At 75.1% G+C, this 57,671-nt stretch carries 48 protein-coding genes (2 of these 48 cut by a window edge); 25 read left to right on the forward strand and 23 right to left on the reverse strand.

Annotation, left to right across the window (positions count from 1 at the left end):
• On the forward strand, positions 1–753 hold the 3' portion of the coding sequence (locus tag IF23_RS0104655; RefSeq protein WP_051739219.1) for a LysR family transcriptional regulator. 153 nt of this gene lie to the left of the window's left edge; the window shows 753 of its 906 coding nt (coding positions 154–906); the start codon falls outside the window, past its left edge; its stop codon occupies positions 751–753.
• Positions 754–901: 148 nt separating this feature from the next.
• Here the strand turns inward: IF23_RS0104655 and IF23_RS0104660 are convergent, their stop codons facing one another.
• Positions 902–2,182, reverse strand: a complete 1,281-nt coding sequence (locus tag IF23_RS0104660) for a helix-turn-helix domain-containing protein (protein ID WP_030280062.1) — start codon at positions 2,180–2,182, stop codon at positions 902–904.
• A 449-nt stretch (positions 2,183–2,631) separates the two neighbouring features.
• Here IF23_RS0104660 and IF23_RS0104665 point away from each other — a divergent pair, with 449 nt between their 5' ends.
• Positions 2,632–3,054, forward strand: coding sequence for a hypothetical protein (locus IF23_RS0104665; RefSeq protein WP_030280064.1), 423 nt, complete (start codon positions 2,632–2,634; stop codon positions 3,052–3,054).
• 78 nt (positions 3,055–3,132) lie between these two features.
• Positions 3,133–4,299: a YihY/virulence factor BrkB family protein gene (locus IF23_RS0104670; RefSeq protein ID WP_078653783.1), complete on the forward strand. Its 1,167-nt coding sequence runs from the start codon at positions 3,133–3,135 to the stop codon at positions 4,297–4,299.
• Positions 4,300–4,302: 3 nt separating this feature from the next.
• Here the strand turns inward: IF23_RS0104670 and IF23_RS0104675 are convergent, their stop codons facing one another.
• The 4 genes from IF23_RS0104675 to IF23_RS0104690 all read right to left on the reverse strand — a co-directional run bounded on the left by IF23_RS0104675 (position 4,303) and on the right by IF23_RS0104690 (position 7,364).
• The gene (locus tag IF23_RS0104675) at positions 4,303–5,322 is read right to left on the reverse strand and encodes a PP2C family protein-serine/threonine phosphatase (protein ID WP_051739278.1); all 1,020 of its coding nucleotides are present in this window, start codon (positions 5,320–5,322) and stop codon (positions 4,303–4,305) included.
• Positions 5,323–5,543: 221 nt separating this feature from the next.
• On the reverse strand, positions 5,544–5,795 hold the full coding sequence (locus IF23_RS0104680; protein ID WP_245654886.1) for a hypothetical protein: 252 nt from the start codon (positions 5,793–5,795) through the stop codon (positions 5,544–5,546).
• A 249-nt stretch (positions 5,796–6,044) separates the two neighbouring features.
• Complete coding sequence (locus IF23_RS0104685; RefSeq protein ID WP_030280073.1) at positions 6,045–6,629, reverse strand: hypothetical protein; 585 nt, start codon at positions 6,627–6,629, stop codon at positions 6,045–6,047.
• A gap of 102 nt (positions 6,630–6,731) precedes the next feature.
• Complete coding sequence (locus IF23_RS0104690; RefSeq protein ID WP_078653784.1) at positions 6,732–7,364, reverse strand: hypothetical protein; 633 nt, start codon at positions 7,362–7,364, stop codon at positions 6,732–6,734.
• A 369-nt stretch (positions 7,365–7,733) separates the two neighbouring features.
• Between IF23_RS0104690 and IF23_RS0104695 the strand changes: the two genes are divergently transcribed.
• Entirely contained in the window at positions 7,734–9,308 is a 1,575-nt protein-coding gene (locus tag IF23_RS0104695) for an FMN-binding glutamate synthase family protein (protein WP_425423803.1), read from the forward strand.
• 64 nt (positions 9,309–9,372) lie between these two features.
• On the opposite strand, the gene IF23_RS0104700 is transcribed toward IF23_RS0104695, so the two are convergent.
• Positions 9,373–10,563: a serine hydrolase domain-containing protein gene (locus IF23_RS0104700; protein ID WP_030280079.1), complete on the reverse strand. Its 1,191-nt coding sequence runs from the start codon at positions 10,561–10,563 to the stop codon at positions 9,373–9,375.
• Between the two features lie 200 nt (positions 10,564–10,763).
• Here IF23_RS0104700 and IF23_RS0104705 point away from each other — a divergent pair, with 200 nt between their 5' ends.
• The 5 genes from IF23_RS0104705 to IF23_RS30935 all read left to right on the forward strand — a co-directional run bounded on the left by IF23_RS0104705 (position 10,764) and on the right by IF23_RS30935 (position 15,905).
• Positions 10,764–11,204: a hypothetical protein gene (locus tag IF23_RS0104705; protein WP_425423799.1), complete on the forward strand. Its 441-nt coding sequence runs from the start codon at positions 10,764–10,766 to the stop codon at positions 11,202–11,204.
• A 269-nt stretch (positions 11,205–11,473) separates the two neighbouring features.
• Complete coding sequence (locus IF23_RS0104710) at positions 11,474–12,118, forward strand: 2Fe-2S iron-sulfur cluster-binding protein (protein WP_078653785.1); 645 nt, start codon at positions 11,474–11,476, stop codon at positions 12,116–12,118.
• Positions 12,115–13,104, forward strand: a complete 990-nt coding sequence (locus IF23_RS0104715; protein WP_030280085.1) for an FAD binding domain-containing protein — start codon at positions 12,115–12,117, stop codon at positions 13,102–13,104. The genes IF23_RS0104710 and IF23_RS0104715 overlap by 4 nt, the downstream gene beginning before the upstream one ends.
• A gap of 58 nt (positions 13,105–13,162) precedes the next feature.
• The gene (locus IF23_RS0104720; protein WP_030280088.1) at positions 13,163–15,286 is read left to right on the forward strand and encodes a xanthine dehydrogenase family protein molybdopterin-binding subunit; all 2,124 of its coding nucleotides are present in this window, start codon (positions 13,163–13,165) and stop codon (positions 15,284–15,286) included.
• A gap of 133 nt (positions 15,287–15,419) precedes the next feature.
• Positions 15,420–15,905, forward strand: a complete 486-nt coding sequence (locus IF23_RS30935) for an ATP-binding protein (RefSeq protein ID WP_030280090.1) — start codon at positions 15,420–15,422, stop codon at positions 15,903–15,905.
• 50 nt (positions 15,906–15,955) lie between these two features.
• Here IF23_RS30935 and hutG read toward each other — a convergent pair whose 3' ends face one another.
• Positions 15,956–16,918, reverse strand: a complete 963-nt coding sequence (hutG, locus tag IF23_RS0104730; protein ID WP_030280092.1) for a formimidoylglutamase — start codon at positions 16,916–16,918, stop codon at positions 15,956–15,958.
• 189 nt (positions 16,919–17,107) lie between these two features.
• Here hutG and hutC point away from each other — a divergent pair, with 189 nt between their 5' ends.
• Complete coding sequence (gene hutC, locus IF23_RS0104735) at positions 17,108–17,890, forward strand: histidine utilization transcriptional repressor HutC (protein WP_078653786.1); 783 nt, start codon at positions 17,108–17,110, stop codon at positions 17,888–17,890.
• Positions 17,891–17,933: 43 nt separating this feature from the next.
• Here hutC and IF23_RS0104740 read toward each other — a convergent pair whose 3' ends face one another.
• Complete coding sequence (locus tag IF23_RS0104740; protein ID WP_030280101.1) at positions 17,934–18,746, reverse strand: IclR family transcriptional regulator; 813 nt, start codon at positions 18,744–18,746, stop codon at positions 17,934–17,936.
• Between the two features lie 142 nt (positions 18,747–18,888).
• Between IF23_RS0104740 and IF23_RS0104745 the strand changes: the two genes are divergently transcribed.
• Positions 18,889–20,370 (forward strand): amino acid permease, encoded by a 1,482-nt coding sequence (locus IF23_RS0104745; RefSeq protein ID WP_211266114.1) that lies wholly within the window; start codon positions 18,889–18,891, stop codon positions 20,368–20,370.
• 421 nt (positions 20,371–20,791) lie between these two features.
• Here IF23_RS0104745 and hutU read toward each other — a convergent pair whose 3' ends face one another.
• Together hutU and hutH are read right to left on the reverse strand one after the other, a co-directional pair.
• Positions 20,792–22,459 carry a urocanate hydratase gene (gene hutU / locus IF23_RS0104750; RefSeq protein ID WP_030280108.1) on the reverse strand — a complete coding sequence of 556 codons (1,668 nt, stop codon included), beginning with the start codon at positions 22,457–22,459 and terminating at the stop codon, positions 20,792–20,794.
• Positions 22,460–22,524: 65 nt separating this feature from the next.
• Positions 22,525–24,063 carry a histidine ammonia-lyase gene (hutH, locus tag IF23_RS0104755; protein ID WP_030280117.1) on the reverse strand — a complete coding sequence of 513 codons (1,539 nt, stop codon included), beginning with the start codon at positions 24,061–24,063 and terminating at the stop codon, positions 22,525–22,527.
• Between the two features lie 123 nt (positions 24,064–24,186).
• Between hutH and IF23_RS0104760 the strand changes: the two genes are divergently transcribed.
• Positions 24,187–24,954: an IclR family transcriptional regulator gene (locus IF23_RS0104760; protein ID WP_030280119.1), complete on the forward strand. Its 768-nt coding sequence runs from the start codon at positions 24,187–24,189 to the stop codon at positions 24,952–24,954.
• 427 nt (positions 24,955–25,381) lie between these two features.
• Here the strand turns inward: IF23_RS0104760 and IF23_RS0104765 are convergent, their stop codons facing one another.
• From IF23_RS0104765 to IF23_RS0104780, 4 genes are all read right to left on the reverse strand, one after another.
• Positions 25,382–25,780: a hypothetical protein gene (locus IF23_RS0104765; protein WP_037677347.1), complete on the reverse strand. Its 399-nt coding sequence runs from the start codon at positions 25,778–25,780 to the stop codon at positions 25,382–25,384.
• A gap of 210 nt (positions 25,781–25,990) precedes the next feature.
• The gene (locus IF23_RS0104770) at positions 25,991–26,179 is read right to left on the reverse strand and encodes a hypothetical protein (RefSeq protein ID WP_030280121.1); all 189 of its coding nucleotides are present in this window, start codon (positions 26,177–26,179) and stop codon (positions 25,991–25,993) included.
• Between the two features lie 135 nt (positions 26,180–26,314).
• The gene (locus tag IF23_RS0104775) at positions 26,315–27,226 is read right to left on the reverse strand and encodes a DUF6777 domain-containing protein (protein ID WP_051739222.1); all 912 of its coding nucleotides are present in this window, start codon (positions 27,224–27,226) and stop codon (positions 26,315–26,317) included.
• Positions 27,227–27,410: 184 nt separating this feature from the next.
• A complete protein-coding gene (locus tag IF23_RS0104780; RefSeq protein WP_030280125.1) occupies positions 27,411–27,797 on the reverse strand; it encodes a nuclear transport factor 2 family protein in 387 nt (128 codons plus the stop codon).
• 100 nt (positions 27,798–27,897) lie between these two features.
• Between IF23_RS0104780 and IF23_RS0104785 the strand changes: the two genes are divergently transcribed.
• The 3 genes from IF23_RS0104785 to IF23_RS0104795 all read left to right on the forward strand — a co-directional run bounded on the left by IF23_RS0104785 (position 27,898) and on the right by IF23_RS0104795 (position 32,889).
• Complete coding sequence (locus tag IF23_RS0104785) at positions 27,898–28,476, forward strand: TetR/AcrR family transcriptional regulator (protein ID WP_037677350.1); 579 nt, start codon at positions 27,898–27,900, stop codon at positions 28,474–28,476.
• A 796-nt stretch (positions 28,477–29,272) separates the two neighbouring features.
• On the forward strand, positions 29,273–31,672 hold the full coding sequence (locus IF23_RS0104790; RefSeq protein ID WP_030280127.1) for a glycosyltransferase: 2,400 nt from the start codon (positions 29,273–29,275) through the stop codon (positions 31,670–31,672).
• Entirely contained in the window at positions 31,669–32,889 is a 1,221-nt protein-coding gene (locus IF23_RS0104795; RefSeq protein WP_107126879.1) for an acyltransferase family protein, read from the forward strand. The genes IF23_RS0104790 and IF23_RS0104795 overlap by 4 nt, the downstream gene beginning before the upstream one ends.
• A 50-nt stretch (positions 32,890–32,939) precedes the next feature.
• Here the strand turns inward: IF23_RS0104795 and IF23_RS0104800 are convergent, their stop codons facing one another.
• Positions 32,940–34,178 carry an MFS transporter gene (locus IF23_RS0104800; RefSeq protein WP_245654887.1) on the reverse strand — a complete coding sequence of 413 codons (1,239 nt, stop codon included), beginning with the start codon at positions 34,176–34,178 and terminating at the stop codon, positions 32,940–32,942.
• A 99-nt stretch (positions 34,179–34,277) separates the two neighbouring features.
• Between IF23_RS0104800 and IF23_RS0104805 the strand changes: the two genes are divergently transcribed.
• Positions 34,278–35,075 carry an AraC family transcriptional regulator gene (locus IF23_RS0104805; protein WP_030280136.1) on the forward strand — a complete coding sequence of 266 codons (798 nt, stop codon included), beginning with the start codon at positions 34,278–34,280 and terminating at the stop codon, positions 35,073–35,075.
• Positions 35,076–35,142: 67 nt separating this feature from the next.
• Here IF23_RS0104805 and IF23_RS0104810 read toward each other — a convergent pair whose 3' ends face one another.
• On the reverse strand, positions 35,143–36,138 hold the full coding sequence (locus tag IF23_RS0104810; RefSeq protein ID WP_030280137.1) for an alpha/beta hydrolase: 996 nt from the start codon (positions 36,136–36,138) through the stop codon (positions 35,143–35,145).
• A gap of 340 nt (positions 36,139–36,478) precedes the next feature.
• Here IF23_RS0104810 and IF23_RS0104815 point away from each other — a divergent pair, with 340 nt between their 5' ends.
• The 5 genes from IF23_RS0104815 (at position 36,479) to IF23_RS0104835 (ending at position 43,340) form a co-directional block, all read left to right on the forward strand.
• The gene (locus tag IF23_RS0104815) at positions 36,479–39,451 is read left to right on the forward strand and encodes an AfsR/SARP family transcriptional regulator (RefSeq protein WP_037677352.1); all 2,973 of its coding nucleotides are present in this window, start codon (positions 36,479–36,481) and stop codon (positions 39,449–39,451) included.
• Positions 39,452–39,616: 165 nt separating this feature from the next.
• Positions 39,617–40,813: a ribosome small subunit-dependent GTPase A gene (rsgA, locus tag IF23_RS0104820; protein WP_078653788.1), complete on the forward strand. Its 1,197-nt coding sequence runs from the start codon at positions 39,617–39,619 to the stop codon at positions 40,811–40,813.
• Positions 40,814–41,010: 197 nt separating this feature from the next.
• Entirely contained in the window at positions 41,011–42,177 is a 1,167-nt protein-coding gene (locus IF23_RS0104825; RefSeq protein ID WP_030280153.1) for an acyl-CoA dehydrogenase family protein, read from the forward strand.
• Positions 42,178–42,219: 42 nt separating this feature from the next.
• Entirely contained in the window at positions 42,220–42,582 is a 363-nt protein-coding gene (locus IF23_RS0104830) for a hypothetical protein (protein WP_030280155.1), read from the forward strand.
• The gene (locus tag IF23_RS0104835) at positions 42,579–43,340 is read left to right on the forward strand and encodes an SDR family NAD(P)-dependent oxidoreductase (RefSeq protein ID WP_030280158.1); all 762 of its coding nucleotides are present in this window, start codon (positions 42,579–42,581) and stop codon (positions 43,338–43,340) included. The genes IF23_RS0104830 and IF23_RS0104835 overlap by 4 nt, the downstream gene beginning before the upstream one ends.
• A gap of 68 nt (positions 43,341–43,408) precedes the next feature.
• Here the strand turns inward: IF23_RS0104835 and IF23_RS0104840 are convergent, their stop codons facing one another.
• Genes IF23_RS0104840 through IF23_RS0104850 form a run of 3 tightly spaced genes read right to left on the reverse strand, consistent with a single transcriptional unit; the run spans position 43,409 to position 46,937 of the window.
• Positions 43,409–44,410, reverse strand: a complete 1,002-nt coding sequence (locus IF23_RS0104840) for a 3-hydroxyacyl-CoA dehydrogenase NAD-binding domain-containing protein (RefSeq protein ID WP_245654888.1) — start codon at positions 44,408–44,410, stop codon at positions 43,409–43,411.
• Positions 44,407–45,519 (reverse strand): NAD/NADP-dependent octopine/nopaline dehydrogenase family protein, encoded by a 1,113-nt coding sequence (locus IF23_RS0104845; protein ID WP_030280160.1) that lies wholly within the window; start codon positions 45,517–45,519, stop codon positions 44,407–44,409. Before IF23_RS0104845 ends, IF23_RS0104840 begins: the two co-directional genes overlap by 4 nt.
• 32 nt (positions 45,520–45,551) lie before the next feature.
• On the reverse strand, positions 45,552–46,937 hold the full coding sequence (locus tag IF23_RS0104850; protein WP_030280161.1) for an MFS transporter: 1,386 nt from the start codon (positions 46,935–46,937) through the stop codon (positions 45,552–45,554).
• A gap of 311 nt (positions 46,938–47,248) precedes the next feature.
• Here IF23_RS0104850 and IF23_RS0104855 point away from each other — a divergent pair, with 311 nt between their 5' ends.
• Positions 47,249–48,715, forward strand: coding sequence for a bifunctional transcriptional activator/DNA repair enzyme AdaA (locus IF23_RS0104855; RefSeq protein WP_037677357.1), 1,467 nt, complete (start codon positions 47,249–47,251; stop codon positions 48,713–48,715).
• A 16-nt stretch (positions 48,716–48,731) separates the two neighbouring features.
• On the opposite strand, the gene IF23_RS0104860 is transcribed toward IF23_RS0104855, so the two are convergent.
• A complete protein-coding gene (locus IF23_RS0104860; RefSeq protein ID WP_030280163.1) occupies positions 48,732–49,214 on the reverse strand; it encodes a DUF456 domain-containing protein in 483 nt (160 codons plus the stop codon).
• 1,088 nt (positions 49,215–50,302) lie between these two features.
• Between IF23_RS0104860 and IF23_RS32425 the strand changes: the two genes are divergently transcribed.
• From IF23_RS32425 to IF23_RS0104875, 3 genes are all read left to right on the forward strand, one after another.
• Positions 50,303–52,108: a protein phosphatase 2C domain-containing protein gene (locus tag IF23_RS32425; RefSeq protein ID WP_245654889.1), complete on the forward strand. Its 1,806-nt coding sequence runs from the start codon at positions 50,303–50,305 to the stop codon at positions 52,106–52,108.
• 120 nt (positions 52,109–52,228) lie between these two features.
• Complete coding sequence (locus tag IF23_RS0104870; protein WP_030280167.1) at positions 52,229–53,971, forward strand: pyruvate dehydrogenase; 1,743 nt, start codon at positions 52,229–52,231, stop codon at positions 53,969–53,971.
• A gap of 175 nt (positions 53,972–54,146) precedes the next feature.
• Positions 54,147–54,620 carry an ATP-binding protein gene (locus IF23_RS0104875; protein ID WP_211266115.1) on the forward strand — a complete coding sequence of 158 codons (474 nt, stop codon included), beginning with the start codon at positions 54,147–54,149 and terminating at the stop codon, positions 54,618–54,620.
• A gap of 45 nt (positions 54,621–54,665) precedes the next feature.
• On the opposite strand, the gene IF23_RS0104880 is transcribed toward IF23_RS0104875, so the two are convergent.
• The 3 genes from IF23_RS0104880 to IF23_RS0104890 form a co-directional block, all read right to left on the reverse strand.
• Positions 54,666–55,769: a DUF2637 domain-containing protein gene (locus tag IF23_RS0104880; RefSeq protein ID WP_030280171.1), complete on the reverse strand. Its 1,104-nt coding sequence runs from the start codon at positions 55,767–55,769 to the stop codon at positions 54,666–54,668.
• A 182-nt stretch (positions 55,770–55,951) separates the two neighbouring features.
• The gene (locus IF23_RS0104885) at positions 55,952–57,286 is read right to left on the reverse strand and encodes a ricin-type beta-trefoil lectin domain protein (protein ID WP_051739229.1); all 1,335 of its coding nucleotides are present in this window, start codon (positions 57,284–57,286) and stop codon (positions 55,952–55,954) included.
• Between the two features lie 127 nt (positions 57,287–57,413).
• Positions 57,414–57,671, reverse strand: the end of a protein-coding gene (locus IF23_RS0104890; protein WP_030280175.1) for a DUF6056 family protein. Its footprint extends 1,242 nt past the window's final position; only the last 258 of its 1,500 coding nucleotides appear in the window; its start codon lies beyond the right edge, outside the window; it ends in the stop codon at positions 57,414–57,416.

The following is a 57,671-nucleotide window of genomic DNA, read 5'->3' on the forward strand; positions in this document are numbered from 1 at the left end:
AGCCGACGGGTGCGGCTGACCGCCGCCGGGGAGGCGTTCCTGCCCCCTGCCCGCCGCGCCCTGGAGGCTGCCGAGCGGGCCCGCTCGGACGTGGCGGCGGCCACCGGCGAGATACGGGGCGCGCTGACCGTGGGTTCCATCCCCGCGGTGGCGTCCGTGGACCTCCCGGCGGTGCTGCGGGAGTACCGCCTGCGCCATCCGCAGGTGCGGATCAGCCTGCGGGCCGGTTCCAGCGAACAGCTCGTCGCGCGGGTGCGCGACGGCCACCTGGACGCGGCGCTCCTCGGCGTACAGCCCGGCTTCCTGCCGCAGGGCGTCCACGACCGGGAACTCGCCCGCACCCGGCATGTCGCCGTGGTCGCCCCGGAACATCCGCTGGCCAGGTGCGGTGAGGTGGACATCCGCCGCCTCACCGGGGAGGTGTTCGTGGACTTCGCCGACGGCAGCGCCGCCCGCGCCCAGTCGGACCGGGCGTTCGCGGCGCTGGGCCTGCGGCGCGAGGTCGCCTTCGAGGTGTCCGGGGTCGAACTCATGGCCCCGATGGTCCGTCACGGGCTGGGCATCGCCCTGCTGCCCGCGACATTCGCCGCCGAACTCCACGGTCTGCGGACCGTACCGGTCATCGACGGTCCCGTACGCGTGGAGCGCCTCGCCTGGCGCCGCTTCCCGCCGTCCCCCGCCGCCTCCGCCTTCCTCGCCCTGCTGGGCGTCGACACCCCACCCGCCCCGGAGACGGACCCGGAGCCCTCCTGACGGACGTGAGGGATGTGGCGTACGGGATGGACGGGAGGGACGGGCATGTCCGAGGTGGCCGGATCCCTGCGGGCCGCCGCTCCCCGGGCAGCCACCCACCCCCGCCTCCCCGCTCCCGCAGCGTTCGGCCGCCGCGGAGCCCCATCCGTCAGGGGCTCCCCGCCTCTCCCCGGGCCGCCCGTACCCCCGGAGCCACCGAGTGCGGCAGCAACTGGCCCGGCTCCGCGGGGAGTCGCAACTCCGGGACGATGCCGTCGGCGAAGCGGTACGGGCGGTGGGCCAGGAGTCCGGCGAGGTGGCGGCGGAGGCGGGAGAGTTCCGCGCGGACGGTGACCGCGCGGCCACCGTCGCCGAAGAGGTCCCGGGCCAGTTCCGCGGCGGTCCGCCCCTCGGGGTGGGTGGCCAGCAGGAACAGCAGCTCGGCGTGGCGGGGGCTCAGCTCGTGCGTCCAACTGCCCGCCGGACCGCTGACGGTGAGCGCGGCGCGGCCGGGCTCGGCGAGGTCGAGCAGCGCCCGGCGCGGCTGCGGCGCCCGCTCCCCGCCGATCCGGATCAGCCAGCCGCCCGGCAACGGCTCCAGCGCGCACAGCCCGTGCCGCGGCAGCCAGAGCGGCCCCGGCTCCGGCATCTTCGGCAGCGCCACCCGGTCCGGCGGCGCCAGCCCCACCGCCCCCGCCACCCAGCCGTCCGGGTCGACGGCGAGCGCCCGCCCGCCGATCCGCGCCAGCACCGGCGCCGCCGTGGACCGCAGCCGCTCCACCGACGCGTGGTGACGCTCCCGCAGCTCCCCCTCGGCCAGCTTCGCCACCGCCGACACCAGCGCCAGTGTCGCCGGATGGAACCCGTGCGCGGGCCCGCTCACATCGAGGGTGCCCAGCAGCCGCCCGTCCCGCGGATCGTGCAGCGGCGCGGCGGCGCACGTCCACTGGTGGTGCGAGCGGACGAAGTGCTCCGCGCTGTGCACCAGGACGGGGCGCCGGGCCACCAGCGCGGTGCCGATGGCGTTGGTGCCGACGACCGGCTCCGTCCAGTCCGCGCCCTTGTCGAAGCCGTGCCGGTCGGCCATCCGCCGGATCGGCGCGCTCCCCTCCAGCCACAGGACGAGCCCGTCGGCGTCGGTGACCACCATGATCTGCTGCGCGGCGTCGGCGGCGGGCAACAGCGCCTCGTGCAGCACCGGCAACACCGCAGACAGCGGCGAGGTCGCCTTGCGGTGCTCCAACTCGGCGACGTTCAGCGGGCGTTCGCGCCGGTCGCGGTCGGGGTCCACACCGCAGCTGCGGACCCGGCGCCAGGACGCGTCGATGACGGCCCGCGGCGCCTCCGTGCCGTCGCCGGAGAGCGTCGCCTCCCGGAGCGCGGCGAGGCGGCGCGCGGTGGCGCGGGGGTCGTGGGCGCCCGCGTCGCCGTCGGTCGTTCTCTCGCTCACTCAACTCTCCGTGGTGCCGGGCCTCCCGTCCGCGCCGTGGTGCCGTCGGACGACGGACGACCTGGGGTCAGGCCGTGACGGAAGAGCCCATTGCACCGACCGGTGCAACGGAGCGCAACCGTTGTGACCTCCGATGTTCCCGGGGAACGTGTTCCCGGCGGCCGGTGGGTACCGTCCCCCGTGGTTCCCACCGGCCGCCGCGCGCCCCGCGCCCGTACGGGGGCGGCGGACACCGGGAACGGTCCGCGGAACGGTGTGGCGCGGCGGGTGCGGGACCGTTGCAAAAACGTCACGCCACTCCGGACGGGGCGGCGTTGCCGTACGGGAACACCGCCGCGCCGGGCGCCGTTGCCGGAGTGCCGCGGCGGCGTGGGACCGCGGAACGGATGGGCCGCGCCGGACACCGGCGCGGTGGGGCCACACCCCGCCGGTGCGGGAGGGAGATCGCCATGAACGTTGCCGGCAACGCCGCGGCCCCGTGCGTCGTGGTGCTGGGCGCCGACGGACCGCTGCGCGTGGCGCGCGCCGACCGGCTGGCCGCGCATTACCGCGTCCCGCGCCGCGCCGCCGCCGACATCCCGGCGGCGCCGCACCCGCCGTCCGCCGGATACGTCGTCGACGCCGCGCCCGGTCTGCTCGCCCGCTTCACCGCGGCGGGCGGCCCGCCCCCGGCGCTGGCCCGCGCCGATCTGGTGGTGTATCTGCGGACGGTGGCCGGGGGCGTCGGCGCCGCCCACCGCGCGATCCACTACTACGAGGCCCGGGGTGTCCTCGTCGGCTTCCGGCCGGACGTCCCGGACGAGGAGTTATACGTCGTCATCGAGGCGGCGCTCCGCGAACGCCGCGGCACACCGCCCGCCTCCCGGCCCTAGGGAGCGCCTTCGCGGGGCCGCGCCCGGAGCCGCCAGGGCTCCGCCGCCGTGCGTCCGCCGCCCGGATACGGTGGGCGGGTGCAGCCGGAGAGCGAACCGACCGAGCGGCCCGAGGGCCGTCTGACCAGGGCCAGGGTCCTGTACCGCAATGTCTCCAAGCGGCGGCTCGGCTGGCTGCTCCTCAAGGATGTCGTCCACAGCTGCATGACGTACCGGGTCACCGGACTCGCCGCCGAGGCGGCCTTCTTCTGCCTGCTGTCGCTGCCCCCGCTGCTCCTGGGCCTCATCGGTCTGCTCGGCTACATGGAGCCGTGGATCGGCCGGGACACCATCGACGGCATCCGTGAGCAGATCCTCCACGCCTCCTCCGCCGTCCTCTCCGACCAGGGTGTCAACGAGATCGCCCGGCCGCTGCTCGAAGACGTCTTCACCGGCCGCCGCCCGGACGTCATCTCCCTCGGCTTCGCCCTCGCCCTGTGGTCCGGCTCGCGCGCGGTGAACGTCTTCGTCGACACCATCACGATCATGTACGGGCTGGACGGCCGCCGCGGCATGGTCCGGACCCGGCTGCTGGCGTTCGTGCTCTACCTCGTCGCGCTGCTCGTCGGCGTCGTCGCGCTGCCGCTGATGGTGGTCGGCCCGGACACGCTGGTGCACTGGCTCCCGGCGAGCGCGAACGTCATCCGGGCGCTGTACTGGCCGGTCGTGCTGCTGCTGTCGGTGGCCTTCCTCACCACGCTCTACCACGTGTCGGTGCCGGTCCGTTCGCCCTGGCCGGAGGACATCCCGGGCGCGGTGGTGGCCCTCGCGATGTGGGTGCTGGGCAGCTTCCTGCTGCGGATCTACCTCACCGCGACGGTCGAGGGCCCGACGATCTACGGGTCGCTGGCGGCGCCGGTCGCGGTGCTGCTGTGGATCGGCGTCTCGGCGTTCGCGGTCCTCGTCGGCGCCGCGATGAACGCCGCCATCGACCGCGTCTGGCCCTCGGTGGCCACCGCCGCGGCCCGCGCCGAGAAGGAACGCCGCGCGGCGGAGGCGGCCGCGGCCCGTGAGAACGGCCCCGAGGGCGACGTCGGGGCGGACGACGACGATGATGACGACGAGGACGATGACGACGACGGGGTGGACGACGAGGACGAGCCGCTGCCGCCCGCCGAGTACCCGGAGCGGTGGGCGCGGTTCCTGCCGCCCGAGGAGATCCGCGGCCGGTTGCCGCGCCGCCTCCGGCGCCCGCGCCGCCGCTGACTGTCAGCGGTCCTCGCCGGGCGCCTCCCGGTAGCGGACCAGCAGCATCGCCGCGTCGTCGTGGAGCGGCCCCTCGGCGTGCGCGACGACGTCCTCCCGGACCGCCCGCAGCGCCTCCTCCGGATCGTCGTCCTTCAGCAGCCTCGCGCGGGTGTCGAGCGGGTAGAACCGGCCGCCGCCGTCCCGCGCCTCGGTGACGCCGTCGGTGTAGAAGAGCAGTTGGTCCCCGGCGACGAACGGCACCGTGTGCGGCTTGGGGCCGTCCCCGTCGCCGTACGCCGCCAGACCCAGCGGCAGTGCGCGTTCGGGCGGTGCGGCGAAGTCCACCCCGCCCCCGGCGCGCACCACCAGCGGCGCCGGGTGGCCGAAGTTCAGCAGCGTCGCGGACGGGCCGTCGCCGATCTCCGCGAGCACCGCCGTCACGAACCGTTCGCCGCCCAGATGGCGGCCGAGCGCCCGCTCCACCCGTGCGCCGACCGCGGTCAGATCTGTCTCGTCGTGCGCCGCCTCCCGGAACGCGCCCAGCACCACCGCGGCGCTCTCCACCGCCTCAAGGCCCTTGCCCTGGACGTCGCCGACGATGATCCGGACGCCGCCGGGCGAGGTCACCACCTCGTACAGATCGCCGCCGATCCGCGCCTCGGCCACCGCCGAGGTGTACGAGACGGCGATCCGCAGCGGTCCGGCGCCGCGCGGGACCGGCCGCAGCAGGACCCGCTGGGCGACCTCGGCGATGGAGCGGACGTTCGCCAGCTCCGCCTCGCGCCGCTGCCGCATCACCGCGGCCACCACACCGGCGACCGTCACCCCGGCCACCGACAGCAGCGCGGGCAGCCCCCGGCGCCCCTCGAAGAGCCCGTCGTACATGCCCAGCCCCAGGCAGAGCAGGAAGGCGGCGGAGCCGACCACGGCGGTACGGCGCCAGCCGCCGACCAGACCGGCGAAGGCCGGTCCCAGTGAGACGAGGGGAAGGAACCCGACCCCGGGCCCGGCGGTCACGTCGACCGCGGTGACCACGGCCATCACGCCGTAGGGGAGCACGGCGAGCACGCGGGCGCTCAGGGGTTGCTTCGGGTGGTCCACGGCCAACGGGTGCTCCGGCGGTTCGAGGGTTGGGACGGGCGGCGTCGGGCCCGCCCGGCCCACCCCACCGGAGCTGAGCATAAGCACTGGTCGGCGGGCGAATTACCTCGAATGCCCGCCGTTACCGAATCGCAGCGGCCCTGCGCGTGCTCCTTCGCAGGTCAGGGCAGGAACATCCGGGCCGACTCCACCCGGCCGGGACGCAGGATGCGGAGGGGGCCGAGATTGCAGGCGGGGCACTCGGTCCGGGACAGCGGGGAGGGGACGTGGACCCCTCCGGAGTAGTACACGGCGCGGCGCCGACCGGAGAGGTCGGTGGTGTGCCGGATCTCGTAGCGCTCTTCCCATCCGTGCCCGCAGTGCAGACAGACGAACGAGTACGCCTCGTGAACGGTCTCGGCCTCGCGGTCCATGTCCACCCACATCCTTCCGCGGCCCCACGGTCCGAACGATGGGACCTCATCGGTGGCATACCAGGCATCCCGTGCCTTATCCGTCCATTATGGCGCAGCGGGTGGGGTCGGGGTAAATGCCGAAGGGGCGCGGGCGGGGGCTCCGGGCGGGGTCACGGAGTGCGGGAACGTGGAGCCGGAGAGTGGGGGCGGCGTCCCGGGGGCTGCCGCCGACCGTCGTGGCGGCGGCAGCCCTCCGTCCGGGAGCGGTCAGGCTTCGCGGGGGGAGAAGCCGCCGGTGGCGCTGCCGCTGTCCGTGCAGTCCGTGCCGTGGTAGGTGTCGGCGAAGCTGCCGGTGAGGCCGGTGTAGGCGTCGTAGCTGTGGTCCATGGGCAGGTCCTCGCCGACCCGGAACCGCAGTTGCAGATGGACCGACTCTCGGGGCTTCAGCGCCTTCGGGGCGGGGACGGTGCCCCCGGCGTCGCCGTCGGCCCGGCGCAGCGGCTGCCAGGCGTTCCGCGCGGTGTCCCAGTACTGCAGATCGCCGTACGGGCTCAGATCCTTCTCGCCGGGGTTGTAGACGAAGCTGCCCAGCTCGGCGGTGAGGGTGAACGAGGTCAGCTCCTTCTTCGAGGAGTTGGTGAGCGTGGCGGTGTAGGTCGTCCAGTCGGTGCCGAGGGTGATCGACTCGGGTATGCCGAAGACCCGGCCGTCGAGGAAGCTGTAGCTCTCCTTCCCGACGTCGGAGCACTTCGGGAGGGCGGCGGGGGCTGCGGAGGCGGGGGCGGCGGCCAGCAGTACGGGGATCAGGGTGGCCGTCGCGGCCGAGGCGGACAGGGCGCGGCGCAGTCTCATGGAGATCTCTTTCCTGGTGCTTCGGATCCGTGGCGCCCGGTGTTGTCGGGTGCCGGGGCTGCGGACCCTCGGGTGGTCGGGCGGTGGGGGAGAGGGCCGGGCTCAGGCGGTGGTCGCGGGCCGGGTCGGCTTCGCGCCCACGGGCAGGATGGTGAAGTCCGACCAGCTCTCCTTGGCCGAACCGCAGGAGCCGTCGGCGTTGCGGTAGTCACCGGCGGCGAGCGCGTATCCGGCACCGGGCTCGGCGGTCCTGACCGCGTGGGTGCGCAGCTCCAGCGTGCGGGTGCGGTGCGCGGCGAGGGCGGAGTAGCCGAACAGGTCGCCGGGCGACGCGTCGTGGAAGGTCTTCCACTTCCCGGTCGTGGGGTCGTGGTACTCGGTCTCCAGCTCCCAGTACGGCCGGTCGACGTCCTCGGCGGAGGACACGGTCAGGAAGGGCAGGACCTCATCCAGGGGCGTGTCGGTGGTGTTGGTGAGCGTCATGGAGAACGGGGTCCAGCCCCCGCCCGCGGCCAGTTCGCGCGGCAGTCCCTCGACGGTGACCGTCAGCCGGTCGGACTCGAAGGCGCAGGACCGGCCCGCGCCGTCGGAGCGGTCGGCGTTCCCGGTGCGGTGTGTGCGGGCGGCGGTGTCGGACGCCTGGGGTGCCGCGGAGGCTGCGGGTGCGGCCAGTGCGGTGGCGGGCGCCAGGACGGCGGCCGCCGCGGCGGCCGTCAGGGTGCGGCGAATCTTCATCCGGCAGACCTTTCGTGTCCCAAGTGCCGCGGCGGCGGCACGGGTTGACATATGTCATGTTCAGGTCGTGCACGACTCGTGGTGCGCGTGCGGGTGTATGGGAGACATACGCACTTGTGAGCACCTGCGCCCTGTATATGACCACTCGCGCCGGGGAGTGGTTCCCGGCGCCCTGTCACAGCTGGGACACGGGCGGCCCGTGCGGCGCCCCGCGCCCGATGCGCTCCGGCTCAGGCGTATCTGAGACGCCGTCATGCGCCGATCGGAAGGTTCCCGGGCCCGGCTCTGCGGATCATGTGACTGCTCGCCGTCCGAGCGGCGCTGCACGGTCCGGCGCCCGGGACGCGGTTAACTCGGCGGGTGTCCAGACTGCTGAGCGTCGCCCTGACCGTGGTGGCCGCCCTGGTGTGCGGGGCGCTCGCCGTGCTGTCCTCGCCCTGGTGGTGGGTGCCGACCGGAGCGCTGCTGCCGCCGGTGCTGCTCGGGGTCGGAGACCTCGTACAGCGCAGGCACTCGGTGCTCCGCAACTATCCGCTGCTGGGGCATCTGCGCTATCTGCTGGAGTACATCCGCCCGGAGATGCAGCAGTACTTCATCGAGCGGAACTACGACGGCCGCCCCTTCGACCGCGACGTCCGCAGCATCGTCTACCAGCGCGCCAAGGGCACCGAGGCGGAGGAGGCGTTCGGCACCGAACGCGATGTCTATGTCGCCGGATACGAGTTCCTCGTCCCGTCGATGGCCCCCAAGCCCGTACCGCGGGAGATCCCGGTGGTCCGGATCGGCGGACCGGACTGCACCCGCCCCTACGACATGGCGCTGCTCAACGTCTCCGCGATGAGCTTCGGCTCGCTCTCCGCCAACGCGGTCCTTGCGCTCAACCGGGGCGCCGCACAGGGCGGGTTCGCCCACGACACCGGCGAGGGCGGGCTGTCCGAACACCATCTGCGCCACGGCGGTGACCTGATCTGGGAGATCGGCACCGGCTATTTCGGCTGCCGCACCCCGGAAGGCGGCTTCGACGCGCGGCAGTTCGCCGAGAAGGCGGCGTACGACCAGGTCGCCTGCGTCTCGCTGAAGCTGTCGCAGGGCGCCAAACCGGGCATCGGCGGGGTGCTGCCCGGCGGCAAGGTGAACGCCGAGATCGCCCGGGTGCGTGGCGTCCCCGAAGGCCGCACCGTCGTCTCGCCCCCCTACCACCAGGTCTTCCACACCCCCCGGGAACTCGTCCGCTTCCTCGCCCGGATGCGGGAGCTGGCGGGCGGCAAACCCACCGGGTTCAAGCTCTGCGTCGGCTCCCGCCGGGAATTCCTCGCGGTCTGCAAGGCCATGCGGGAGGAGAACGTCACCCCCGACTTCCTCGTCGTGGACGGCGCCGAGGGCGGCACCGGCGCCGCGCCGCTGGAGTTCGCCGACAACCTGGGCACCCCGCTCACCGAAGGGCTGATCACCGTCCACAACGCGCTGGTCGGCACCGGGCTGCGCGACCGGATCAGGATCGGTGCGAGCGGCAAGGTCGCCACCGGCGCCGACCTCGTCAAACGGCTGCTGCAGGGCGCCGACTACACCAACGCGGCCCGCGCCATGATGTTCGCCCTCGGGTGCATCCAGGCGCAGCGCTGCCACACCAACACCTGCCCGGTCGGGGTCACCACCCAGGACCCGCTGCGCACCCGGGCGCTCGATGTGGCCGACAAGTCCGCGCGGGTCCGCCGCTACCAGGAGGCCACGGTGCGCAGCGCCCTGCAGATCATGGCCGCCATGGGCGTGCGGAGCCCCGCCGAGCTCGCCCCGCACCAGTTGCGCCGCCGGTTGGACCCGCGCACCGTCCTGTCGTACGGGGAGCTGTACACCTGGCTGGAACCGGGCCAGCTGCTGACCGCGCCGCCGTCCGCCTGGCGCCGCGACTGGGAGACGGCGGACCCGGACCGCTTCGGGGGCTGACCGGGCACGGGGCCGGGCCGCGCCCCGCCGGTCCGCCCGGCCCCCGTACGGACGGGCGCCCCGCTCACCGCTGTGCCCCCACCGCCTCGTACACCGCCGCGACCAGCCCCGTGTGGCGCGGGTCGTCCCCGGTGGTGCCGCCGCCGTAGCGGTTCATCACATAGGCGTAGGCGAGACCGTTCTCCGGGTCGGTGAAGGCGTAGGAACCTCCGGCGCCGCCGTGGCCGAAGGCGCGGGGGTTCGGACCGGCGCGCCCCAGGGTGTTGAGGTGGTAGCCCAGCCCCCAGCGGACCTCGGTGCCGGGCGGCGCCAGCGGGCCCATCGCGAGATCCGGTTCGCCCGGGCGGCCCTGGGGGCGCCGCATCGCGGCCAGCGTGCCCGGGGAGACGAGGGTGCCGCCGCCCAGCGCGGCGTAGACCGTGGCCAGACCGTGGGCGGAGGCGTGGACATTGCCCGCCGGGATCTCCGCGGCGCGGTAGGCGGGGCTGTTGACGTCGCCGGTGGGGACGGAGAGCAGGCTCAGGGCCGCGGCGGCCAGCGGATGGGCGGCGAGCGAGGGCAGCGGCGGGCACGGGAAGCCGGGGTGGCGTGCGGCGAGGAGCCGGGCGTCGAGTTGGCCGACCATGTCGGCGCAGTGCGGGTGCTCGGCCGGTGGGGTGCCGAGGAGGACCCGGGCGCCGAGCGGCCCGGCGATCTCCGTACGGAGGAACGCCCCGGCGGTGCGGCCGGTGATCCGGCGGACCACCTCGGCGACCAGATAGCCGAACGTCACCGCGTGGTAGCCCTGGGCGGTGCCCGGCTCCCACCACGGCTCCGTCGCGGCGAGCGCCGCGCACACCCGGTCGTGGTCGTACGCGGCGGGCAGCGGCAGCGGGGCGCGCGGGGCGATCAGTCCGGCGCGGTGGCTCAGCAGCCAGCGCACCGGCAGCGCCGCCTTGCCGCCCCGCGCGAACTCCGGCCAGTACTGGGCCACCGGCGCGTCGAGGTCCAACTCACCGCGGTCGACCAGGAGATGGGCGCAGAGCGCGGTCATCCCCTTCGAGGTGGAGTAGACGTTGACCAGGGTGTCCCGCTCCCAGCGCCGGGTGCGGGCGGCGTCCGCGTGGCCGCCCCACAGATCGACGACCGGGACGCCGTCCCGCAGCACGGTGACGGCCGCGCCGAGGTCGCCGTGGGCGGTGAAGTTCCGCGCGAAGGCGGTGCGGACGCCCGCGAAGCCCGGGGCGCAGAAGCCGCCGAGCGGTGGCCGGACCATGATTCCTCCCGGGCGGGGTGCGGGCGAGCGGGCGAGCCGTCGCCCGCCGTGGCGCGCCCGGCGGGCCGCCCGTACCAGGTGTCCCCGGGGTGCCGCGGAATGAACCCGTCCGCCGGTGGTCCGGGCGGCTCCGGTCGCATGTGCCCGGCGCGCGGGCGAGCCTGGAGATGTCGCCCCGCCCGTCGAGAGGAAGGCCCACCGTGAACAGCGCGCAGCAGGCGAACCAGCCCGGGCAGCCGGGCCCGGTGCAGGGCAGCGAGCGTCCGCCGCGGCCCGCGGCGGCGTACCACCCGGAGGCCGAGGTCGTCGTCGAGGTCACCGACTGCCCGACGGAGGACGCGCACGCGGTCTTCAGCGCGCTGCGCACCTCCTTCACATGCGACCGGGCGCCGGACGATGTGCCGCGCGCCGTCGCCGGGCCGCACCCCACCGTCTGGACCTCGACGTTCGACGTCACCGACCTGCTGGCGGAGCCCGGCCCCCGGCAGCTGACCGCACCCGTCTCCATCAGCCTCCAGGGCGGCTACTGGGCCGTCGCCCGGCTGCGGGACAGCCTCCGCCCCGCCTTCGCCGTACGGGTCACCGGCACCGTCGCCGGTGACCAGGAACAGGAGGTCCAGCTCCGGCTGGAGAACCGCTGACCGTCACCTGGACGGCACCGGACCGGCCGGGCGAGGCCGCGCACCGCACGGCCGCGCCGACGCGCGGGCGGCCACCGCGCCTGATAGGCAGAGAACACCCGCCACCGGCGGACGCGGCCCGCACCGGGCCCGGCCGTCCGGCCCGGTGCGGGCGACCGCGGCGGCCCGCCCTCCCGGCCGCGCGGCCCCGCCGAACCGTCCCGCAGCCGCACCCCACCGCCGCGTGCGCCCGCGTACCGCGGCGGTGGCCCAGCCCGAAAGGCGAGCGCGTGGAGTCCACCGCACCCCCTCCCGACGCCGCGGGACCACCGCCCGGAGCCACCCGCTCCACGGTCACCCTGCACGTCAACGGCGTACCGCACCGGCTGACCCTCGACCACCGCACCACCGCCCTGGACGCGCTCCGCAACCACCTCGGGCTGACCGGCACGAAGAAGGGCTGCGACCACGGGCAGTGCGGCGCCTGCACCGTCCTCGTCGACGGCCGGCGCGCCAACAGCTGTCTGCTGCTCGCCGTCACACTGGACGGCAGCGCCCTGACCACCGTCGAAGGGCTCGCCGACGCCGAGGGACTCCATCCGCTCCAGACCGCCTTCGTCGAGCGGGACGCGTTCCAGTGCGGCTACTGCACCCCCGGCCAGCTCTGCTCGGCGGCCGGGGTGCTCCAGGAGGCGGCCGACGGACACCCCTGCCACGTCACCCCGGACACCGCGCAGCCGGGCGCCCCGGTGGAGCTGACCGCCGAAGAGATCCGGGAGCGGATGAGCGGCAACCTCTGCCGGTGCGGCGCCTACCCGCGCATCGTCGAGGCGATCGGCGACGCCACCGCGCACCCCGCCGCCCCGCCGGTCCCGCACGCCGTCCACGGTCTGGGCGCCGTCTCCGTGCACGAGCGCCGGGAGGCGGCGTCGTGAAACCCTTCGCCTATCTGCGCCCGGCCACCGTCGAGGAGGCGGTACGCGCCCGGGCCACGCACCCCGGGTCCGCGTTCCTCGGCGGCGGCACCAACCTCGTCGACCTGATGAAGCTCGGCGTGAGCGGCCCCGAACTGCTCATCGATGTCGGACGGCTGCCGCTGGACCGGATCGAGGAGCTGCCCGACGGCGGACTGCGCATCGGCGCGACCGTCCGCAACAGCGACCTCGCCGCCGCCCCCGCCGTCCGGGAGCGCTACCCGGTGCTCTCCCAGGCGCTGCTGGCCGGTGCCTCCGGGCAGCTCCGCAACGCCGCGACCACCGGCGGCAATCTCCTCCAGCGCACCCGCTGCCTCTACTTCCAGGACGTCTCCGTGCCGTGCAACAAGCGGCGGCCGGGTAGCGGCTGCCCCGCCGTCGAGGGCGTCCACCGCGACCTCGCCGTCCTCGGGCACTCCGCGCACTGCGTCGCCACCCAGCCCTCCGACATGGCCGTCGCCCTCGCCGCACTGGACGCCGCCGTCGAGGTGACCGGCCCGGACGGCGACCGCACCGTCCCGGTCACCGCCTTCCACCGGCTGCCGGGCGAGCACCCGGAGCGGGACACCGTCCTGGAGCCCGGCGAGCTGATCACCGCGGTGCGGCTGCCCCCGCCGCGGCCACTGGCCCACGGGCACTACCGCAAGGCCCGCGACCGCGCCTCGTACGCCTTCGCGCTGGTCTCCGTCGCCGCGCTGCTGGAGGTCCGCGACGGTGTGGTGCACCATGCGGCGCTCGCCTACGGCGGGCTGGCGCCCCGGCCCTGGCGCGCCGCCGCCGCGGAGGAGGCGCTGCGCGGCGCCCCGGCGACCGCCGACGCCTTCGGCCGCGCCGCCGACGCCGAACTCTCCGCCGCCCGCCCGCTGCGCGACAACGGCTTCAAGGTGGAGCTGGCCCGGCGGCTGACCGTCTCCGTCCTGGCCCGGCTCGCCGCCCGCCACCGCTGACCCGCCGGGGCGCCCCGCCGCGCGGCGCCCCGTACCGACGCCCTGTGAGGACGCGCCCATGAGCCACGATCCGCAGCCCGTTCCCCCCAAGGCGCCCGGCCATCCGCTCGGGGCCGCCTCCGCCCGCCGCGAGGGCCGCGCCAAGGTCACCGGCGCCGCCCGCTACGCCGCCGAACACGCCCCGCCGCACCGCGTCCACGCCTGGCCGGTGCCCGCGACCGTCGCCCGCGGCCGGATCACCGCCGTCGACACCGCCGACGCCCTCGCGCTGCCCGGGGTGCACGCCGTCCTCACCCACGAGAACGCGCCCCGCCTGGAGCAGGCGGAGGACCCGGCCGTCGCCGTCCTCCAGGGGCCCGCCGTCCCGCACCGCGGCTGGTACGTCGCGCTCGCCGTCGCCGACAGCCTCGAAACCGCCCGCGCCGCCGCCGAGGCCGTCCGCGTCACCTACGACGCCGAGGAGTACGACGTCACCCTCACCGCGGACCACCCGGACCGCTATCTGCCCAAGGAGGTCAACGGCGGCCACCCGGGGACGCGTGAGCGCGGCGACTTCGACGCGGCGTACGCCGGTGCGCTGGTCACCGTCGACGCCACGTACACCCTCACCGCGCTGCACAACCACCCCATGGAGCCGCACGCCTCCACCGCATGGTGGGACGGCGGCCATCTCACCGTCCACGACTCCAGCCAGGGCTCCACCAAGGCGCGCGACGACCTCGCCGCGCTGTTCGGGCGGGACCGGCGGGACGTCACGGTCGTCGCCGAGCACATCGGCGGCGGCTTCGGCTCCAAGGGCACCCTCCGCCCGCAGGCGGTCCTCGCCGCGATGGCCGCGCAGGTCACCGGCCGTCCCGTCACCCTCGCCCTGCCGCGCCGGGAGATGCCCGCCGTGGTGGGCCACCGGGCGCCGACCCTCCAGCGGGTACGGCTGGGCGCCGGGGCGGACGGGGTGCTCACCGCGCTGGCGCACGAGGTGGTCACCCACACCTCGACGGTCAAGGAGTTCGTCGAGCAGGCGGCGGTCCCCGCCCGGGTGATGTACACCTCGCCGCACAGCCGCACCGTGCACCGCGTGGTGGCGCTGGACGTGCCGAGCCCGTCGTGGATGCGCGCCCCGGGTGAGGCGCCCGGCATGTACGCCCTGGAGTCGGCGATGGACGAACTCGCCGTCCTCCTCGATCTGGACCCCGTCGAACTGCGGCTGCGCAACGAACCGGCGACCGAACCGGACTCCGGCCGCCCGTTCAGCAGCCGCGGGCTGGCGCGGGCGCTGCGGGAGGGCGCGGACCGCTTCGGCTGGCGCCCCCGCGATCCGCGCCCCGGCGTCCGGCGCGAGGGCGATCTGCTGCTGGGCACCGGCGTCGCCGCGGCCACCTACCCGGTGCTGATCTTCCCCTCGTCCGCCGAGGCGTTCGCCGCACCGGACGGCGGCTTCCGCATCCGGATCAACGCCACCGACCTCGGCACCGGCGCCCGTACCGTCCTCGGGCAGATCGCCGCCGAGGTGCTCGGCGCCCCGGAGGAGCGGGTCCGCGTGGAGATCGGCCGCAGCGATCTGCCCGACGCCTTCCTGGCGGGCGGCTCCTCCGGCACCGGCTCCTGGGGCTGGGCCGTCCACAAGGCGTGCAGCGCCCTGAAGGCGGAGCTGAGCAGGCGTCAGGAACCCTTGCCCCAGGAGGGGGTGACCGTCTCCGCGGACACCCGGGAGGAGATCGCCGCCGGAACGCCCTACGCCCGGCACGCGTTCGGCGCGCACTTCGCCGAGGTGCAGGTCGACACCGTCACCGGGGAGATCCGGGTGCGCCGGATGCTCGGCATGTTCGCGGCGGGCCGGATCCTCAACCCCCGTACCGCGCGCTCGCAGTTCATCGGCGGGATGACGATGGGCATCGGCATGGCGCTCACCGAACACAGCACCATGGACCCCGTCGTCGGCGGCTTCGCCGAACGCGACCTCGCCTCCTACCACCTGCCGGTCTGCGCCGACGTCCACACGATCGAGGCGCACTGGCTCGACGAGGACGATCCGCACCTCAACCCGATGGGCAGCAAGGGCATCGGCGAGATCGGCATCGTCGGCGCCGCCGCGGCGGTCGGCAACGCCGTCCACCACGCCCTCGGCGTCCGCCTGCGCACCCTGCCGCTGACCCCGGACGCCGTCCTGCCGCATCTGCCCTGACCACACGGCGCGGGCGGCCCGTCCCGCGGTTGCGGGGGCCGGACCCCCGGGCGACGATGACCTTCACCCGTCAGTGACGAGCACTCACCCTCCGTGTCCCCGTCCGGGGTGAGCCGTGTGAAGGAGCCCGCCCATGACTGTCACCGCCCACCGTCGCTACGCGGCCGAGCTACGGGTCACCGCGGAACGGGTGCCGCAGATCCGGCGCATCGTCGCCGCGCATCTGCGCCACTGGCGACTGGCGGCGGAGATACCGGCCGTCTGCCGCGGGCTGGTCGAGCTGCTGGCCCATGTCCGGCGGACCGTCGGGCCGGACGCGGAGTGCGCCGTCGAGGTCCGCTGGAGCGGCCGCCAGCTGACCGTGTCGGTCGCCGACCGCGGCCCGCGGATGGCCCGGCTGGACAGCGCACAGGGCGGCGCGCTGGCCGCCGTCGCCGCCAGCGGCGACAGCTGGGGCACCTGCCCCACCGACGACGGCAAGGTCGTGTGGTTCACCCGCCGCGTCGCCGCCGCCCGCGAGACCCCGCGGACCGCGCCGGTGCCGCCGCACTCCGTACCCGAGGCCGAGCCCGGACCGGACGCGGCGCCCGCCGCCCCGGGCGCGCCGACGCCGGTCTGAGGCGGGTGCCCCGTGCCCGGCGGGCCACCGCGCACGGGGCGGTCGGTGGGTCAGCGCCGCCCGCGCGCCTGCGGCGTCCCGGTGAGCGCGCGGTGCACCAGCCGGGCCCCGGCGCGGGCGGTACGGGCGTCGATGTCGAGGTCCGGGTTGAGCTCCGCGATGTCGACCACCGCCAGCTTCCCGCTCGCCGCCACCGCCGTGACGACCCGCTCCACGACCTCCATCGGCACCCCGTACGCCGCGGGCGCGCTGACGCCCGGCGCCGCCGCCGCGGGCAGCACATCGAGGTCGATGCTGAGGTGGACCAGGTCGCAGGCGTCGAGGAACGCCCCGGTGAACGCCTCCACCCGGTCCAGCGAGAGCAGCCCGCAGTCGGTGTCCTCCAGGTAGCTCACGCCCAGCTGGTCCGCGGTGCGGAACAGCCGCTCGGTGTTGCTGAGGCGGCTGATGCCCAGCACCCGGTAGTCCAGCCGCCGCCCCCGGCGCTCCTCGTCCCGCGCCATCTGGAGGAACGGCGTACCGGAGCTGGGGCGCGGCGCGTCGCGCAGATCGAAGTGGGCGTCGAGGTTGAGCACCCCCAGCCGCGCCCCGGCCCGCATCGCCCGGCTCCCGGCCACCCCGAGGTAGGTGCCGTACGCCACCTCGTGGCCGCCGCCGAGGACCGCCACCGGGCCGCCCGCGTCGAGCAGCGCGGTGACCGCCTCGCCCAGCCGCCGCTGCCCGTCCTCCAGCGCGCCGTCGCCGACCACGACGTCCCCGGCGTCCACGGCGCGCAGCGGCGCGGGCAGCGCCACCGAGGCGAGGGCGGAGCGCAGCGCCCCGGGGCCGCCGGCCGCACCCGGCCGCCCCTGGTTGCGGCGGACGCCCTCGTCGCTGCGGAAGCCGACGAACGCGGCGTCCCGGGGCGCGTCCGGGCCGGTGAGCGGCGCGGTCACATGGTGCCAGCGCAGTACGTCGTCGCCGTCCCCGTCGCTCCGCCCGCTCCACGCCTGCGCCGCCACGTCCACGGTCATCGTCCGCCCTCTCCGCCTCGCTCACCGGGACTGCCTGGCCCGGTGGGCCCATGACAGCCCGGCCGCGCCGGGCGGACCAGTGCGGGCGCCGGTTCTCCTCGGATCCGAGACGGTGTTCGGGAACGCCCTAGAATCTTGGGGGGCGCGGCGAGGCCGCGCCGCCGGACGGATGCGGGCAGAGCGGGACGAGTGACGACGACGAGGGCGGGAAACGGCGTGGCGGCGGAGGCGACGGAGCTTGCGCGACGGTACGCGGCGACCGCGTCCGGGGCGACGCCCGCGTACCAGCGGGTCAAGGACCTGGTGACCGAGCAGATCCTGAGCGGCCGCTGGCGCGAGGGCGATGCGCTGCCGTCGGAGAGCGGGTTCGTGGAGGCGCTGGGCCTGTCCCGGATGACGGTCAACCGCGCGCTGCGCGAGCTGGCCGCCCAGGGGCTGATCCGCCGCGTCATGGGCGTGGGCAGCTTCGTCGCGCTGCACAAGGGCAGCTCGGCGCTGGTCGAGGTGCACAACATCGCCGACGAGGTGAGCGCGCGCGGCCACCGCCACCGCACCGAGGTGCGCTTCGTCCGCGAGGAGGCCGCGGGCCAGGAGACCGGCGCCCGCTTCGGGATCGGCGAGGGCACCCCGGTGTTCCACTCCCAGGTGGTCCACTTCGAGGACGACGTCCCCATCCAGCTGGAGGACCGCTACGTCAACCCGGCCTTCGCCCCCGGCTATCTGGATCAGGACTTCACCCGGCGCACCCCGTTCACCTTCCTGTCCGAGGTGGCGCCGCTGGGCAAGGGCGAGCATGTGGTGGAGGCGGTGCTGCCGTCGGCGGACGAGTGCCGGATCCTGCGGGTGGCGGCGTCCGAGCCGTGTCTGCTCATCCAGCGCCGTACGTGGTCGGGCGAGGCGCTGGTGAGCGTCGCCCGGCTGCTCCATCCCGGCTCGCGCTACCGCCTGATGGGCACCTTCGACCACCGCTGACCGGACGGGCCCCTTCCGGTTCGGTGCGGGGGTGACGGTACGGTCAGGAAGCCTGCCGGTGCGGCGCGCGGCCGGAGACGGCGGCGGTCAGCCGGGCGGCCGCGCTCAGCAGGGCGTCGCGGATCCGCTCCGCGTCGTGCGGCTGATGGTGGCGGCACCAGGTGGTGGAGAGCGCCGCGACCGGGTGTCCGAGGTGGTCGAAGGCGGCCACGCCGATCGAGCGCAGGCCGGGGGCGACCAGTTCGGTCTCCTCCGACCAGCCACGCGCCCGCTCCCGGTCCAGCTCCGCGCGCAGCTCGGTCAGTGACCGCGGGCCCCTGCCGGTCCGGGTGACGAGCGCGCCGGGACGCGGGAAGGCGGCGCGCAGCTGGGCCTCGGCGCAGTGCGCGAGGAGCGCCCGGCCGGTGGCGGTCAGATGGGCCGGCAGGCGTACGCCGACGCCGGTCACCAGCGTCCGGTCGGTGTCGTGGCGCCGGGCGGGCGGCTGCTCCTTGAGCAGGTAGACCGTCTCGGCGCCGTGCAGCACGCCCAGGTGCACGGGGTGTCCGAGCCGCCGGGCGAGGGCGCCCGCGACGGGGCGGGCGAGCCGTTCGAGGGGTTCGTGGCGGCGGTGGGCCGCCCCGAGCTCCAGGGCGGCGGCACCCAGGCCGTACGCCCGCTCCTGCGGGAGATGGACGACGAAACCGCGATCGATCAGGATCGCCAGGATGTGGTAGGCGGAGGATGACGGAATTCCCAGCTCGCGGGCGAGCGTGGCGGCACGCACCGGCCCGGGACGCGTGGCGAGGTGGCCGAGGATGTCCAACGCCCGACCGACGGCGGGCGATGTGCTCGACCCGCGCTCCTGTTCTTGCACCGGACCACCTCTTGACGTGCCTGTCTATACAGGAATATACAGGCGCTCTTGCGGTCTTGCGAGGGGCGCCGGTGGCCGATTGGTCCGGACCGCGCGCCGTATGTCAGGGACGGACGTGCCATTCCCCGAGGAGGGGCATCCTTTGACCACCGAAACAGCGACACTGCGCAGGGGCCTGCGGTCGCGCCACATTCGTTTCATCGCGCTCGGTTCCGCCATCGGAACCGGCCTTTTCTACGGATCGTCCGAGGCGATCCAGGCGGGCGGCCCGGCCGTTCTGCTCGCTTATCTCATCGGCGGTGCCGCGGTTTTCCTGGTGCTGCGCTCGCTCGGCGAGATGGCCGTGCACAATCCTTGCGCGGGCTCCTTCGGCGAGTACGCGACCCGGCATCTGGGGTCGCTCGCCGGATTCACCACCGGCTGGACGTACGCCTTCGAAATGGTCATCGTCTGTATCGCCGACATCACCGCCCTCGGCGTCTACATGGGTTTCTGGTTTCCCGATGTACCGCGCTGGATCTGGTTGCTGGCGGCGATTCTCGTCATCGGTGTGCTCAATCTCTTCCATGTCAAGGTCTTCGGGGAGATGGAGTTCTGGCTGTCGCTGGTGAAGGTCGTCGCCATCGTCGCGATGATCATCGCGGGCGCTGTGGTGCTGGTCATCGGCTTCAAGGGGGGCGGAGGCGCACATACCGGCATTTCCAACCTCTGGTCCCACGGCGGATTCTTCGCCCAGGGCGCTAACGGCTTCATCCTCTCCTTCGCCGTGGTGATGTTCGCCTTCGGCGGCACCGAGATCATCGGCGTCACCGCGGGTGAGGCGGAGGACCCGAAGAAGACCATTCCGGGCGCGGTCAACTCCATTCCCGTCCGTATCGTCCTCTTCTACGTGCTGACCCTCGCGGTCATCATGTCGCTGAATTCCTGGGAGAGCGTCGGCTCCGACGGCAGCCCGTTCGTCCAGATCTTCGTCGGCCTCGGCATCAAATCCGCCGCGACCGTACTGAACGTCGTCGTGGTGGTCGCCGCGCTCTCCGCCATCAACAGCGACATATTCGCGGCCGGCCGCATCATGTACGGAATGGCCGAGCGCGGCCAGGCGCCGAAGGTGATGCGGAAGCTTTCCCGTAGCGGGGTGCCGGTCATGACCGTCACCATCATGATCGGCGCGCTGCTCCTGGGCGTTCTGCTGAATTACCTGATTCCCGACCGGATCTTCCTCATCATTTCCTCGATCGCGACCTTCGCGACCGTCTGGGTCTGGCTGATGATCCTGCTGACGCAGATGAAGGCGCGCCGCTCGATGAGCCCCGAGGAGGAGGCGGCGCTCGACTACCCGGCGCCGTTCTGGCCCTACGGGCAGATCATCGCGGTCGTCTTCATGGCGGCGGTGACGGTGCTGCTGGCCTTCTCCGCGAGCACCCGCGTCGCCCTGATCGTCGGCGCCGTCTGGCTCGCCCTGCTCGCCGTCGTCCACCGCCTCTGGCTCCGCCCGCGCGAGGCCGCCCGCGCGGCGACCCCGGACGCCGCCGGGCCCGCCGGTGCCGCAGCCGCCGGGCCCGCGCCCGAGGAGGTCCCGGAGGCGCAGCCCCGCACCTCCGCCGCGCCCACCGCCGCCGAGTAGCCGCACTCGGCGCCCACCCGGGCTCCCCAGGGCCCCGCTCCACGCGCCAGGCGTGGAGCGGGGCCTTTTGTTGTGGCGGTTGCCGGGCCCAGGAGGGCCGGGCCGCGGGGCCGCGCCGGGAAGCCCGGGCGCCTGCCCGCTCCGGTACGTGCCCCGACCAGGCCGGACGCCCGAGCCGCGCCCCAGGCAGCGAGCGGTACGCAGCCCGACGCCCCGCGTCCCGCACCCCACTCCGTACAAGGGCGTACCGCCCCGGCCCCGCCCCGTACGAGACGCCCCGACCACAGACGCACCGCACGCACCGCACGCGCCGCACACCCGCTCGCGCCGAAGCCCACACGGGCCCGCCCCCTCCAAACGCCGAACGCCCGCACGGCGCAGGAATCCTGCACCGTGCGGGCGTCGTGGACGGCCGCGGAGGTTACGCGGAGGCGTCGTCCTCGCGCATCGGGACGCGGACGTGGCGCTCGGTGGCGACGGTTTCGGCGATGTCGTAACCGGCGTCGACGTGGCGGATCACGCCCATGCCCGGGTCGTTGGTGAGCACCCGGCGGACCTTCTCGCCCGCCAGCGGCGTACCGTCCGCGACGCAGACCTGGCCCGCGTGGATCGAGCGGCCCATGCCGACGCCGCCGCCGTGGTGCAGGGAGACCCAGGACGCGCCGGAGGCGACGTTCACCATGGCGTTGAGCAGCGGCCAGTCCGCGATGGCGTCCGAACCGTCGAGCATCGCCTCGGTCTCGCGGTAGGGCGAGGCGACCGAACCGCAGTCGAGGTGGTCACGGCCGATGGCCAGCGGCGCCTGCAGCTCACCGGAGGCGACCATGTCGTTGAAGCGCTCACCGGCCTTGTCGCGCTCGCCGTAGCCCAGCCAGCAGATCCGCGCGGGCAGACCCTGGAAGTGGACCCGCTCACCGGCCATCTTGATCCAGCGGTGCAGCGACTCGTTCTCCGGGAAGAGGTCGAGGATCGCCTTGTCCGTCTTGTGGATGTCCGACGCCTCACCCGACAGCGCCGCCCAGCGGAACGGGCCCTTGCCCTCGCAGAACAGCGGACGGATGTACGCCGGGACGAAGCCGGGGAAGGCGAACGCCCGGTCGTAACCGGCCAGCTGCGCCTCGCCGCGGATGGAGTTGCCGTAGTCGAAGACCTCGGCACCGGCGTCCATGAAGCCGACCATGGCCTCGACGTGCTGGGCCATCGACTCGCGCGAGCGGGTGGTGAAGCCTGCCGGGTCCTTCGCGGCGGCGTCCTTCATGTCGTCGAAGTCGACGCCGACCGGGAGGTACGACAGCGGGTCGTGGGCCGAGGTCTGGTCGGTGACGATGTCGATCGGCGCGCCCTCGGCGAGCATCCGCGGCAGCAGCTCCGCGGCGTTGCCGAGCAGCCCGATGGAGAGCGGCTTGCGCGCGTCACGGGCCTCGGTCGCCAGCTGGAGCGCGTGCTCCAGGTTGTCGGCCTTCACATCGAGGTAGCGGTGCTCGATACGGCGCTCGATGGCGCGCGGGTCGCAGTCGATGCAGATCGCGACGCCGTCGTTCATCGTCACGGCCAGCGGCTGGGCGCCGCCCATGCCGCCGAGACCGGCGGTGAGGGTGATCGTCCCGGCCAGGGTGCCGTTGAACTTCTTCGCGGCGACCGCGGCGAACGTCTCGTAGGTGCCCTGGAGGATGCCCTGGGTGCCGATGTAGATCCACGACCCGGCGGTCATCTGGCCGTACATGGTCAGGCCCAGCTGCTCCAGGCGGCGGAACTCCTCCCAGTTCGCCCAGTCGCCGACCAGGTTGGAGTTGGCGAGCAGCACCCGCGGCGCCCACTCGTGGGTCTGCATGACGCCCACCGGACGGCCCGACTGGACGAGCATCGTCTCGTCCTGCTTGAGGGTCTTCAGCGTGCGGACCATCGCGTCGAACGAGCGCCAGTCGCGGGCGGCCTTACCGGTGCCGCCGTAGACGACCAGGTTGTCCGGGTGCTCCGCCACCTCGGGGTCCAGGTTGTTCTGCAGCATGCGCAGGGCGCCTTCCTGCTGCCAACCCAGCGTGCTCAGCTGCGTGCCACGGGTGGCCCGTACCGGTCGTGCACCGTGCATGGTGAGTCCTTTTCCGTGAGGAGAGATCGGTGTGCGTTCAGTGGGGAGAGCGAGGGAGGAGCAGGTCAGTGCAGCGGGCCGGTGACGGACTCCGCGGCGCGCAGCGCCTCGCCGGAGGCGACGTAGCGGACCGCGGCCTCGATCTCGGGGGCCAGGTAGCGGTCGGTGCCGGGGCCCTCGACGTCGCGGCGGAGCCCGGCGACGACCGCGGCGGTGGCGGGCGCCGGGGTCAGCGGGGCGCGCAGGTCCAGGGCGCGGGCGGCGGTCAGCAGCTCCACGGCGATGACCCGGGTGAGCCCGTCGACGCCCTTGCGGAGCTTGCGCGCGGCCGACCAGCCCATCGACACATGGTCCTCCTGCATGGCGCTGGAGGGGATCGAGTCGACCGACGCGGGCGTGGCGAGGCGCTTCAGCTCCGAGACGATGGCCGCCTGGGTGTACTGCGCGATCATGTGGCCGGAGTCCACGCCCGGGTCGTCGGCGAGGAAGGCGTTGAGCCCGTGGTTGCGCGCCACGTCCAGGAAGCGGTCGGTGCGGCGCTCGGCGACGGAGGCGACGTCGGCGACCGAGATGGCGAGGAAGTCGAGGACCGCGGCGACCGGCGCACCGTGGAAGTTGCCGTTGCTCGCCACCCGCCCGTCGAGCGTCACGACCGGGTTGTCGACGGCGCTCGCCAGCTCCCGCGAGGCGACCAGCGCGGCGTGCGCGGCGGTGTCCCGGGCGGCACCGTGCACCTGCGGCGAACAGCGCAGCGAGTACGCGTCCTGCACCCGGGTGCACTCCGGGCCGCGGTGGCTCGCCACGATCGCGGAGTCGGCCAGCACCGCACGGAGGTTGGCGGCGCTGTCGGCCTGGCCCGGGTGCGGGCGCAGCGCCTGGAGGTCGGCGGCGAACACCGCGTCGGTGCCGAGCTGCCCCTCGACGCTCATGGCCGCGCCGATGTCGGCGGTGGCCAGCAGCGTCCGCAGGTCGTGCAGGGCGAGGATGAGCTGGCCCAGCATGCCGTCGGTGCCGTTGATGAGGGCCAGGCCCTCCTTCTCCTGGAGCACGACGGGGGTGATCCCGGCGGCGGCCAGCGCCTCACCGGCCGGTCGCAGCTCGCCCGCGGCGTCGCGGACCTCGCCCTCGCCCATGACCGCCAGCGCGCAGTGCGCGAGCGGCGCCAGGTCGCCGGAGCAGCCGAGCGAACCGTATTCCCGCACGACGGGGGTGATGCCCGCGTTGAGCAGCGACGCGTACGCCTGCGCGGTCTCCGGCCGGACGCCGGTGCGGCCGGTGGCGAGGGTGGACAGGCGCAGCAGCATCAGCGCGCGGATCACCTCGCGCTCGACCTCGGGGCCGGAGCCCGCGGCGTGCGAGCGGACCAGGCTGCGCTGGAGCTGGGCGCGCAGCTCGGTGGGGATGTGACGGGTGGCGAGGGCGCCGAAGCCGGTGGAGACGCCGTAGTGCGGCGTGACGTCGTCGGCCAGCGCCTCGATGACCTTCCGGCTCTGGCCGATCTCCTGCTGGGCCGCGGCCGAGATCTCCACGGGGGCACCGTGGCGGGCGACGGAAACGACATCGTCGGCGCTGAGCGGGCCGACGTCAACGAGAACGTGGTTCATGCCTCCATGAAGCACCGGGCGGCAAGGGTTCCGCCATGTCCGCCGCGGCTCTTGTGTCTGGGATCCAAGACATTTGCCCGGCGTCGGGGAGTCTCGGCACCGAGACGGCGGTAGCGTCACCGCATGTCCATCGTGCCCGCGGCGGCCCAGGTCCTGGCCGTACTGCGCTATCTCGCCCGGCAGGTCGGCCCGGTCCAGGCCGCCGCCATCAGCCGCGACGTGGGGCTGCCCCGCTCCACGACGTACCACCTCCTCGACACGCTGGTGCACGACGGATTTGTGGTGCATCTGGCGGACGAGCGCCGCTACGGACTCGGCGTCAGCGCCTTCGAACTCGGCTCCGGCTACAGCCGCCAGGCGCCGCTGGCCCGGCTCGCCCGGGTGCCGCTCGCCGGTCTGGTGGACCGCACCGGCCACAGCGCCCATCTCGCGGTGCTCCACGGCCGCGAGGTCATCTACGTCATCGAGGAACGGGCCCTGGGACGGCCGCCGCTGGTGACCGAGGTGGGGGTGCGGCTCCCTGCGCATCTGACCGCCAGCGGCCGGGCGATGCTGGCCCGGCTGGCGCGGGCACAGGTGCGGGCGCTCTTCCCGGACCCGTCGGTCTTCGTGGAGCGCACCGGCACCGGCCCGCGGTCGCTGTCCGCGCTGCACCAACTGCTCGTCGAGGTCCGGCGGCGCGGCTACGCGACGGAGGAGGGCGAGGTCACCGCCGGGTTCTCGTCGGTGGCGGCGCCGGTCCTCGACCACGGGGCGCATCCGATCGCCGGGGTGGCGACGACCTTCCCGGCGGCCGAGGTGGACGCCGCCCAGCGCGCCCGGCTGGCCGAGGAGGTCGCCCGCACCGCCCGCGACCTGACCCTGCGCGTCGGCGGCACCCCCGCCGACTGACCGCGAACACCCCCGCCCCACAGGCGCGTTGACGCAACGTTCAGCGAACGGCAACCCCCCGCGGCCAGCCTCTCCGTACGGGCCTTCGCCGATGCGCCACGGGGGAGAGGGTCCGGCCAGATCCCGGACGGCCGCGGGGGGCGGACGGACCGGGAGCACGGCGGCGGGCCCGACAGGGGGACGGGGCGGCGGCCGTGCCGGGTCGCCCGCGGGGAGGGCGGCCCGTCCGGGGCGGCACCCGGGGGTACGGTCCCGGATGCCGCCCCGGACACGGACGAGGCCCGGCACCGCGGGGGGTGGTGCCGGGCCCGGCGTGCGTCCGGGGGCGGGGACGCGTCCGCGGGCGGGTCCGCGCGGGCGCCGCGCCCCGGGGGGCGGACGGCGCGGCGCCCGCGGACACGCGCCGGGGTGAACCGTGCGGGAGCGGTCAGCCCCGGGCGTCCTGGTGTCCGGCCACGGGCCGGTGCTGCTGTGCGTTGCAGAACGGCACCGGGCCGTTGTTGGCCACGTACTTGGCGGACACCCAGCTCGCGCGGTCGCGCAGCAGGTACCAGACGTCGTTCCCGCCGATGTTCTGCGCGCGGACCTTGCAGCGCAGCCCGAGCTGCGCGCCCTGACGCTGGTAGCCGGTGGAGGGGGCGTCCGTGCTCGGGTACTGGCGCTCCTTCATGCCGGTGACCGAGAGGACCTTGCCGTACGGCTGCACGGCGGCCGCCTGGGCGGGGGCCGCGGCGAGCACCGTGGTGGAGAGGGCGGCGGCCGCGGCCAGCGCGCCCGCTGTGCTGACGAACTTCTTGCCGCGTGCGAGGGTGCCGCTCATGGACATGGGAGGTCTCCTGTTCTCGACGCGCAATGACGCCCATTGCCGCGAGGGGGACATTACGCCCGGAATGCCTCCGTGTCGGTGCCGAATCACGGGAGAAGCGCTGATCGTGTGAGCGGTGTTCGGGTGTCCGGCGCCCCGCACAGTGGTGCTCCGCGTCTCCCGGGGGCGCAGTGGCCCGGGAGGCGCGGAGCACGTCCGTGTCGCCGCCGCTCACGGCAGATAGCGTTCGAGGGCGGCGGCCCCTTTCTCCTCGATCATGCGCCGTGCCCATTCCAGGCTCTCGGGGCTCGGTTCCCGCCCCGACGCCCGCACCAGATCCTCGGCGTCGAACGGCCGCTCGCCGCCGGTGTACAGGTCCGTCGGCCGTTCGGTGGTCGCTCCCTCGTCGTCAGCGCTCACGGATGTCCTCCTCTTCCGGCCCGCCCGGACACCTGCTCACCGTCCGGTCCGGCCGACGCTCACTTCGGGTCCCTCCATCATGCGACCGCCGCCCCCGGTCCGCACGGCGTCCGGCCGGGGCCCGGCGGGCGGCGTTCACGGCGCCGTACGGTCGGCGTTCCCGGTGGTCCCGGCCGGGCGGACGAACTGACGGCCGGTGGTCGGGTCGACCAGTACGAAGTCGGTGACTTCCGCGGAGGTCTGCCGCACCGCGATGGTGCGCTCCGGGTCGTACCCCGGCCACGCCCGGCCCCCGGCGGGCGGCGTCTTCTTCAGCTCGATCGGCGGGGTCAGCGGGGTGCCGCCCGCGCAGCGCACCCGCGGCACCCCGTGCCCGTCGACGAGGACGGCGGTCCCGGCCTGCATCACCGCCTGGTAGTCGGTGGCCTCGCCGTCGCGGAAGCCGTGGGCGGTGATCCGGGTGTCGTAGCGCAGCTCGACGGGGGTGAGGGCGCGTACCGCCTGCGGGACGGAGCTGTCCTCGATGCCCTCGGTGTCGGCGAACGCGGCGGTCCGCGCCCGGTCGGCCGACAGGTACCGGATCAGCTGGCCGGTGTCGCAGGAGGCCGTGGTGCGCCTGCCGCCGTAGAGGCCGTGCAGCGAGCCGGGCAGGTCGCGGACGGTCTGCGGGCGGCGCGGTGCGGCGTGCGGTGACGGCGGGCCGGTGCGGTGCGCCACCGACGCGGTGAACGGGTCGGGGCCCGGGTCCTGAAGCGGCAGCGGCAGCAGCCCGGTGCGGGCCTCGGCCGCGGCGGGCGCGCCCTGGTACGGCCGGGTGAGGAAGCCGGTCAGGAGCAGCCCGGCCGCGAGGATCCCGGCGGGCAGCGCGAGCCGGGCGGTCCGGCGCCACCAGGGTGCGGGTCCGGTCGGCCGGACCGGGCGTCCGGTGGCGGCCGGATACCCCTGGGGCGGGTGCCCGGCCGGGGCGTGGCCGGTCGGCTCCCCGGCACCCCGGGCGTCGTCCGGGTCCGGGGGCCCGTGCTCGGGCGGGGGTGGTGTCGTGGTCACGGCCCTCTCCGATCGTCCGGCGTCCGGTGGCGGGGGGCGCGGGGCAGGACGGTATACGGGGCGCGGGCCCCGCTGTGCCGTTCCGTCCCACTTCGTCCCCGCCGGACCATTGTCTGCCCGGCGCCGCCACGCGCCGCAAGCCGGGCGGCGGGCCGGGGGGTGCGGGCGTACCGTGCGCCCGGCGTCAGACGAAGAAGGCGTTCATCCCGGGCACGTCGGAGAGGTAGGTCTCGATCCGCGCGATCCGCCCGTCGCGGAGCGTGCAGACCGTGGCCAGATGCTCGTCGAGCACGGCATCCGCGCGCCGTGCGGTGTTGTGCAGGGAGAGCGCCACGTTCTCCCGGCTGACCAGGACGTGCTCCAGCGCGAAGTCGAGGCCGTACGAGGCGATCAGCCGGGCGCGGTCCACCACGGCGTCGGCGCCGTCGGCGGTGCCGGAGACGGTGTTGTCGCCGGGCAGGGTCCAGGTGGCGTCGGGGTGCAGCAGGGCCCGGATGCCGTCCCAGTCGCGGCTGGTGAGGGCCTGGTGGAAGCGGTGCCCGAGGGCGAGGGCGGCTTCGTCGGTGGACATGGCGATCCCTTTCGGCAGCTCTAACGCAGAGATCTCTGCGTTAGAGCGACTGTAGACATGCCGCTCGCTAACGCACAAGTCTCTGCTTTAGCATGGTGGGGTGAACGCTGACGCCTCGACGAAACGGCCCGGTGGCCGCAGTGGCCGCGTCCGTGCCGCCGTGCACGACGCCGCGGTCGCGCTGGTGGCCGAGCACGGCGCCGACCGGGTCACCCTCCCTGCCGTGGCCCGTCGCGCCGGGGTCAACTCCAGTACCCTCTACCGCCGTTGGGGCTCCGTCGCCGCGCTCCTGGCCGATGTCGCCGGCCACCGCGACGACGCCGGCGCGCCCCCGCTCGCCGGTGATCTCCGTACCGATCTGGAGCGCCGCGCCACCTGGACGCTGACGGAGCTGTCCCGGCCCGGCGGTATCGCCTTCTTCCGCGCCGAGGTCGCCCCCGGTATCGACGAACGCCACGCCGGGCTGCGGGAGTGTCTGGACCGTGTCAGCGCACGCTTCCGGCCCGCCCTCGATGCGGCACGGGAGCGCGGCGAGGCGCCCCCGTCCCTGGAGCGGGTCCTGGACCGGATCGTCGCCCCGCTCTACTTCCGGGTCGTCTTCTCGCTCCCCGGCACACACGACGGGTACGTCCGCGAGCTGGTCGCGGAGCTGCTGGACGGGCCCCGCGGAGAGGGGTGAGCGGGGGCCGGTGAGCCGGGCTTCCGGCCCGGCGGACGGGTCAACTCCCGTGCCGGGGGGTGCCACCGGGCGCCCGCCCGGAGGCCGGTCGCGCTGTCGCGTACGCCTGCCGGGGCGCCCGTCCCCCCCCCGGAATTCTTCGCGTTCGTACACGAGAGTCAACTTCGCTCCCCGCGCGGCCGGTTGTCGTTACCGGTGCCGCGGCTGTCGGCCGACGTCCCCGGTACAGGACCCCAACACCCCGACGTCACAAGAGCGTTACGTGGATGACGGTGGCGCGTCACAGTGGTCCGTGAGGCTGGCGGTGCCGAGGGGCCCGCAGGGGTGCTCGGTGCTCACATCCGGTCCTCCCCCCACGATCCGATCAGGATGGGACCTGCACATGCGAACTCCGCCGAGCCGTGCCCGCGCGCGGCGGGCCGCGGTGCCCGGGCGCCCCACGCCCCGCCGCACCGTGTCCCGGAGGCGTCACCGCGACGCCGAGATTGTCATGTATTCAACAAACAGGCCGGGTGCGGTGCGACACCCGGCCGCCTGCCACCCCGCGCCACGCCACCGGGCGAGACGGCGCGGGTGAGACCCGCCCCTCACCGGCCCGGTGCCCCGCGGCCCCGCCCGCATGCGCCGCGCCATCCGTGAACGCGCGTCAGCAACACGGCAGTTGACCCGGACCGGGCCGCCCGCCGGACCGCGGACGTGTCGTCGACGTGGCCCCGCGACCCGGACGCCCGCCGAGGACACCGCCCCGGTCCCGCACCGGCCCGGCCCCGACCGTGGCAAGAAAGGACCCTCACCGGTGCTCACTTCGCACCCCGCACCCACCTCCCCGCCCGGGGCCGGACCCACCGCGCCCCCGCCCGACGACGCCCGGGCCGTGGCGCCACCGGACGCCCCCACCCACCACACCACCGGCCATGTCCTCCTCGTCGGCGCCCCCGGGCCGCGCCGCGACCGGCTCACCCACACCCTGACCGCCACCGGCCACACCGTCCGCCACGCCCCGCCCGGCGGCCTCGCCCACCACGTCGGCCAGGCACCGCCGGACGCCGTCGTCGCCCTCGACCCGGGCGAGCCCGCCGCACCGCCCGGCGACGGCCCGGCCCCGCGCCCCGCACTCGACCTCGTCCACGAGATCCGCACCGCCCCCGCGGGCCGCGCCCTGCCGCTCATCGTGGTCGGCGCCGCGGATGTCGCCGCCGTCCTGCGCCACGGCGCCGACGACTGCGTCCCCGAAGCCTCCGCACCCGCCGAACTCGCCGCCCGGATCGAGGCGAAGCTCCGCCGCGTCCCCGTCCCCGTCGAGAACCTCCTCCTCGACCCGCGCACCGGCCTCTACTCGCACCGCCACTTCCGCGCCGAACTCGACCGCGAACTGCGGCGCCCCGCGGCCGGGCGCAGCGGCGGCGCGCTCGCCGTCGTCGCCGTCGCCGAGATGGCCGCCCTGGAGACCCGGCTCGGCCCGCGCGTCCGCCGGGAGGTCGCCGAACGCCTCGCCGGGGTCGCCGAACGGCTCGGCGCCGCCTGCGACCGCTTCGGCTGGGACGAGGACGGACAGCTGCTGATGCTGCTGCCCGGCGTCGACGAGGACACCGCCCGCCGCGCCCTGGAGCACTTCGCCACCACCGTCGCCGGGACCCGCTTCGTCGTCGCCGACGAACACGTCCGCCTCACCCCGGCCATCGGCTGGCTGCCGCTCACCGCCTGCCCCGACGCCGACCGGGGCCCGCGCCTCGCCGCCGACGCCGCCACCGAGGCGCTGCGCCACCGCGATCTGCGGCCCGTACGGCACGCCGCCTGGATGCGCGGCGCCCCGCACCGCCGCCCCCGCCGCACCCTCGGCTCCCTGCTGCGCCCGCCGCTCTCCGCCCTCTCCCCGGCGCTCTCGCTGCTCCTCGGCGTCGGCGTGCCCTACCTCCTCTACCGGCAGACCCATGCGCTCGGCTGGGAGCTGGGCTCCGCGATGTACTGGGTGGTCGTCGCCGGTCTGGTGCTGTCCGCGCTGCTCATCGTCGTCGAATGCCTCTTCTCGCTGGACGCCCCCGAGCGGCCGGCGGAGCCCGGCGCGCCCTATCCACCGGCCAGCGCCGTGATCGCCGCGTATCTGCCCAACGAGGCGGCGACGCTGGTCGAGACCGTCGAGTCGTTCCTGCGGCTGGAGTACCCGGGCGAGCTGGAGATCGTCCTCGCGTACAACACCCCGCATCCGCTGCCGGTCGAGGACACCCTGCGGGAGATCGCCCGGCGCGATCCCCGGCTGGTGCTGCTGCCGGTCGCCGGGTCCACCTCCAAGGCGCAGAACGTCAACGCCGCGGTGACGCGGGTGCGCGGCGAGTTCGTCGGCATCTTCGACGCCGACCACCACCCGGCGCCCACCGCCTTCCGCGACGCCTGGCACTGGCTGTCCAACGGCTACGACGTCGTACAGGGGCACTGCGTGATCCGCAACGGTGACAGCTCCCGGATCGCCCGGCTCGTCGCGGTGGAGTTCGAGGCGATCTACGCGGTCAGCCACCCCGGACGCGCCCGCCTCTACGGCTTCGGGCTCTTCGGCGGCTCCAACGGCTTCTGGCGCACCGATCTGCTGGCCCGCACCCGGATGCACGGCTCGATGCTCACCGAGGACATCGACTCCACCCTCCGCGCCCTGGGCGAGGGCGCCCGCTTCGCCGTCGACCGCACCCTGCTCTCCCGCGAACTGGCGCCCACCACCGCCACCGCCCTGTGGAACCAGCGCACCCGCTGGGCACAGGGCTGGCTCCAGGTCACCCTCACACACCTGTGGCGGGCGCTGCGTTCCCCGGTCTTCACCGCCCGGCAGAAGCTCGGCCTCTTCGTGCTGCTCGGCTGGCGCGAGGTGCAGCCCTGGCTGACCCTCCAGATCCTGCCGGTGCTGCTGTACGCCTGCTGGCGCGCGGGCGGCCCCACCCACCTGGACTGGGCAGTGCCGGTCGGCGTCCTCGCCACGCTGCTGACGCTCTCCGCGGGGCCGGTGCAGGCGCTCTTCGCCCGGCGGCTCGCGGTGCCGGAGATCCGCCGCCGCACCCCGTGGTTCTGGTTCTACTTCGCCGCCTCGACCGTCCTCTACAGCCACTTCAAGAACATCGTGGCCCGTCAGTCGCACCTCAAGGAGGCGCTGGGCGACCGCCAGTGGCGGGTCACCCCGCGCGCCGTCTCCCGGGCGGTGGCCCGCCGATGACCACCACCGCCACCCCGGCTCCCGCCACCCCGGCTCCCGCCACCGGGCGGTCGCGCGCCTCCGACCTCGACGGGCTGCGCGGTCTCGCGGCGCTGAGCACCGTCCTCTTCCACGTCTGGCAGCAGTACCACCGCTACGACGCCGCGGGCAGCCATCCGCCGATCGACCAGCCGCTGATCGGCGCGGCCCTGTCGTTCGAGGTCATCGACCTGTTCTTCGTGATGTCCGCGTACCTGCTGACCCTCTCGTACGCCCGCGCCGCCATCGACGGCGGCGCCACCCGTACCGCCCGGGTCTTCCTCTTCCGCCGCGCCGTGCGGATCCTGCCGCTGTACGTCCTCGCCGTCCTCACCGTCTGGGCCACCCGCAACCCCGACCTGCCCGGCGACTGGCGGGACCTGGCCGAACACCTCACCTTCACCCACCTCTTCGACCAGCGGCGGATCTTCTACACGCTCGGCCCCAGCTGGTCGCTGTCGCTGGAGGTCTGCTTCTACCTGGTGCTGGTCGTCCTCGGGCCGCTCGCGGTCCGCGCCTGCCGCCCGCTGCGGCGGCGCGGTGCCCGGATCGCGGTCTGCGCGGCGGGCTGCGCGGCGCTGTACGCCCTGCCGTGGGTCTGGATCGCCGTCGCCCACCACGGGCTCGGCGTCCCGCACACCGACTGGGTGGTGTACTTCGGCCCGGCGGCACGGTTCGGCGGGTTCGCCGCCGGGATGGGGCTCGCGGTGCTCACCACGGCGCTGGGGGAGCGGGGCCGTCCGCGCCGCGCCGTCGCCCTGCCGCTGACCGCCGCGGTCCTCGCCGCGCTCTACGCCCTCTCGCTGCTCTCCGCCCCGGAGAACGCGGCCTTCACCTACTACCACCCGCTGGCCTCCGCGCTCTGGGCGGTGCTGCTCTACGCCACCCTGCGGATCCGCCGCCGCACCGTCTGGAACCGCTTCCTGACGGCCCGGTGGCTCACCCTGGTCGGGCTGTGCAGCTACAGCCTCTTCATCTGGCACGAGCCGGTCATGCTCCAACTGCACCGCGCCGGACTGCTCCCGGCCCAGCAGGCGGGCTTCCCGCTCGCCGTGCTGCTCGTCCTCGCGGCGGCGCTGCCCGTCGCCTGGCTCAGCTACTGGCTCCTGGAGTACCCGGCGGGCCTCCTCGGCCGCCTCAAGGACGGCCGGGGGCGCCCCCGCGAGTTCTACCCGGAGGCGCCGCCCGCCACGGCGTGACGCCCACGCGCCGCCGGAGCCCGCCGCGTACGGGCTCCGGCGGCGCGCCCTCACCGGTCCGCGTCCCCGACCGGCAACAGCCCCACCAGCAGCCCGGCCAGCGCCGCGGCGCAGCCGGTCGCCACCACCACGGGCCAGCCGCCCGCCGTCCAGGCCAGCGCACCGCAGAGCGAACCGGCCGCGATCCCGAGGAACCGGAGCGTGAAGTAGAGGGTGTTGAGCCGGTTGTGGAGCGCCGTATCGAGGCGGAACAGCACCGTCTGGGTGGCCGCCTGCCCGCCCCACACCCCCACGTCCAGCACGATCACGCCCGCGATCACCCACCACAGCGAACCGGTCCCCGGCAGCAGCACCAGCCACCCGACGACCACCAGCCCGGTCAGCGCCGCCGTCGCCCCGCGCCGCCCCCACCGCTCCGCCAGCCGCCCCGCGGACGGTGACGCCGCCGCGCTCGCCGCCGCCACCAGCCCGAACAGTCCGATCCGCGCCGGGTCGAGCCCGTGGCCGTCCGCCAGCAGGAACGTCAGCGTCGTCCAGAACGCGCCGAACGCCACCCCCACCAGCGCCCCCGACACCGTCACCACCCGCACCACCGGACGCCACCACAGACGGGGGAGCGAGGCGAGCGTGGCGCGGTAGCCGGACCCGGAGGCGGGCGCGGCGGCCGGGAGCTGCGGCAGCGCCCGGCGCAACACCACCATCAGCCCGAGCGTCAGCAGACACGAGACGGCGTACACCGTCCGCCACCCGGCCAGCTCCGCCAGCGCCCCGGCGTACGCACGCGAGGCCAGCACCCCGACGAGCAGTCCGCCCTGCACCGTACCGACGATCCGGCCGCGTCCCGCCGCCGGGCCGCCCGGCGCGTCCGCCAGCGCCACCGCGAGCGGGGTGAGCAGCTGCGGCACCGGCGACAGCACCCCGAGGGCGAACCCCGCCACCAGCAGGCACCACACCGACGGCGCCACCGCGCACACCGCGAGCGCCGCCGCCGACCCCCATCCGAGCGTGAGGATCAGCCGCCGCCGGTCGTGGCTGTCGCCCGCCGGTACCAGCAGCAGAATGCCCGCCGCGTACCCCGCCTGGGTGACGGTCGGCAGCGCCCCGAGCGTCCCGGCATCCGTGCCGAAGGAGCGGGCCACGGCGTCCAGCAGTGGCTGGTTGAGATAGACGTTGGCGGCCGTGACGGCGGCGGCGACCGCCAGCAACGGCACCGGCGACCGCCCGCCGAGCGGCGGCGGACCGCCCGTCGTACCGTCGCTGACCTGGGCGGAAGAAGTGAATTGCTGCACAGCCCCCGACGCTAGGGCGGCGCCGGACGGCATACTTTCGAACCCCGGCCGTCCCCTGTCGAGAAGCGGCCGGGACGGCGGGCGGAGAGGAGCGGCACCGTGTACGGCAAGAGCGAGGACCGGGACGACTACCAGCACGTCCCCCGGCCGCTGGCCGCGATGGCCCGCGACCTCCCCGACGGCCACCACATCCCGCCGCACCGCCACCGCCGCCACCAACTCCTCTACGGCACCACCGGCGCGATCACCGTCACCACCGCCCACGGCACCTGGATCGTCCCCGCCACCCGCGCCGCCTGGCTCCCGGCCGGGCTCACCCACGCGATGACCTGCGCCGGAGCCGTCGCGATGCGCACCCTCTACATCGACCCGGCCGCCGCCGGACACCTCCCCGCCGACCCCGCCGTGGTCCCCGTCTCCCCGCTGCTGCGCGAACTCATCGACGAGGCCACCCGCATCCCCGTCGCCTACGACCCCGACGGGCGCGACGGCGCCCTGATGCGGCTGCTCCTCCTCCAGCTCGCCCCCGAACCGCTCCCCGCGCTCCATCTGCCCGCCCCCGGCGACGCCCAGCTGGACGGGGTCTGCGCCGCCGTCCGCCGCGACCCGGGCGCCCGCTGGTCCACCGCCGACCTCGCCGCCCACGCCCACCTCAGCCCCCGCGGACTGCACCGCCGCTTCACCGCCGCGACGGGCATGAGCCCCGCCCGCTGGGTCCAGCAGGCCCGGCTGCTCCACGCGGTCACCCTGCTCGCCGCCGGAACCCCTGTCACCGCCGTCTCCGGCGCCCTCGGCTACGCCACCCCCAGCGCCTTCACCGCGATGTTCCGCCGCACCCTCGGTACCACCCCCAGCGGCTACTTCACCGCCCCGCCGCCCGCCGCCGCACCCCGGTAGCGGGCCGCGCGCGGGCGGTACGCGGCGCCGGGGCGGCCGGATCCCCCGGACCGGCCGCCCCGCCGTCTCACGCCTTCTTCAGCCGCGCGACGATCCCGTTGATGTCCTCCTGCGCCCGCGCGGGCCGGACGAAGTGCCCGCCGGGCTCCTCGTGCGCCTCGTACCGGATCCCGGCGCCGTCCAGCGCCGCCCGGAACTCCCGCTGGCCGCGCAGGACCTCGACCTCGTTGAGGACGTCGAACGGGTCGACGGGGTTGGGGCTCGTCCCGGCGACCAGGAAGACCCGCTTGCCGCGGAAGCTGTCCAGGTGCTCCATCGGGTTGTCGGCGCTGACCTTCGCCTCGTCCCACAGCGGCGCGCCGTAGATGGTGCCGCCCGCCAGGTCCAGCGCGGCGGCCGAGATGTTCGCCCAGTTGGCGACGGCCCCCAGATCGCGGCGGAGGCTCGGCGGACCCGAGTGCGCGCTGACCGACGCGAAGCGGTCCGGGTACTTCGTCGCGTACTTCAGCGCACCGAAGCCGCCCATCGAGAACCCGCCGACGGCCCGGCCCTCGTACTCCGCGTACGTCCGGAAGTTCGCCTCCACCCACGGCATCAGCTGGGCCATGTGGAACGTCTCCCAGTTGCGCGGCCCGGTGTTGGAGTTGACCGGGTTGGAGTACCACCCGGCGTGGCCGCCGTCGGGCATCACCACGATCAGCGGCTTCCCGGCGGTCAACCGGCGGATGTCGAGCCGGTCCCAGGTCATGAAGTCCTGGTCGGTGCCGCCGCCGTGGAAGAGGTAGAGGACCGGGTAGGTGCGCCCGCTGCTGTGGTAGTCGTCCGGCAGCAGGACGTTGACGGCGGGCTGCCAGGCGATGGCGTCGGTCGCGAAGCGGTAGAACCACATCCGGGAGTCGTGCTCGTTGCGCTCGACGATGCGCAGCCCGGCGCCGTCGCCCGGCGCCGCACCGGCGGGAGCCGCGGCCGCCAGGACCCCCGCCCCGCCCAGCGCCAGCGCGGCGGATACCCCGCCGACGGCCTTCAGCACGTTCCGTCGGCTCGTGCGGTGCTCGCTCAACATGACCTCCAGGTCGAATGGCGGCACGGCCGAGGCGCGTGCCGCGGAAAGCTCGGGTACGCCACCGCTCCCCGCCGCCCGGGCGGTACGCCCGCGGGAGCCGGGGAGTCCGGGGCCGTGACCCGTGCGCCGGTACCCGGGAGCGCGCCGCCGCGGCATCCGGCGCACCACAGCGGGCGCACGCCCCCTGCATCGCGTCCGCTGCCCGCCATCGCCGTTCCCCCCAGGCCCCGTTGGTCCCCCGTGTCCCCCGCGTCCCCCATGGCGCCGGTGGTGACGCGCCCACCCTTGCGGCGGGCGCTGAAATGCCGATGAAATTCTGTTGAGGCGACAGGGGGCGGACATGGACGGAGACTTCGGACCGGACGGGGCGGCGCGCCGGCGCATCGCGGTGCTGGGCCCGGTACGCGCCTGGCGCGACGGCACACCGCTGGCGCTGGGCCCGGTACGGCGACGGGCGGTCCTGGCCGCGCTGGCGCTGCGGCCGGACACCCGCGTCAGCCACGGACAACTCCTCGACGACGTCTGGGGCGCCCAGCCACCGCCCACCGGCCGCCGGGTCCTGCCCAGCTACGTCTATCCGCTGCGCAAGGCCCTCGACCCGCCGGGCACCCCGTTCACGGCGTCGGTGATCCGCAGCGACCGCGGCGGCTACCGCCTGTGCGCCGACGCCGTCCTGCTCGACACCACGGAACTGGCCGCCCACACCGCCGCCGCCCACCATGCCTGGACCGACGGCGACCCGGCCACCGCCGCCGACCGCTTCGGCCGGGCCCTCACCCTCCTCGGCGACGCCCCGCTGACCGGCCTCCCGGGCCCCTTCGCCCACGCCGAACGGCAACGCCTCGCCCGGCACCGCGCCACGCTCCGCCGCGACCGGCTGGCCTGCCTGGTCGACCTCGACCGGTGCGCCGAAACCCTCGACGGCCTCGCCGCGCTCTGCGCCGCCGACCCCTACGACGAGGCGCTCGCCGCCCTGCGGATGCGCGCCCTGTACGGCGCCGGACGGCAGGCCGCCGCGCTCGCCGTCCACCGGGAGATGCGCACCCGGCTCCGCGACGAACTCGGCGTCGACCCCGGCGAGGAGCTGCGCCGCGCCCACCAGGCGGTCCTCCGCCGCGACGACGCACAGCTGCGCGGCCCCCGCGCCCCCGGCGCCGCGCCCCCGCCCGGCCCGGCGCCGCGCCCCCGCCGCGTCGTCGACGACCTGCCCGCCGGACCCACCCGCCTCATCGGCCGGACCGCCGAACACGCCCTGCTCACCGAGGAGACGACGGCCGACGGCGTCACCGTCCTCGCCGTCGACGGCGTCGCGGGTGTCGGCAAGAGCGCCTTCGTCCTGCACACCGCCAAGACCCTCCGCCCTCGCCACCCCGACGGCTGTCTCTTCGTCGACCTGCGCACCCACAGCGCCGGTGCCCGCCCCCGCGCCCCGCAGCGGGTGCTGCGGCGGCTGCTGCGCGCGGTCGGCGCGCCCGGCAGCGAGGTCCCCGAGGACCTCGACGACCTGACCGCCGCCTGGCGCGCCGCGACCAGCGCCCTGCGGCTGCTCCTCGTCCTCGACGACGTACGCGACGCCGGGCAGATACGGCCGCTGCTGCCCGCCGGACCCGGCAGCACGGTGCTCGTGGCGGGCCGCCGACGGCTGCCCGGACTCGACGCCGACCGCCGTGTCACCCTCGAACCGCTGGACGGCGGCGACGGACTGGCCCTCCTCCGCGACCTGGTCGGCGCCGCCCGCGCGGACCGCGAACCGGCCGCCACCCGCCGACTGGTCCGCCTCTGCGACGGCCTCCCGCTCGCCCTGCGCATCGCCGGTGCCCGCCTCCAGACCCGCCCCGCCTGGACCCTCGCCTCCCTGGCGGAGCGGATGACCGGCGACGAACGGCGACTGGGCGAACTCCGCGCCGGGGACCGCAGCGTGGAGGCCGCCTTCCGGCTCTCGTACGACCATCTCGCCCCCGACCAGCGGCGCGGCTTCCGGGCGCTCGGCGGCGCCCCGACCGTCGAGTTCGACGTCCTGACCTCGGCGGCGATGCTGCACCGGCCGCCCCCGGAGGCCGAACGGCTGCTGGAGGGCCTGGTCGACGCCGGTCTGCTCCACCAGCCGGGACCCGGCCGCTACCGCCTGCACGACCTGGTCCGGGCGCACGCCCGCCGCCTCGCCGCGGAGAACCCCGACGAGTCCGCCACGGCGCGCACCGCCGGGCTCCGGCTCTACCTCGACGCGGGCCGCCTCACCAGCGACTGGGGCCCCGAGGGCTTCCCCACCGGACCGCGGCCCGGCGACGCCCCGTTCACCGGCTGGCAGGACGCCGACGCCTGGCTGGACGCGGCGGGCGGAGAGCTCGCCGATGTCGTCGCCCACGCCGCGGCGCTCGGCGAGAGTGACCAGGCGTGCTGGATCGCCGAGGCGCTCAGCGACTACTTCGCCCGCCGTGGCCGCTACCACGAGTGCCGCGCCGCACTGCGCACCGCACTCGCCCACGCCGAGGAGTGCGGCGACCCGCGGATGCCCGGCGCGCTGCGCAACTGCCTGGGCATCACCGACGTCTACCAGGGCCGTCACGACCAGGGGCGCGTCTGGTTCACCGAGGTGCTGCAACGCGACGGCGTCCACACCGACCTCTACGAACAGGCCCGGGCCCTCGGCGGGTTGGGCACCGTCGAACTCCAGGCGGGCCGCCCCGACCACGCCCTCGTCCACCTCACCGCCGCCCTGGCCGTCGCCCGCCGCCTGGGCGACAACTGGCTCAACGCGATGGGCCTCTGCGTCCTCGGTGCCCTCCACCACACCCGGCACCGCCACGCGCAGGCGCTCGCCTGCTACACCGCCGCCCTCACCCACGCCGAGGCCAACGGCCGCCCCCGCATGATCAGCAAAACCCTCGCCTCCACCGCCGACGTCCACCTCGACCTCGGCCACTTCGGCGAGGCCCGCGCCCTCTACCGGCACGCCGCCGACCTGGCACAACGCTCCGGCGACGCCCTGCTGCACGCGATCGTCCTGACCCGTATGGGCTCCGCCGAACACGGCGCCGGAAACCTCCCCGCCGCCACCGCCCTCCACCACCAGGCCCTCGCCCGCCACCGCACCCTCTCCCCGCTCGCCGAACCCCACCGCGACCGCCTGGAGATGGACATCCGCAACCGCCTGGGCCGCACCTACGCCACCGCCGGACGCCTCCCCGAGGCCCGCGAACAGTTCCGCACCGTCCTCACCCTCCCCGGCGCCGCCGCCCACCCCGACCAACGCACCCTCGCCCTGGAGGCCCTCCGGGAGAGCGGGGCGGCGGGGCGGGGGGAGTTGCCGTGAGGGGCGCCCGTCGGGGTGCCGTCCGGGGCGGGCCGCCCGCCGGGCACGGCCGCGGGAAAAATCGGTGGCCCGGGCCGGGCGCCGGAGGCTACCGTCGAGGCGTTGCGGACGACGCCGACGGGGCCTCGTCGCCGAAGAAGAGGGAGGTGCGGCTGATGGCTGCCGTTGCGAGGGGCATCGCCCCGCTCCAGAAGCTCATACCGTTCACCTCCGTGGCCACCGGCTGACCCACCACCGACGGCAGACGCCGTCCCCTCACGCCCGCCCGTACCCCGGGCCGGGGCGTGCGGCCGGGGCCCGTACGAAGGGCCTCCCGAGCGGGGGTTCGTGCCCGGGCGGATCGTCCGTGTCGACCGGGGGCGGGTGGACGCCGTGGTGGCGGACGGTGCCGGGGTGCGGACCGTGCTCGTGGACACCGCGCCGGTGGCGACCGGTGATCCGCTGCGGGTGCCGTGCACCGGCGACTGGGCCGTCATCGACCTGGCGAACGGCCGGGTCGGGCCGGAACGGGACGGTCTCGTCCGGGCGTTGCTGCCGCGCCGTACCGCGTTCGTGCGGTCGGCGTCGTCGAAACGGTCGGACGGGCAGATCCTCGCGGCCAACGTCGACCACGCGGTGATCGCGGTGTCGCTCGCCGAACCGCTCGACCTGGGCCGTGTCGAACGGTTCGTCTCCCTCGCCTGGGAGAGCGGCGCGCAGCCGCTGCTGGCGCTGACCAAGGCGGACCTGGTGACGGACGCGGTGTGCGCCGCGCAGCTCGTCGCGGACGTCGAAGGCGCGGCGCCGGGGGTGCGGGTGCTCGCCGTCAGCGCCGAGACGGGCGAGGGCACCGAGGCGCTGGCCGCCGCGCTCGCCGCGGGGACCACGGTGCTGCTGGGCCGGTCCGGCGCGGGCAAGTCGACCCTCGCCAACGCCCTCGCCGGACGGCCCGCCCAGCGCGTACAGGCCATCCGCGACCGCGACGGCAAGGGCCGTCACACCACCACGACCCGCGATCTGCTGCCGCTGCCCGGCGGCGGCGTCCTGATCGACACCCCGGGGCTGCGGGGCGTCGGCATGTACGACGCCGAGGGCGGGCTCAGCCGGACGTTCGCGGACGTCGAGGAGTTGGCCGCGCGGTGCCGCTTCCCCGACTGCGTACACGGCGCGGAGCCGGACTGCGCGGTGCGCGACGCGGTCGAGGGCGGGCTGCTGTCCGCCCGGCGCCTGGACAGTTACCGCAAGCTGCAACGGGAGAACCGCCGCATCGTGGCGAAGACCGATGTCCGGCTGCGGGCCGAGATGCGCCGCGAGTGGCGGCTGAAGCAGGCCGAGGGGCGGGAGCGGTCGGCGCGGAAGCGGGGGACCGGCCGCCGGGGGTAGGGCCGCACCGGGTGGCGCCTTCGCCGGGGTCCGGATCGCGGACCCGGCGAAGGCGCCCCGGCGCGCCGGACCTTCGGGCGCCACGTCCGGCGCGCCGGGCGCGACCGGCGGCCCCGTTGAGGCGGGCGGTGGCCGCGCCTAGGTTGTGGGCGGGGCGATACGCCGTGGTCGCCCGGGAGTCGGCAGAGGATGTGTTCATGACGCATGCGAGGGACGCCCTTCCGTCATCCGCCGCTCCGGCGGCGAGCCCGGGCGACGCGGCTTTCGCCCGGGTCCTCGAACTGGTCGCCCGGCGGCGCGCCGAATTCGAGGAGAAGCGGCATGTGCCCCGGGACGTGATCGCCGCGTTCAAGGAAGCCGGGCTCTACCGCGCCGCCACGCCACGCCGGTTCGGCGGTGAGCCGCTGCCGCCGGGCCGGTTCCTCCGGCTCATCGAGCGGATCTCCGCCGTCGACGCCTCCGCCGGATGGGTGGCCAGCTTCGGCTCGTCCCTCGGCTATCTCGCCGCGCTCCCGCCGGACACCCAGGCGGAGTTGTACGCGGACGGCCCCGATGTGGTCTTCGCCGCCGGTCTCTTCCCCCTCCAGCCCGCCGAACCGGTCACCGGCGGCTACCGCATCGCCGGGCGCTGGAAGTTCGCCAGCGGCTGCCTGGGCGCGGACGTACTGGGTGTGGGGATCACGGTGGGCCAGGACCGGGCGGGCCGCCCGCTGACCGCGCTGCTACGGCCCGAGCAGGTCGAGATCGCCGAGAACTGGCAGGTCATCGGCATGCGGGGCACTGGCAGCCACGATCTCGTCGTCGACGGCGCGGTGGTCCCCGAGGAGTGGACGTTCGTCCGCGGCGGCCCGCCCACGGTCGACGAACCCCTCTACCGCTACCCGACGGTCCCCTACGCCGCGCAGGTCCTGGCCGCGGTGGGCCTCGGGGTGGCCCGCGCCGCCCTCGACCAGGTGATCTCCGAGGGCGGACGGGCGAGTTACACGGGCGGGCCGGTCGCCGCGGACCGCCCCTCGTACCGGATCTCCGTCGGGCGGTCCGAGGCGCAACTGCGGTCGGTCCACGCCTTCTTCCACGACATCACGGAGGAGGTGTGGCAGGCCGTCGAGCGCGGCGACCCCGCCACCGACCGGCAGACCGGTCTGCTGCGCCTCGCCGCGGCGCACGCCGCCAAGACGTCGTTCGAGGTGGTCCGGGACGCCTACCAGCTCGCGGGGATCCGCGCCATCGCCGACGACAGCCCCATGCAGCGCTATCTGCGCGACGCCTCGGTCGTCCCGCAGCACGCGTTCCTCCAGGAGACCATGTACGACGGTGCGGGGGCCGTGCTCCTGGACGCCCGGCCCTTCCCCGGGTTTCTCTGAACGCGTCACTCCGCATCCGTCACCCATCGGAAAGGCACCACCATGTCCGGCACCCCCGACGCGCCCCTGCGCGTCCTCTTCTGCATCGGCGTCAACCAGAACTTCTTCGATCTGCCGACCGGGCAGCACAAGACCGTCTGGGACGGCACCGTGACCATGCTGGAGCAACTGCACGCCCTGCCCGGGGTCGAGGTGCTCGGCACGATGGACGACGACCAGCACATGGTCGGCCCGTCCGACTCCTGGCCGTGGACCTGCTACGTCCTCGCCGACGTTGTGGACCAGCGCACGGTCGCCGACGCCTGCAACCTCTTCCGCGCCGTACAGGTCGGCGAGTACGGGCTGTGGCGCTACATGAAGATCGAGGCCAGGATCGGCCGTCCGCTGCCGGATGTGACCCGATGAGCGACGAGGCGGCGGACGACCGGCAGGTCGCCCTGGTCACGGGCGCGGCGGGCGGACTCGGCGGCTGTATCGCCCGGCGGCTGCACGAGCGGGGCTTCCGGGTGGCGCTGACCGATCTGGACGCCGCTGCCGCCGCCGACGCGGCCGAGGAGCTGGACCCGACCGGCCGGAGCGCCGTCGGACTGGCGCTGGACGTACGCGACAAGGCCGCCTTCGCCGCCGTGCGCGACCGGCTGACCGAGCGGTGGGGCGCCGTGCACGTCCTGGTGAACAACGCCGGGCACTCCAAGGTCGAGGTGCTGATGGAGATCACCCCGGAGAGTTTCTCCGGGGTGGTCGACACCAACCTCAACGGCACGTTCTACGGCTGCCAGGTGTTCGGCGAGTACTTCGCGGCGCGCGGTTACGGACGCATCGTCAACATCGCCTCCCTCGCCGGGCAGAACGGCGGCACCGCCACCGGGGCGCACTACGCCGCGGCGAAGGGCGGCGTCGCCACGCTCACCAAGGTCTTCGCCCGCGATCTGGGCGCCCGGGGCGTGACGGTCAACGCCATCTCGCCCGGCCCGCAGGATCTGCCCGTCGTCCGGCGCACCGTCGCCCCGGAGCGGCTGGCGCAGATCGAGGCCACGATCCCGGTGGGGCGGCTGGGGCGGCCGGAGTTCATCGCGGACATGGCCGTGCTGCTCTCCTCGGAGCACGCGGACACCGTCACCGGCGCCTGCTGGGACGCCAACGGCGGCCTCCACATGCGCTGACCTGCGCCTCCCGGGGCCCCGCGGGCACGGCGTCGGCGCCGGTGCCCGCGGGGCCGTCCGGCTGCGGCTCACTCCGGCTCCGGTGGCGCGACCGGACGGGTGGGAAAGGCGGCGTCGGCGCGGAGTCCGGCCGCGCGGAGCCGGAGCAGCTCCTCGAACTCCCGCACCCGGCCCGCCCGGTACGCGGGGACGTCCTCGGGCGCGTAGTGGTAGAAGCCGGTGCCGTCCTGGAGTCCGCGGCGCCGGGCCGTCATGTTCTCCTCGACCACCGCGGGCGCGCGGAACCGGTCGCCCAGTTCGGCGGCGAGGTAGCGCGACGCGTAGTACAGGATGTCCCCGCCGCCCCAGTCGATGAATTCGAGCGGGCCCAGCACGCAGAAGCGGGGGCCGAGTCCGGCGCGTACTGCCTGATCGATGTCGGCGGCGCTCGCCACGCCCTCCTCGACCATCCGCGCGGCCTCGTTCATCAGGAGGGCCTGGAGCCGGGGGACGATGTATCCGGCGGTCGGCCCGCAGACCACCGGGACCTTGCCGATGTCCCGCAGCAGCGCGGTCAGCCGGGCCACCCGGTCGGGGTCGGTGTCCTCGCTGCGGCTCACCTCGACCAGCGGCATGAGATCGGCGGGGTTGAGCCAGTGGGCGTTGACCACGCGGCTGCCGTCGCGGACCAGCGCGGCGAGGTCGGTGACGAGGAACGTCGAGGTGGTGGACGCGATCACCGCCGTACCGGCCGCGGTGGCGTCCACCCAGGACAGCACGGACCGTTTGACCTCCAGGACCTCGGGGACCGCCTCGAAGACCACGTCCGCCGCGGCGAGCGGCGCCGCGGCCGCCGCGCGGTCGCACACGGTGAGCCGTGGCGCCCGCCCGGGCCCGTGCGCGGGCCGGGCGCCCAGACGCTCCAGGACCTGTTGTTCGGCGGCCTTCCGGTAGGGCGCCCGGTCCCCGTCGGTCTCCTTGACGTCCGCCAGCGTCACGTCCCGCCCCGCGGCCAGGAAGGCGAGCGCGATGCCCTGCCCCATCCGGCCCGCGCCGACGACCACCACCCGGGGATGCTCCGTGTCCGTCACCGTGAGAACCCTTCCTGGAGCAGTTCGCGGAGCGCGGGACGCGTCAGACCGGCGAGCCCCAACGACTCCCAGGTGCGGCCCCGTGCGTACAGATCGGTGCCGGTGACGGCCGAGGCGATGCTCAGCAGGCCCTGGGCGACCGGCGTGGGACACCCCGCCCACCTCCCCGTGGACACCAGGAACGACAGCCCGAGCCGGGTGTCCTCCGTCAGGTAGCGGTGGTGGAGCAGATCGACCGGCTCCCGCCAGTCCCCGCTGTCGGTGAGCCTCCCGTGGGCGCCGCGCCCGTACATCCACTCGTCGCCCGCCGTCGCATAGTGGTCGGCGAGCGGGAAGTGCGGGGCGCCGTACCCCAACTCCCGGCGCAGCGCGATCCGTTCGGCGTCCAGCGCGTCGGTCACCCGCCTGATCGACGGCTGGGTCCCCTCCTGGTGGATGTCCCAGGACGCATGGTGTTCGAGGGGACCGGCGTTCATGAGGATCAGCGGCGGATGGATCACCGGCCCCGCGTTCATCAGCGCACCGCTCAGGGCGTCCTCGACCGGCTCGACCGCCGGGTACGCCTCGCGCAGTACCCGGAACGCGCCCTCGGCCGACCGGGCGGGGAACACGCCGGTGGGCAGCCGGGTGGCGTACGCGCTGACCGCCACCTCGTCCGGGCCGTGGGTGCGGGCGAGGTAGGGCAGCGTGCCGGTCTCGGCGAACGCGACCCGCGCGCGGTTCCCCGCGGCGGCCAGCGCCTCGGCGAAGAGCACCGTGCCGAAGGTGCCGGGCGGCAGAAGGACCACCTGCCCGTCGCCGAGCAGCGGCGCCAGACGGGGCGCCAGGTCCGTGTGGGCGGTCGCCGGGAGCGGGACGACCACCAGCCGGGCGCCGCGCACCGCCCCGGCGAGGTCCGCCACCGGCCGGATCGCCCCGGGCCGCGGCGCCGCGCCGACCGGGACCTGCCGCAGCCCCCGGTGGTCCCGGAGCCCGAGGGTGCCGCGCTCGCCCAGGGCGGCCAGGGCCGGGGCGTTCCGGCGCCACCAGCGCACGGTGTGGCCGCCGTCCGCGAGCGCGGCGGCAGCGGCGAAGGCGCCGTGCCCGCCGCCGAGAATCGTGAGGTCCATGGGTGCCGTTCCCTTCGGTGGGCGCTCCGGTCTCAGCCGACCGCACCGTCCGGGACCGCGCCCAGCGGCTCCCGGGCGGCCAGCCGCTCCTGACGGGCCATGCTGTCGCGGAAGGGCGCACAGCCGAGCCACAGCAGCCCGATGCTGAGGACCCCGGCGATCCCGTAGACCAGCGACAGCGACGTCCCGATCCGCGCCTCGGAGCCGAGGACCTCGTCCGTGACCAGCGCGACCAGCGTCGTGCCGCCGCCCACCGCGCTCAGGCTCAACACCAGCAGGAAGAGCGCCGACACCTGGGCGCGCACCTGGTTGGGGCTGAGCACCTGCATGGCCGCGGTCGAGGCGGGCATCGCGAACGAGCCGAAGAACATGGTGACCGCGAGCAGCGCCAGCGACAGCCCCACCGGCCTGACGTGCGGGAAGAGGACGACCGGAACCACCATGCCGACCGCTCCGACCAGCCCGGCGCGCATCGACCCGTCCGGGTGGCCGCGGTGGGTGAGCCGGTCGACGAGCCAGCCGCCGAAGAGCACGCCCGCGCCGTTGGCCACCAGCACGACGGCGCCCAGCGCGTACCCCACCTGGGTCGGGTTCATCCCGAACGTCCGGAGGTAGAAGGCCGGTGCCCACGACATCAGGCCGAGGAGCACCATCCCGTAGAGGGAGAAGCCCACGACGTGGAACGAGAACGTCTTCGCATGGCCGCGGAGGAAGGCGAGCGCCTCGCGCATCGCCACCCGCCGCACGGCTCCCGAGGCGTCTCGCGCCAGTCCGTGCCGGGCCGGGTCGCGGACCGTCAGGAGGAACAGCAGCGCCAGCAGCAGTCCGGGTAGCCCGAGGACGAAGAAGGTCACCTGCCAGGCGTGGACGTCACCGACCAGCGGCAGGGCGACCGTCCGGACGTCCTTGACCAGGCCGATGACGTATCCGCCGATGAAGAAGGCGGCGCTGCCCCCGAGGAACGAGCCGAGCGCGTAGATCCCGAGGGCGCGGCCCAGCCGCTCCTTGGGGAACAGGTCGCTGAACATCGAGTAGGCGGCGGGCGTCAGCGCCGCCTCCCCGACGCCCACGCCCACCCGGGCGAGGAACATCTGCGCGAAGCTCCGGCTGAGCCCGGAGAGCGTGGTGGCCAGGCTCCACAGCGCGATGCCCACGGAGATGATCACGGGGCGGGAGCGGCGGTCCGCCAGCGTGGCGACGGGCAGCCCCATCACCCCGTAGAGGATCGAGAACGCGAGCCCGCTGAGCAGGCTGAACTGGGTGTCCGTCAGGCTGAGATCGCGCTTTATGGGCTCGATCATCAGGGACAGCGCCTGCCGGTCGACGAACGACAGCACGTACGCGGCGGTGCAGATCGTCACGACATAGGTCCGGTACCGCGTGGACCTGGGGTTCTCCGGAGTCAGTTGCTCGGTCATGAACGGCGCCTCATCGGGGGACGGTGGTGCCCGGAACGCGGTGCAGCGAGGGCCATACCGTAGCCGTGCTCCGGACATCCGGCCACCGAGCCAATCCCTGTGCCGTACCGGGGAGTTACCGCCCCGGAGCCCGGAAATCCGCGCCGTCCGCGGCTCTTGCGGCCGTACCTCGACGGCCGGAAATCGCGGGGGGACGGCGCATACGGATGCGTCCCGCCGCCGGGCCCGGACGCCCCCGGCCCCCCGACCGGCCCCACCCCGACGTCCGATTTCCGCCGGTCCGGGGCCGGGGCACGGCGCACACTGGGGGTGTGAGGGATGACGAGACCAGGTACGAAGCGGTGTCGAGCCGGGACGCGCGGTTCGACGGGGAGTTCTTCTTCGCCGTCACGACGACCGGCATCTACTGCCGCCCGAGCTGCCCGGCGGTCACCCCGAAACGCGCCAACGTCCGGTTCTTCCCGTCGGCCGCCGCGGCGCAGGCGGGCGGCTTCCGGGCCTGCCGCCGCTGTCGCCCGGACGCCGTACCGGGCTCCGCCGCGTGGAACGTCCGCGCCGACCTGGTCGGCCGGGCCGTGCGCTTCATCGGCGACGGCGTCGTCGACCGCGAGGGCGTCGCCGGGCTCGCCCGCCGCCTCGGCTACAGCACCCGCCAGGTGCAGCGGCAGCTCACCGCCGAGCTGGGCGCGGGCCCGGTGGCGCTGGCCCGGGCGCGCCGCGCGCACACCGCGCGGGTGCTCCTCCAGACCACCGAGCTGCCCGTCACGGAGCTGGCGTTCGCCGCCGGGTTCGCCAGCATCCGGCAGTTCAACGACACGATGCGGGAGATCTACGCCGCCACCCCGCGCGAACTGCGCGCCGCCGCGCCGCACGGCCCGGCCCGCTCCGGGACCCGGCGCGCGGCGGACGGCCCCGCGCCCCACGGCATACCGCTGCGCCTGGCCCACCGCGGCCCGTACGCCGCCACCGCGCTCTTCGACTTCCTCGCGACCAAAGCCGTGCCCGGGATCGAGGAGACGGTCGGCCCGCGCGGTCGCCGCACCTACCGGCGCACCCTGCGGCTCAGCTACGGCACCGCCATCGCCGAGGTCGACGAGGCCACCGGCGGCCCGCCCCGGCGGCGTACGGGGGAGCCGGGGCGGACCCCGGAGGGCGGCGGCTGGCTGGAGTGCCGGCTGCGGCTGACCGACCCGCGCGATCTGGCCACCGCCGTCGAGCGGCTGCGCCGCCTCTTCGACCTGGACGCCGACCCGTACGCCGTCGCCGAGCGGCTGGGCGGCGATCCGCTGCTGGGCCCGCTCGTCGCCGCTCGCCCCGGGCTGCGCTCACCGGGCGCGGCCGACCCCGAGGAACTGGCCGTACGGACCGTGCTCGGCGGGCCCCCGGAGCGCGCCGCGGAGCTGGTCGCCGCCCACGGCAAGCCGCTGGACGCCGCCGACGGCGGTCTCACCCATGTCTTCCCGGCCCCCGGCGCCCTCCTCTCCGCCGAGGTCCCGGCCCCGGTACGGGCGCTGTGCGCGGCGCTCGCCGACGCCACCCTCGACCTCGGGGCGGGCGCCGACCGCGCCGCCGCCGTCCATGTCCTGCGGACGCTGCCCGGTGTCGGCGCCCGGGCCGTCGGCCACCTCCGGATGCGGGCCCTGGGCGACCCCGACGCGGGCCCGGACGGCGCCCCCGAGGCGTGGCGCCCGTGGCGCGCCTACGCCCTGCACCACCTGTGGAGCGCGGGGCTGGTCCCGCCCGGCGAGTTCGCGCTGCCCGCGCCCGCCACCGGGTGACCGCCGGGCCCGCGCCTCACCCCGCGAGCACCGCCCCCGCCCACGCGCCCACCACCAGCAGGCAGGCGAACAGCTCCACCAGCACGCTCAGCCCGATCGCCCGCATCGCTGTACGGGTGGCGGCCCAGGCGTCGCCGTGGCTGCCCAGCCGGACCCGTTCGAGCAGGTAGTGCGCGCCGAGGGCGCAGAGCGGGGCGCCGATCACGGGGATCACGAAGAACCCGACGATCCCGGCGGCGCCGGAGAGGAACAGCACGCGGTACGGGGTCCCCACGGCCCGCAGGTTCCGCGTCGGCAGCAGGAACTTCACCGCCTGCTGGATCAGGAGCAGCGCGGTGGCGGCGATCAGCACCGTCCAGGCGAGCGAGGTCTGCTCGGTCATCGCCCACCACAGCACCCCCGCCCAGACGATGGGCGTCCCGGGCACGCCGGGCACCAGCACCCCGAACAGTCCCAGCAGCAGCACCAGCCCGACGGCGCACAGCTGCCACCCGCTCATGAGGCGCCCCCACGGGGCCGGTCCACCGCCCCCGCCACGGCGGTCCCCCGTTGCGGCACGTTGCGCACGCTCATGGCCCAAGCCTGCCGGACGTGCCCCGAACGCGCTCCCCGGACCGGTCCCACCGGGACGCCGGGCCCCCGCTCCCGTGGTACGCGTCCCCCGGACCGGCTCGCGGCCGCGCCGGGGGCGGTCGGGGGCCGGTGGGCCGTCCGGCGGAACGTCCGGGCGAACACATCTTCGCGCCCTGTTTCCCCGCCGCCGGCGCGTGGACAATACGGCGCATGAACCAGCAGGGCGCACCATGCCGCGGGCCGGAGGACGACTGGTGGCGGCAGCTTTACGGCGACATCCGTCCGGACCGGGACCATCCGGGCCACGGCCCCGGCACCCCGGGCCCGGCCCTCCCCGCCCCGGCCGACACCGGCCCGTCCGGAGCCACCGACACCCTCGACGAACGCGTCGCCTCCGCACTCCGCGCACTGAACACGCCCCCGGGCGCGGCGGATGCCCCGGGCACACCGAGCGGCCGGAGAGCCCGGAGCGCGCCGGGCGGGTACGGCGGACGGGGCGGCGGGAGGGCGTCGGGTGGGGCGGGTGACCCGGACGGCCCGGCCGCCGTGCGTGTTCCGGGTGCCCCGGACGGCCCGGCCGCCGTGCGTGTTCCGGGCGCCCCGGACGGTCTGGCGGTCGCGGGTGTCCCGGGTGCCCTGGATGACCTGGCCGCGGCGAGTTCCCTGGGGGCCGCGGACGGCCCGGCTGCCGCGGGTGCTCTGGACGGCCCGGCTACCGCGAGTGCCCCGGGCACCCCGGATGGTCCGGCCGCCGCGAGTGCCCCGGAAGCTCCCGTGGGGCCGACGGTGCCGGGCCCGGCCGTGGGCTCCCGGGATTCCGCCGTGGTGCCCCCGCGGTCCCCGTATCCGTCCGTGACGGCCCCGGATGTCCCCGTCCCGTCCCCGGGGCCCTCCGCTGATCCCTCCGTGGCGGGCCCGGAGCTGCCCGTGGCGGCGGGGGACTCGGCCGCCGCGGTTCCTCCGCCGTCCGCCCCGGTGCCCCCGGCCCCGGCGCCTCCGCGCCCGGCCGGGCCGGTGGCCGCCGCGCCCCGCCCCGCCCCGCTCCCGGCCGTCGGACTGCTCCCGCCCGGGCTGCTGCCGCCGGAGGAGTTGCCGGTCGGCCTCTCCGCCGCCGACGCCCCGCCGTGGCCGTTCCGCTCCGGGACGCTGCCGCCCGGACTGCTGCCCCCGGAGGAACTGCCCTCCGCCCGCCCCCACGCGGGCGTACGAACACCTCCCGCACCACAGCCGCTCCCCGACGAACGGCCACCGACGACTGAGCCCGAGGCCCCTGCGGAACCGTCCCCTGCGGAACCGCTCCCTGCCGCGTCGGAGCCCCTGGAGCCGACGAACCCGGAGCCCGCGCCACGGGACGAGGCGCAGCCGGACGCCGAGGCCGCACCGGGGAGCGGGGCCGCGCCCGGAAGCGAGGGCGCCTCCGGGACCGGGGACGGACCGGAGGCCGACGACAGGACGGTGCCCGGTGACGGACCGGAGCCCGACAGCGGACCGGAGGAAGCGCCGGTCATCGCGGACACGGAGCCCCCGCCGCCCGATCGGACGCCGACCGCGGACGCGGAGCCCACCCCGCCCGCCGAGGCACCGAATCCGGACGCCGAAGCGCCGCCCACCGGCGGTGATCCGGAGCCCACCGCCGGCGAGCCGATGCCCCTCTCCGGCGCCCCGGAGCCCACCACCGGTGAGCCGACGCCCCTCCCGGATGAGGCGACGCCCACCCCCGGAGCCCTGGAGCCCGCCGACACCCCGGGCGACCCGGCCGTACAGGACGCCGAACCCGAGCGTCCCGAACCCCTCGCAGCCACACGGCGGACCGAAGCCACACGGGAAACCGAAGCCGCCACAGACCCCGAGCCCGAGCCGACCACCGAAGCCACAGGGGAGACCGAAGCCACACGGGAAACCGAAGCCGCCCCGGCCCCCGCACCCGTACAGCCCCCCGAAGCCGCCCAGCCCCCGCAACCCCCACTCCCCGCCTTCATCGGTGACCGGCCGCCGACCTATGCCGCCGAGCCTGTGGCGTTGCCCGTGGCCGAGCCCGGGGCGATGGGGGAGGTGGTGCCGGACACGGTGCTGGACGGGGCGCAGTACGGGTCGCTCACGGTGCGGGCCGTGTCGCAGCGGGGGGACTCGGCGCGTTACCGGGGGGCGCCGCGCCGGGACGCGCTGTTGCTGGCGCGGTTCGGGAGCGGGGCGCAGACGCTGATCCTGGCGGCCGTCGCGTCCGGGCCCGCCGTCGGGGACCCGCGGGCGGCGCACGACGTCTGTGCCTGGATCGGCGGGGCCGTGGCGCGCAGCTGCACCCGATTGGCGGAGGACCTGCGGACGGACCACCGCAGCGCCCTGCGTTCCGGGCTCCAGCGGCTCGCCGACCGCGGCTACGGCAAGCTGCGGGAGCGCACCGCGGGGTCCGACGGGGTGCCGGAGTCTCCGGCCGCGGTGCGCTGTCTGCTGCTGCCCGCCGATCCGGCGTGCCGTACGCGGGTCTTCTTCGGCGTCGGCGAGGGCGGTTTCCTGCGGCTGCGCGACGGGAGCTGGGAGGACCTCGAACCGTCGGCCACCGGCCCGGGGGCGGACGCGGACGGCTCCCCGCGCCCCGCGCCGTTCCTCTTCACGACCGTCACCGGGCGCCGCGGTGACGCCCTGCTGCTGTGCAGCGCCGGGCTCGCCGAACCGCTCGCCGACGAACCCGCTCTCGCCGACCGCCTCGCCGCCGACCTCTCCGGCCCGCCGCCCGGCCTGACCTCCTTCCTCACCTCCGCCCAGGTCCGGGTCAAGGGCCATGCCCGCGACCGTACGGCCGTCGGGGTGTGGGACACGTAGCGCACCGTCCCGGGCCGCCCCGTTGCCGTCCGCCCGGGTGGCAGCGGAGGCGGAGCCCGCCGCCTCATGGGTTCATGGGAGGGGACGGCTCACCGACGGCGGCGAAGGAGCGGGCGGGACATGGCGAAGCAGACCGTGGCCGAGCAATTCGTGGACATCCTGGCGCGGGCCGGGGTGCAACGGCTGTACGGCGTCGTCGGCGACAGCCTCAACCCCGTCGTCGACGCGATCCGCCGTTCGCGGGCGATCGACTGGGTCCAGGTGCGGCACGAGGAGACCGCCGCGTTCGCCGCGGGCGCCGAGGCGCAGGTCACCGGCAAGCTCGCCGCCTGCGCCGGGTCCTGCGGCCCCGGGAACCTCCACCTCATCAACGGGCTCTTCGACGCCCACCGCTCGATGGCCCCGGTCCTCGCGCTCGCCTCGCACATCCCGTCCAGCGAGATCGGCACCGGCTACTTCCAGGAGACCCACCCGGACCGGCTGTTCGCCGAGTGCAGCCACTACAGCGAGATGATCTCCAGTCGGCAGCAGATGCCGCGGGTGCTGCAGACCGCCATCCAGCACGCCGTCGGCCGCAGCGGCGTCTCCGTCGTCTCGCTGCCCGGCGACATCGCGGCCGAGGCGGCGCCCGACCGCGCCATCGAACACGCGCTGGTCACCGCCCGCCCGTCGGTCCGCCCCGGTGACGCCGAGATCGACCGGCTCGCCGAACTCGTCGACGCGGCGGGCAAGGTCACGCTCTTCTGCGGCAGCGGCACCGCGGGCGCCCACGCCGAGGTGATGGAGTTCGCCGAACGCGTCAAGGCACCCGTCGGCCACGCCCTGCGCGGCAAGGAGTGGATCCAGTACGACAACCCGTACGACGTCGGCATGAGCGGACTGCTCGGCTACGGCGCGGCGTACGAGGCGACCCACGAGTGCGATCTGCTGATCCTGCTCGGCACCGACTTCCCGTACAACGCCTTCCTCCCCGACGATGTGAAGATCGTCCAGATCGATGTCCGGCCCGAACACCTCGGCCGCCGCTCGCAGTTGGCGCTCGGTGTCTGGGGCGATGTCCGCGAGACGCTGCGCTGTCTGACGCCCAAGGTGCAGATCAAGTCACAGCGCGCCTTCCTCGACCGGATGCTGAAGAAGCACGCCGACGCGCTGGAGGGTGTGGTCAGCGCGTACACCCGCAAGGTCGAGAAGCACATCCCGATCCACCCGGAGTACGTCGCCTCCGTCCTCGACGACGAGGCCGACGACGATGCGGTGTTCACCGTCGACACCGGTATGTGCAACGTCTGGGCGGCCCGCTATCTGACGCCCAACGGCCGCCGCCGGGTGATCGGTTCGTTCACCCACGGCTCGATGGCGAACGCGCTGCCGCAGGCGATCGGCGCGCAGTTCATCGACCCGGGACGGCAGGTCGTGTCGATGTCCGGCGACGGCGGGTTCACCATGCTGATGGGCGACTTCCTCACGCTCGTCCAGTACGACCTGCCGGTCAAGGTGGTGCTGTTCAACAACTCCTCGCTCGGCATGGTCGAGCTGGAGATGCTGGTCGCGGGCCTGCCGTCGTACGGGACCACCAACCGCAACCCGGACTTCGCGGCGGTCGCCCGGGCGGCGGGCGCGCACGGGATCCGGGTGGAGAAACCCAAGCAGCTACGGGGCGCGCTGCGCGAGGCGTTCGCGCACAAGGGGCCCGCGCTGGTCGATGTCGTCACCGACCCCAACGCGCTCTCCATCCCGCCGAAGGTCAGCGCCGAGATGGTCTCCGGCTTCGCGCTCTCCGCCGGGAAGATCGTGCTGGACGGCGGTGTCGGGCGGATGCTTCAGATGGCGCGGTCCAACCTGCGCAACATTCCCCGTATGTGACGTGGTGTCATGCAAGAGGTGAACGCCGGATGTCCGGATCGCGGCGTTCCGCGTGCGGCCGGGCGCCCGGTGGGGTGGACCTGTGAAAGTCGAAGCATGTCGCCTTTCCCCGTGGGCATGCATCTCCGTGAGGCTGTTCGAGAGAGCCGGTGGGACGTCTGGGGGCGGGGGAGAGATGCGTCAGCCTGTGCGGCGCGAGGACGGCGAGCGACACGGTGCGGTGGCCGAGGGGGGCCGGGGTACCGCGGTGGTCGCCCGCACACCAGGAGTGCTGGAGCGAAGAATCCGCCCCGCCGATCTGGAGGCGGTCGCGGAAGTACGGCACGCGTTACAGGAGTTGCTGCACCGCTGGGACGGTCCGGCGTCCGCCGGGCTCCGCGACACGGCGGCGCTGCTCGTCAGTGAGCTGGTGACCAACGCCCTGGTGCACACCACCGGCGGCGCGGTGTTCACCGCCACCGTCACCGACCGGCTCCGGGTCGAGGTGCGGGACTGGGCCGCCACCCGCCCCGAGCCGCGCCCGCCGACCGGCGACGGCACCTCCGGCCGGGGCCTGATCCTCGTCCGCTCCCTGGCCGACGCCTGGGGCGTACGGCCGCACGGCCTCGGCAAGAGCGTCTGGTTCGAGCTGGGCGGCGGACCGGCCTGAGCGGCGCCCACGGGGCGGGATGCCCGGCGCGGTCCGCCGGTCACCTCAGCCGAACTGCCGCTCGATCTCGGCGAGTTTCTCCTCCAGGGAGTCCAGCCGCGGCAGTGTCTGGGTGTCGTCCTCCGCCGTCAGATCGACGGTCTGCGGACGCGCCCCGGCGGCCCGGGCGGCGTCCGCCTCGGCGCCGCTGACGGCCTTCAGCGCCGGACGGGACGGCGACGGCAGCCCCTCCGCGGACGGCCGCGGCGCCTCGCCGACGGGCTGCGGCTCACCTGCCGCGGCGGGCTCCGGCAGCGCACCGGACGGGCTCGCGGACGGCTCCACCGGCAGCTGACGTGCTCCCCGGCGCAGGCCCCAGCTGCGGTGCTGCCGGTTGAGCGCCCGGATCCGGGCCCGGTCGATCCGGCCCTGGTCGCGGCGGCGCATCCGGCGCAGGTTCTTCTCCCGGCGGTCCTCCCGGACCTCCTCCACCGCCTCGTCCAACGAGCGCACCCCCTCCAGCAGCATCAGCGACCAGGCGGCGAACGTCTCCCGCGGCGCCCGCAGCCACCGCACCACCCGGATCTGCGGCAGCGGCCGGGGCACCAGCCCCTGTTCGCGCAGCGCCGCGCGCCGGGTCTGCTTCAGCGCCCGGTCGAAGAGGACCGCCGCCGAGAGCGACATCCCGGCGAAGAACTGCGGCGCGCCCGCGTGGTCCAGCCCGCGCGGCGCGTGCACCCAGTTGAACCAGGCGGCGGCCCCGGCGAACGTCCACACCAGCAGCCGCGAGCCGAGCGCCGCGTCACCGTGGCTGGCCTCGCGGACGGCGAGCACGGAGCAGAACATCGCCGCGCCGTCGAGCCCGAACGGGACGAGGTACTCCCAGCCGCCGGAGAGGTTGAGGTTCTGCTTGCCGAAGCCGACCAGACCGTGGAAGGAGAGCGCCGCGGCCACCGCCGCGCAGCAGAACAGCAGCAGGTAGGAGGCCATGGCGTAGACGGTCTCCTTGCGGCGGCGACGCTCCTCGCTGCGCTCCCAGGAGTCCTCGCCGGACGACGACCGGTTCGCCGCCCGCCTGCTGAAGAGCAGAACACCCCCGGCGGTCAGCACCCCGGCGAGCAGCAGCACCCCCGGAACCAGCCAGTCCAGTGCCGTGTCGGTCATTCTCATTCGGGGATCCTTCGGGTAGTGGTACGCGTTTTCGCGCGCCACCTTGACGGAAGTCGCCGCCCGCGCCCCGGGATTCGGGACAAGTGAACGCCAAGGGGTGCGAGGAGCACCGCCCTTGTCGGCGTGTCCGTCGAACGTACGTAAGGGTGCGCCGAGCTGTGTTCGGTATCGGCGCCGTGTGGTCAGCGGCGCCAGAGGAGTTCCGGGCGGTACGGGGTGCAGGGGGCCAGGCGCAGGGTGGGGGCGGGACGGATCATGTCGTCCTGGTGGAGACAGCGGTCGCCGGAGCCGATCCGGCCCCGGCCGTCGGTCCACCAGGTCTGGCCCGGGGGCCCGTCGCACGGTGCCAGGCCCGGCGCGGCGGCGGCCGTCAGACACAGCTGCCCGGTCGCCGGACGCAGCCGCCCGCCGGGGCCGGACCGCCACGACTGGGCCGGGGAGCCGTCGCACGGCCGGGTGCGGACCGCCGGGGCGGCGCTCGCGTCCAGGCAGCGTTCCACGGCGCCGCGCCGGTCCGTGTCGCCGATGCCCGACATGATCTCGCCGTCCCGCGGCTCCCGGTGCGTCCGCGGGTACTCCCGGAGCAGCCACCCCCGGTACAGGCCCGTCGGATGCGGCTGGGGGCAGCGGAGCGGGACGCAGGTGACGCCGCGGAGATAGGCGTCGAACCCGTCCGTCTTCCGCACCGCCTGCTCCGGCGTCAGGTTCGGCGGCAGGGTGCTCAGCGGGTAGCCGAGGTAGCCGCGGACGTCGGGGCGGGCCTGGACGGCGAAGGCGGCGCGCCGGAAGTAGCGGGCGGCGACGGCGTGGTCGCTGTGGTCGGCGAGCGGGTCGGCGGGGGCGCCGAAGCGGGTGCTGTCGAAGTCCAGCGTCCGGAAACTGTCCGTGCCCCCCTTCCCGGCCAGCGCCGACAGCGCGTCGACGAGGGAGCTGTCGGTGTACGCGCGGGTGCCGTCGGTCGAGTGCAGGACGCGCTCCTCGCCGCGGTAGAGCTTCAGCAGGCTCTGCCGGTGGTGCGCGGCGCTGCCCTCGCCGTACGGGAAGCCGTCCGGCAGGCCGAAGAACGTCAGCCGGACCTCGGGCCGTCCGGCCAGCGTGAACGACGGGATGCGCGCCGCCCGCACCGGCAGGTCGTCGCGGCGCCAGACGTTCGGGGCACCGGCCAGCTGCGCGTAGGCGGCGCGGACGCCGTGCTCGCGGTCGAGGACGTAGCCGTTGAGCGGCGCCGCGTGGCCCGCGTCGCCGGTGGTCAGATAGACGGTGTGCACCGGGCAGCGGGCGGCCAGCAGGTGCTGGAGCTGCGGGGTGACGAAGAGCAGGTCGTCGTCCTCGTGCGCGACGCCCACCAGCGTCCGGCGGCAGGGCGCGGCCCGGGCGGACGCCGGATCGCCGGTGGCGGCGGGGCCGGTGGGCGTCAGCAGGGCGGTCAGCGTCAGCGCGAGGAGCAGCAGGAGCGCCGCCACCGCGACGGGGCCGGGGCGCGGGCGCCGCCCGGCCGTGCGGGGTCCGTCAGCCATGCGCCCTCCCGGTCTGCCTGGACGGCCGTCGCCGCGGGGCGGGCCGCGGACTGAGCGTGCCGCCACGGCCCGGCGCGGAAACCGGCGCGCCGCGGCGTTCACCCGGGCGGTCGCGGCCGTACCGGGGTCAGGGCCGCCGGGTCCCGCGGGTGACGTGGTCGAGGTGGTAGTAGTGCGCGACGCACGGCGCCGACCAGCGCGGGGTGCCGTGCGCGTCGAACGGCTCCGTCATCCGCGCGATGACCAGCGGCGTGTACGGCGCCGTGCGCGCACCGGCGGCCGCCGCGGCGCGCAGCGACCGGTCCTGCCGCTCCCACGCCTGCGCCCGCGCCCGCATCGCGGTGTCGAGGTGCACCAGATCGACCAGGAGCGCGGCGCAGACCAC

It is taken from the genome of Streptomyces catenulae (assembly GCF_000718015.1).
In the GTDB taxonomy this organism is placed as follows: Bacteria; Actinomycetota; Actinomycetes; order Streptomycetales; family Streptomycetaceae; genus Streptomyces; species Streptomyces catenulae.

Coding starts and splice junctions, on each gene's coding strand:
- IF23_RS0104665 (WP_030280064.1), top strand. CDS start 2,632: ATGAACGTTGCCGGCAACGCCGCGGCCCCGTGCGTCGTGGTGCTGGGC.
- IF23_RS0104675 (WP_051739278.1), bottom strand. CDS start 5,322: ATGGCCGTGGTCACCGCGGTCGACGTGACCGCCGGGCCCGGGGTCGGG.
- IF23_RS0104680 (WP_245654886.1), bottom strand. CDS start 5,795: ATGGACCGCGAGGCCGAGACCGTTCACGAGGCGTACTCGTTCGTCTGT.
- IF23_RS0104685 (WP_030280073.1), bottom strand. CDS start 6,629: ATGAGACTGCGCCGCGCCCTGTCCGCCTCGGCCGCGACGGCCACCCTG.
- IF23_RS0104690 (WP_078653784.1), bottom strand. CDS start 7,364: ATGAAGATTCGCCGCACCCTGACGGCCGCCGCGGCGGCCGCCGTCCTG.
- IF23_RS0104700 (WP_030280079.1), bottom strand. CDS start 10,563: ATGGTCCGGCCACCGCTCGGCGGCTTCTGCGCCCCGGGCTTCGCGGGC.
- IF23_RS0104720 (WP_030280088.1), top strand. CDS start 13,163: ATGAGCCACGATCCGCAGCCCGTTCCCCCCAAGGCGCCCGGCCATCCG.
- IF23_RS30935 (WP_030280090.1), top strand. CDS start 15,420: ATGACTGTCACCGCCCACCGTCGCTACGCGGCCGAGCTACGGGTCACC.
- hutG (WP_030280092.1), bottom strand. CDS start 16,918: ATGACCGTGGACGTGGCGGCGCAGGCGTGGAGCGGGCGGAGCGACGGG.
- hutU (WP_030280108.1), bottom strand. CDS start 22,459: ATGCACGGTGCACGACCGGTACGGGCCACCCGTGGCACGCAGCTGAGC.
- hutH (WP_030280117.1), bottom strand. CDS start 24,063: ATGAACCACGTTCTCGTTGACGTCGGCCCGCTCAGCGCCGACGATGTC.
- IF23_RS0104760 (WP_030280119.1), top strand. CDS start 24,187: ATGTCCATCGTGCCCGCGGCGGCCCAGGTCCTGGCCGTACTGCGCTAT.
- IF23_RS0104765 (WP_037677347.1), bottom strand. CDS start 25,780: ATGTCCATGAGCGGCACCCTCGCACGCGGCAAGAAGTTCGTCAGCACA.
- IF23_RS0104780 (WP_030280125.1), bottom strand. CDS start 27,797: ATGTCCACCGACGAAGCCGCCCTCGCCCTCGGGCACCGCTTCCACCAG.
- IF23_RS0104795 (WP_107126879.1), top strand. CDS start 31,669: ATGACCACCACCGCCACCCCGGCTCCCGCCACCCCGGCTCCCGCCACC.
- IF23_RS0104810 (WP_030280137.1), bottom strand. CDS start 36,138: ATGTTGAGCGAGCACCGCACGAGCCGACGGAACGTGCTGAAGGCCGTC.
- IF23_RS0104815 (WP_037677352.1), top strand. CDS start 36,479: ATGGACGGAGACTTCGGACCGGACGGGGCGGCGCGCCGGCGCATCGCG.
- IF23_RS0104825 (WP_030280153.1), top strand. CDS start 41,011: ATGACGCATGCGAGGGACGCCCTTCCGTCATCCGCCGCTCCGGCGGCG.
- IF23_RS0104830 (WP_030280155.1), top strand. CDS start 42,220: ATGTCCGGCACCCCCGACGCGCCCCTGCGCGTCCTCTTCTGCATCGGC.
- IF23_RS0104835 (WP_030280158.1), top strand. CDS start 42,579: ATGAGCGACGAGGCGGCGGACGACCGGCAGGTCGCCCTGGTCACGGGC.
- IF23_RS0104845 (WP_030280160.1), bottom strand. CDS start 45,519: ATGGACCTCACGATTCTCGGCGGCGGGCACGGCGCCTTCGCCGCTGCC.
- IF23_RS0104850 (WP_030280161.1), bottom strand. CDS start 46,937: ATGACCGAGCAACTGACTCCGGAGAACCCCAGGTCCACGCGGTACCGG.
- IF23_RS0104860 (WP_030280163.1), bottom strand. CDS start 49,214: ATGAGCGGGTGGCAGCTGTGCGCCGTCGGGCTGGTGCTGCTGCTGGGA.
- IF23_RS0104870 (WP_030280167.1), top strand. CDS start 52,229: ATGGCGAAGCAGACCGTGGCCGAGCAATTCGTGGACATCCTGGCGCGG.
- IF23_RS0104875 (WP_211266115.1), top strand. CDS start 54,147: ATGCGTCAGCCTGTGCGGCGCGAGGACGGCGAGCGACACGGTGCGGTG.
- IF23_RS0104880 (WP_030280171.1), bottom strand. CDS start 55,769: ATGAGAATGACCGACACGGCACTGGACTGGCTGGTTCCGGGGGTGCTG.
- IF23_RS0104885 (WP_051739229.1), bottom strand. CDS start 57,286: ATGGCTGACGGACCCCGCACGGCCGGGCGGCGCCCGCGCCCCGGCCCC.